Below are 54,509 nucleotides of genomic sequence, written 5' to 3'. Positions count from 1 at the left end.
CAAGGCCGGCTACCGGACCCTCTGCACCGTCCTCACCAAGAAGATGGCCGAGGACCTCACCGAATACATGCACGAACAGGGCATTCGCGTGCGCTACATGCACTCCGATGTCGACACCATCGAGCGCATCGAAATTATTCGCGATCTTCGTCTTGGGGCTTTCGATGTCCTGGTGGGCATCAACCTCCTCCGCGAAGGCCTCGACATTCCCGAATGCGGCCTGGTCGCCATTCTCGACGCCGACAAGGAAGGTTTCCTGCGCTCCGAAACCTCTCTCATCCAGACCATCGGCCGCGCCGCCCGCAATGTCGACGGCAAGGTGATCCTTTATGCCGACCGCACCACCGGCTCCATGGAACGCGCCCTGGCCGAAACCAACCGCCGCCGCGAAAAACAGATCGCCTACAACACCGAACACGGCATCACGCCCCAGAGCGTCAAAGCCCGCATCAACGACATCGTCGACAGCGTCTACGAAAAAGACCACGTCACCGTCAGCATCGGCAAAGGCAATGACGGCAAGGAAAAGACCGTCACCGGCGACAATCTGGCCACGGTCATCAAGGACCTCGAACGCGAAATGCGCGAAGCCGCGACGAACCTTGAGTTTGAAAAGGCGGCGAGACTGCGGGATGAGGTCAAGCGGCTCAGGGAGATGGAACTGGATACGCTTGAGGGGGAGGTTAGCTAGCCGCCACGTCTAAACAGTCGTTGAGTTATGCCCACAGCTGGGCGAGGTTGCCTGTTGCGTGCGGTAAATTGCCCGCTTGTGTTCCTGTCGGTCCAATAGTGTCCTTGCAGGGTCGGTAGCGGGGATTGATCTAATCTGAGTTTGAACGTGCCGTAGTGAATTGGGCTGCCGACTCTGTGTTCAAGTGTTGGGTCGCTTTGATAGACGCCAAGGACTTCATAGGCACCTCCTCCAACATCTCGAATGGAATAGCCTAGCGTTTGGGAACTTTGCTTACTTGTTTCAAGGCGGACTACGAGTGTGGACAAGGTCTGGGTGACAATCATAGTGCCCACTATAGGGGAAATTTTCTGGCCAGTATTCGGGTCCGTATACGTAGACTGGAGAGTAACCTCCCAAATTCCATCGATGTGAGGCACACTAACTAACCAACCCCGAAATAGCGGCCAATGCCAAACGAACCTGTCAAACAGCACTACTACCGAAGTGACCACAAACGTCGTTGCGCCAAATGGCTGGGCGTGGGCCCAAGTGAGTTCTACCCCACTGATTAGCAGCACCGCCCCCCAAACTATGGCGGACAATATTATTAGGGCGGAAAATTGGAATCTGTTGTGCAAATTGAACTCGCGGCAAGGACAGCAACTAACCCACAAACGGTGGAAATTCTCAATACCCTAGCAATTCAGCTAGTCGGTCAAGGGCACACTCGCATACTTTGTTTTGTTACTGGAAGCGAACATCCTGCGGCGGCAATTCCCATGCTACTGAGACCAGCACCACCGCTCGGTGCCGTCTTCGACAAACATTTCTCGGCAACAATCCAAGCGGCACTAGATGCTAATCCCGCATCTCACGACGGGGCGGTGATGTTGCTACGATCCTCACGCAGAGAGAAGTATCGGGTATCCGGTTGGTCATTCCGCCTGTGTTCACAACTTTCAACAGACGGCGGAATGGCAAATAGAGGTTCAGCATACAATAGTTGCCTTGCAATGGCTCAAGAGCCCACGGTCAATCTCGTCGCACTAATTTCCAACCATGGACTGGAGCTGTTCACCTCAAAGAGATCATATCAACAAACGTGATATGTCCTTCTCCTTCGATGCGAATGACTCAGAACCGCGTTGAATTAAGATACTCAGTTTGTCCAGATCGTGTTCAAAAATGTCGGTAGCCATATCTGGACTTACGAATGCGTCATTTACCCGAACAGTGTGCACATTTCCAAAAAGAACGGAACGAAGTTGCTCCATAGATTGAGTACTAATATCGAAAGTCTTTTGTAATAACTGCACCTCAGGAACCTTGTTCAGCCAATGCATAGGTTGGAATGGAGAAATCAACTTAGGCGGATACTCACCAACTCCAACGCTGAGAACTCTCAAATTTTCAACTGGTATTTCCATCGCTTTAACGGCGTCGGCGATGGCGTAAAGCGTGGGGTTATTAGCGCAGTAACCACCGTCGATGAGTTCAACCTTCTCGCCACTACCCGTAACCACTAATTTTCGGTCAAAAAACGGATATGCGGAGCATGAGGCCTGGACAGCGTCAGATACAGTGCAACCAAATCCGGGAACAAACGTAGCTCGACGTCCGTGAGCCTGATTGAACCCGGACTTAAATATCATCGGGCGTTCAATAACCCACTTGGCGGAGACAATACCTACTCCCGTCAGGAAATCCTCGAACCTCGCTGCCGCAAATATATCGTGTCCAAGTTTAGCAAGGGCGGCCGATTTTCTTTGACGTCCCCTCGCGGCCATTACCGAAACAACGTGCAATCGGTACAGATCAATTATATTGCTAACGCTATATCCAAGTCCTAGCAACGCCGTGATAATTGCCCCGGTGCTCGTGCCGTATATCAAGTCGAATTGCTCATGCAGTTTTTTACCAGCAAGTGCCTCCACCTCTTTGAGAACACCAAGCGTGTAAAATCCCTTCGCGCCGCCACCATCAAGCGACAATATACGAAAGATTTTTCTATCCACGGTAGAAAATCACCCTCATGAGGTCTTCAAGAAATAAGATGTAGTGCATGGGCAGCCTGTCGGTGTGAGAGCCAAACAGAGTTTTAATGCCATTCGCTTCTTTCAGGCTGGTTGGGTTTTCACGAAGCGACTTGACGCTATTTTCGATGAGTAGCAGAAGCCGTCCGTAATGTGTGTCTGAAGAGAAAAAGAACCTGTCCGGGGAATTCCAAAAAAGGCTCTCTAGACCAAACGAAGAAACTTCGTTTGCAGACCCTATTCCCCATCTTTTCATATTATTGCGAAGCGTCTTCAGTATGCGAACTTGCTGTCTATAACGGCGTGACGTTGCGTCATTTTTTTCACGCCCACGCTCGCGATGTTGAACTGGAAAACCGGTTACCAAAACACCAGTATCTTCCCGCTTGAGAGCGGTGCCGGACTCGTAGCGTCCCGTGCCGCGATACATCCGGAACTCGTTACAGGCTACGACGTCTGCATCCACAAAATATCCAGACGCGTGGACGTCGAAGGCTTTTTTGCCCCTAGTAACTGCTGAGCGGCCGAAGCGGGCGACTAGAGCGGCTTCAATATCGTCCTTGTACTCTTCGTACGTGTAACTCGCGGGAAAAATGAGCCCAGTGTCACCATCTGACATTCCTGGCGCCTTCTCGTGGAAGACAGTGCCGCTATAGAGGCAGCATACATCCACGTCGCTGTCAGCCCTTACATTTACCCGATTGGCGTAACTGCCCTGAGGAAACGTCACTACGCCCCTGGACGAGAGCCGAGGTGACATGCGGATAGCTTCAGTAATTTCACGTACTGTCCGCTCGATCCGATCTTGCTCGGTTTGGCTGGGTGGGGTTGACCAGAATTCAAACCGTTCCTCCCACTCGCTCTGGCTGCGGGTCTTTAGTTCAATGGATCGGTTATCTGCCATGGTACATTCCTCGTGCTCCAATAAGAAACATAACGTGAACTGACCGCCAGGATCCATGGGTTTATTGAAGTAATTAACAACCTCAACGCATGGGCCGAATTTGTTTACTCTAACGGGGTCAAACAACTGATGAGGCGAGGACAGACAGTCACAATAAGGCCACCCTATCCCCCAATAAATATCCATCGTTGGACGCCGAAACCCCACACTCACCTTATGACCACCGCGCTCCTCTCCAACGGCGGTCCGCCGCTTGATGATGGCGACACTTACACCCCGCCGCTCTGGGGGTTCGCAGGCGGTCCGGCATAGCCGGATGAAAAGCTCCGGTGGAGCTTTTCAAGACCAGACAGCCATGAGAGCTACGCTCGAATGGCGGGGGCATTGGCCGCTATTTCGACTGGAGGGATGCCAAGAAGTAGGCCTTCGACGGTAGGTGCACATAATCTTATCCCCGCCCCCTCAACCCTGCCCTATCCTCCCCCCATCCCCGCCGTTACGCGGCCCCCACGCAGGGTCGGGTGGGGAGGCCGGGAAGAGGGGCGCCTCTTTACGCGGGTAGAAGCTCGGCAGCCGGACCTGCAATAACGGTACCGCCTGAATCCGGACCCGTGGAAAATCCGTGTTTCCGTAGCGGGCGGCCTTAGGCTCCCCATTGTAGTAAACAGGATAGAGCCCAAGGCCGCCCGTTACCGTAGCCCCAAGGGGCAAGTGCAAGCGCAAGCCGCAAGGCCGGGCGCTTATCCCCGCTGGCGGCGCCGGGCGTAGACTGTCTCCACCACGCACAGGAGACACAGATGAGCCCCACCCCACCCCTCGGCCCCCGCGCCCTTGCCAGCTATCGCCGCCTCGAGATTGAAGTCACCGCCCTCAAGACGGCGCTGCATTCAGGCCGCCTCACCGGCCCGGTCACCGCGCCCACCGTCGACGCGCTGGAAGCCGTCCGGCGCCGCGCCAACAAGCTGTTCTGCCGCCACGCCGAACTCCCCTTCTTCCCGCCGCTGGCCTATAGCGGGCCGCTTTCGCAGACCGATCTCGCCGTCCACGTACATCGCCTCGCCGCCGCCGCGCGCCAGTTCGGCGAATATTATTCCGACCAATTGGGAGAAGAGAATTGGGACACGCTTGACGATCCGGCCGGCGATTGAGCCACGCCCGCGCAACAAGATGTCATGAACTCGCCACAGCCTGCGCGCATGGACAGGTCAACACAAATGGAGGCCGCCATGCGCCCCTTTCATGCCATGACCCTTGCCGCGCTCGCCGCCCTGGCCCTCAGCGCGCCGGCCCAGGCGCTGACCATCACCGCCCGCGTTTCAGGCGGCAATATTGCCGTGCATGAGGGGCCCGATGCGCGCTTTGCCATTATCGGCCGGTTGCACGACGGCCAGGAAATCCCGGTCGATTATTGCACCCAGACCGACAGCGACAGCAACCGAGGCTCATGGATCGGCGACGCCGGCCACACGCTCTGGCCCAGGGGCGCTACCACCTGGTGCCGCATTCCCGATTATGGCTGGGTCCAGCGCAGCTATCTCACCGGCCGGGGCCTGGTCAACGTCACCCCGCCCGATTTCGTCGGGCCGGGTTGGTGACTTCGCAGGCGGTGTGCGCAGCATCTCTCCCCCAAGGGAGAGGGGCCTAAAGCCACCCGCCCAGCTCGCGCCGCACCATGGCTTCGATCTGGTCCATGCTGCCCGGCGAGGCATTGAGGCACGGGATATAGGCGAACTTATCCCCGCCCGCCTCTAGGAATGTATCCTTGCCGCCCATGGCGATCTCTTCCAGCGTCTCGATGCAGTCGGCATGAAAGGCCGGGGCCAGGATAGCCACCTTCTTGATCCCCTTGCCCGGCAGCGCTTCGAGCGTCTTGTCGGTATAGGGCTTCAGCCATTCGGTCGGCCCGAACCGGCTCTGGAAGGTGACCATCAGCCGGTCCTTGTCCCAGCCGAGATACTCGCGCACCAGCCGCGTGGTCTTGAAGCACTGGCAATGGTACGGGTCGCCCTTTTGCAGATACTCCACCGGCATGCCGTGATAGGAGGTGATCACCACATCCGGCTCAAAATCGAGCTTGGCCACCCCGTCGCGGATCGAATTGCCCAGCGCCGCGATATAGTCCGGGTCCTCGAAATAGGCCGGCGCCGTACGCACTGCCGGCTGCCAGCGCATATGCTTGAGCGCCTCGAACGCCTTGTCATTGGCCGTCGCCGTGGTGGTCGCCGAATATTGCGGATAAAGCGGCACCAAGAGGATCTTCTGGCACCCGGCCGCCTGCATCTTCTCCAGCACCGAGCGGGTCGAGGGATTGCCATAACGCATGGCAAATTCCACCACGATATCCTCGCCCTCGAGCCGCTGTGCTAGACTTTCCGTCTGCTCTCTGGTGATCACCCGCAGCGGGCTTTCATCCTTCTCCTTGTCCCAGATCTGGGCATAGGCATGCCCGCTCTTTTGCGGACGGAAGGAGAGGATGATGAAATTGAGGATCGGCCACCACAGCCATTTGGGCGTTTCGATCACCCGCGGGTCGGAGAGGAATTCCTTCAGATACCGCCGCACGCTCCAGTAATCCGTGCCATCCGGCGTCCCGAGATTGAGCAGCAGCACCCCGATCTTCTGCTTGGGCACGGGCGGATGGTTCGGTGGAAGATGAGCGGACATCGGGGACCAGTTTGGAAATGTTCCAGAATTGGCCGCACCATACGCATTTCACTCCCCGGCGCAAAGCGGCTATGGGTCGCGCTCACTGCAGTGATCCGGCTTAGACGCTAGCCACCAGCAGCAGCACGCCAAAGCCCAGCACACACACCGCGCCGGCCAATTCGGCCCACCAGACGATTGCGCCGGCCAGGGCGCTGTCCGCCCCGCCAATGCGCGCCGCCAGACCCTTGGCCGTCACCGCCAGGGTCGCCAGTGTCGCCACCGTGATTGCCGTGCCCAGCCCCATCAGCAGCACCGCAGCAATGCCCGCCGCCAGCACGCCCTGCGACAGTGCAAACACCAGCACCACCAGCGCCCCCGAACAGGGCCGCAGCCCCACTGCCAGCACGACGCCCAATTGCTCCCGCCAATTGCCCCGGATATCCTGCGGCGCAATTGCATGGTGCATGCTGTGCTCGTGCTCATGGTGGTCATGATCGTGATGGTCATGGTGGTGATGGCCGTCGTGGTCGTGAGAATGACCCCAGCCGAAAATCTTGCGCAGCACCAGCCAGGCGCCCAGCAATGCCACCATTGCATAGGAAACCACGCCTACCCAATGCGCCGCATCGCCCAGCGCCGTGCTGGTCAGGTTCAGCGCGCCGGCCAGGATCAGCACAAAGCCGATGGCCACCAGCGACTGCATCAGGGCCGACAGCCCGCTCAGCACCACGCCGCGCCGCAACTGGCTCTCATTGGCCACCACATAGGACGAAATCACCACCTTGCCATGCCCGGGCCCCGCCGCATGGAAGATGCCGTAGAGGAAGCTCAGCCCGCCCAGCACCCAGAAAGCGGTCCAGTCCGCGCGCAGCGCATCGAGCGAGGCGGTCAGCGCCGCATAAAAGTCCCGCTGCTGGTTCTGCAGCCAGCCGAAAAACCCGCTGCGCGGCAGGTTGATCCCCACCTCCGGCGGCGGGCCGCCAAATGGCGCTGCCGGCCGGGCTCGGGCCACATCTTCCGTCGCCTCCAGCGCGGTCGTCGCCACTGCGGCCGCACCGCACGACACCACGACCTGCCCCTGGGTTCCGCGCATGGCAGCAGCCAGGTCGGGCGGCAGTTCCAGCACTTCGGGCCCCAGCGAATAGAGCCGCTCCTCCACCTCAGGCGGCATCGGCTTTGGCGGCTCAAGGCGCACGGCGCAATCGCCCGGCGCATTCTCCAGCGTCACGTCGACCGCATCGTTCACCGTAATGGCCACGTAATATTCGGGATCATAGATCCCCAGTTCAAACCGCTCGCCAACCGGCTGCGGGTCAACGGCCGAAATGGAATAGTCCAGCGTGACGCGGTTGTTCTCATAGGTCATGCGCTGGTCGCCGACGGGCACAAAGTTCATCTCGTCGCCGGCATAGGTATAGAAACCGTAATCGGCCAGCCCGACCATGTTCTCGTCCGCCAACGCCTGCATCTCGGCGGAACTGACTGTGCCATCGCCATCGGTATCGAGCCCCTGCACCATCCACACCGAAAATGCAGTGTCGAAGGTCCAGCTATGGTGCAGCCCCGCCACCCGGCCCTCATCGTCGAACCGGATCGTCGCCTTGGCGTCGATCATGATATGTGGATGGGCCAGTGCCGGCTGCGCGAAAAAAACTGCCGCCAGCGCGGCCATCGCCGCCCCTCGCCGAAATCCGTTCACTATGCGCCCCTAATGAATGGGGTGTGTGGCGAACCACTCCACCAGATGATCGATCAACGCCCGCACCTTGCCCGCCAGATGCCGCCGATGCGGATAAACGGCCTGCAATGTCTGCCCGGTCGGCAGGAAGTCGGCCAGCACCGGCACCAGCTCGCCCTTCTGCACGCTCGGCTCGGCCAGATAGGACGGCAATACGACAAAACCGAGACCCAGCGCGGCGGCTGTGCGGGCCGCCAATGGCGAATTGACCCGCAACGGTCCGGTCACCGGCACCGAAATGGTCTTGCCCTCTTCGGTGAACCGCCAGTTCGACTGACCCTGCAGGTTCACATCGACAATGCAGGGCAGGTGCCTCAGATCTTCGGGATGTTTGGGCGTTCCGACCTGCTCGATCAGCCGGGGCGCACCACCAACCACCACATGCATATCGGCAATCTTGCGGGCGATCAGCGAAGAGTCCGCCAGGGTCGAAATGCGCAGCGCCACGTCGATCCCCTCATCGACCAGATCGACATAGCGATCCTCGAGCCTGAGATCGAGCGTCACCTTGGGGAATTTCTGCAGATAGGCAAAGATCGCCGGCGCCAGCGTGCTCTCGCCGAAATTGCGCGGCGCCGAAACGCGCAGGAGGCCCCGCGGTTCGGCAGTCTGGTCTGCAATATTGGCGTCCAGATCGTCGAGTTGCTGCAACAGCCCGGAAGCCTCGCGATAATAAGCCTCGCCCGCCTCGGTTAGGCTCAGCTTACGCGTCGTGCGGTTCATCAGCCGGACGCCCAGATAGTCCTCAAGATCGGTGACATATTTGCTCAAGAGCGCCTTGGAGCGCCCATGCTGCCGCGCCGCGGCCGAAAACCCGCCTGCGTCGAAGACCTGCACGAAGGCGCGGATGCGGGAAAGGTCCTGCGACATGGGAGATGTCCGTTCACTCAGAGATGGTCAATGGACGCATAACTCATCTGCATTGGGTGAACAATAACGCCCCTTGGTCGTTGAGCGATTAACGATAGGATAGATGCCCAATCGACGGCGACAAGGAGATCGGACTATTTTCCCGCCTATGGCCAGACCCTCCTCCCGCTCAGCGCTCTACCGGCTCATCGAAGCTGGACAACTTGCGCACAAGGCGCTGCTCTTGCCGCTGGTCGAGAAAGGTCTCGAGCCCGGCGACGATGCCATATTATTCGTGCTGGGCCGCGCGGGGACAACTGAGGCCGATCTGGCCCGGGAATTGGGGCTCACCACCGGCATGCTGGCCACCAGGCTTGAGCGGCTCGCCAGCCGCGACTTCATCACCCGTCAGGCCGTCGGCCCCGAACTTGAACCAGGCATTGCCCTCACCGAACGCGGCCTGCGCATCCGCAATGCCCTGGCCGATCACTGGGCTCAGCTCGAAGAGGCCCTGATGGGCGAGCTTAAGACCAAGCAGCGCAAGAAATTTTCCGAAGTCCTGGGCCGCTTCGTCGATCTGCTTCGGCTCTGAGGGCCGCTCCGGCTTAACATATCGTTCAGCTTGGGTTCAGGCGCGATGGGTTTATTTGGGCTTAAGGCTTGATCGCCACCCCATTCGGAAGGAGTCCTCGCATGACCTTCAAGATCAATTTGATTGCAGCCGGCATCGCCACCATGGCCGTGCTGGGCACCACCATCGCCGCATCGGCCGCACCGGCCGTTGCCACCGGCAATGTCAATGTGCGCACCGGCCCCAGCACCGGTTTTCGCGTCATCGATACGCTGCGGCGCGGAGAACACGTGGACATCCAATATTGCCGCGGCAGCTGGTGCTTCGTTGAAAAGCGCGGCCCCGATGGCTGGGTTTCGGCCAACTATCTGCGCAGCAGCCGTCCTGGCTGGGGCAATGACTGGGATGACGACTATTGGGAACGCCCGCGTCCCCCGCGTCCGCCCCATTGGGATCGACCGCACCGTCCGCACCCGCCACACTGGAACCCGCGCCCGCCGCGTCCCCAGCCCATCTACCCGAGCAATCCGAGCGCCAGCATGTGCTTTAATGGCCCCAATGGCTATTTCTGCATCGGCACCTGATCGCTGATCCAGGCAAATCACGCGCCGTCCCTTTGGGGGCGGCGTTCTGCGTTGACCGCTACTCCACCATCAGCCGGTCGATCTCGATTCCACGTTTCTCCAAAGGTGCCCGCATCCGCCGCGCCAGAAATTCGTTTGTGCCATAGGTCACAATGGCTCCAATGGCCGCGGCTGCGCCAAAGGCCAGCCATCCTTCCTCGCTGCCTAGCACAGAAGCGCCAAGCAGCGTGGCGATCCCCATGCCGAACACGATCCATTGCTTGCGCTGCTCGGCAATCTTGAGGTTGCGCGCGCCTGAATGCAGCAGATCGCGCAATTCCATATCGGTCATGGCCGCCAGCTCGGGCGAACGACGCTCCCGGCGAATGGTTTCGATATAGGCATCCACCCGCCGCATGGTCAGCGCATCGCGCTTGTCGCTCTGCCGCCCGCGCGTCAGCATCGTCCAGCCACCGCCAAGCAGCAAAAGAACCAGAGCAATTTCGATAAGCCAGATCATTGCGTGCCTCCTGTTAGAAGACATGCCCTCTCACACCGGCTAGTGCAAGACCACCCATTCGAGATGCCCCGCAGCACCGCGCCGCGGGGCATCGGTAACATGGGTGAGGCGTCAGGCCTTGGCCATGGCCGATTTGACAATGCCGGCAATCGCCGTCAGCAGTCCGCCACCGATCAGGCCGGTTGCGCCCTGTCCTGCCAGGGCACCGAAATCCAGCCCGCCTGCCGTTCCTGCTGCGCCGGCGGCTGCACCCACCAGCGAGTCGAGGCCCGGTATCATGCCGGCCAGCCAGGTCCCGGCGAGGCCACCAATCGCACCGACAATCGAATTGCCGGCAGTGCCGAGATTGAGCTGTTTTGCCAATTGCCCGATAACATTGCCGCCAGCACCGCCTGCGATCAATTGCACCAGGATTGGCACGATGACTTCCATGCTAATCCCCCTCTCTGATTGCGCAGGGCCTCCCGCCCTGCAACACAATCACGCTACGCCTGTTTTAAGTTCGGTCAAAGTACAAAACCCTGCTGCCAGAGTTTGACCCACATCCGCTCTACCGCCACGCCCCAGACCCTTGACCGATTGATGAGCCCACCCTTCCCACCTATGGTCCGCCCAATGTCCAGTTCATCTTTTCCCTTCCCGAATCAGGATCAGGCGGTCGCTCTTGTGACCGGCGCCGGCGATCGCATCGGCGCCGCCATCGCCAGTGCCCTGGCCGATGCCGGTCATGCCGTCATCATTCATTTCCGCTCCGACGAAGATGGCGCCAGCGCGGTGCGCGACCGCATCCTCAAGGCCGGCGGACGGGCCGAAATAGTCCAGGCCGATCTGGCCAATCGCGGCGCACGCGCCAGCCTCATCGAAACCGCCGCCGACGTCTTCGGCCCGCTGACCCTCCTGGTCAACAATGCCTCGGCCTTCGAACCGGACAGCGCTCAAGACGTTGAGGAAACTCTCTGGGATACCCATTTCGCGGTCCACGCCGAAGCCCCGGTCTTTCTCGCCCGCGACTTCGCCGCGCAACTGCCGGACGGCATCGAGGGCAACATCATCAACATTGTCGATGAACGCGTCCTTCAGCCGAGCCCCGCGTTTTTCAGTTATTTTCTGTCCAAATCCGTGCTCTGGACCGCCACCCAGACCCTGGCGCAGTCGCTCGCACCGGCTATTCGCGTCAACGCCATCGGCCCCGGTCCCGTGCTGCCCAACGCCCATCAGACCCAGGCCGATTTCGAGCAATCGGTGGCGAGCTTGCCCCTGGGTCGCAATGCAGGCCCCGAGGCCATTGCCCAGGGGGTGCTAGCAATCCTCTCAATGCCGTCCTACACCGGCCAGATGATGGCACTCGATGGCGGCCAGCATTTGAGCTTCCCCGCCCGCCGGGGTCCGACCCCACGACCATGACCGACGGTTCCGCCACCCCTGCCCCGCCGCCCTCCGGTCCGGAGGTGATCCGCGCTTTTGTCCGCACCTTGCCGGCAGCTCCGGGCGTCTATCGCATGCTCGATGCCGATGGGGCCGTCATCTATGTCGGCAAGGCGAGGAGCCTGAAATCCCGCGTGACCAATTACACGCGCCCCGAAGGCCTGCCGGTCCGCATCCAGCGCATGATCGCGGCCACGGTTTCCATGGAATTCGTCCGCACCGAGACCGAATCCGAAGCCCTGTTGCTCGAAGCCAATCTCATCAAGCGCCTCAGGCCCCGCTTCAACGTCTTGCTGCGCGACGACAAAAGCTTTCCCTATATTCTGATTACCGGCGACCATGAGGCGCCCGAGCTGACCAAGCATCGCGGCTCACGCCGCCGCAAGGGCCACTATTTTGGTCCCTTCGCCTCTGCCGTCGCAGTCAGCCGAACCATTGCGAGCCTGCAAAAGGCCTTTCTGCTGCGCAATTGCTCGGACAGCTTCTACGCCGCCCGCACCCGCCCCTGCCTGCAATATCAGATCAAGCGCTGTGCTGGTCCTTGCACACGCGAAATCAGCCTCGAAGGCTATGCCGAACTGGTCGAGGATGCCCGCCAGTTTCTCTCCGGCAAATCCGATGCCGTGCGCAGCCACCTGCAGGCCGATATGAACAAGGCTGCAGAGGATCTGGACTTCGAACGCGCCGCCCTCATCCGCGACCGCCTTTCGGCCCTGGCGCTGATCCAGTCCCAGGGCGACGCTACCGCCCGCTCGGTGGAGGAAGCCGACGTCTTCGCCATCCACCATGAGGGCGGGCAGTTCTGCGTGCAGGTCTTCTTCTTCCGCGCCTTCCAGAACTGGGGCAATCACGCCTTCCGCCCCAAGGCCGATGACAGCCTGACCGATGCCGAAGTGCTCGAAGCATTCCTGGTACAATTCTACGAGGATCGCACGCCCCCGAAGCTGGTCCTGCTCAGCCACGACATGGCCGAACCCGCACTGATCGAGGAAGCGCTGTCCTCACGCGCCGGCCGCAAGGTGCGCATCGAGACGCCGCAGCGCGGGGAAAAGCGCGACCTGGTCAATCATGCCCTTAACAATGCCCGCGAGGCCCTGGGCCGCCAACTGGCCGAAGGCGCGTCCAACCGCACCCTCCTCGAAGGCGTCGCCGAGACCTTCGGTCTCGAAGAGACCCCGCGCCGCATCGAGGTTTACGACAACTCCCACATTTCCGGCACCAATGCCGTAGGCGCCATGATCGTGGCGGGCGAGGAAGGCTTTTCCAAAAAGCACTACCGGACCTTCAACATCAAATCGACCGACATTACCCCCGGCGACGATTTCGGCATGATGCGCGAAGTCCTCACCCGCCGCTTCTCGCGCCTCGCCGCCGAAAGCGAAACCGATGCCGAGGACGAGAATACCGGCATGCCCGACTGGCCTGACGTCGTCTTCATCGACGGTGGCGCCGGACAGCTCAACGCCGTGCGCGAAGTCATCGCCGAACTCAACCTCCCCAAGGAGGTTATCTTCATCGGTATCGCCAAGGGCGAAGAGCGCGATGCCGGTCGTGAGAAATTCTTTATCGAAGGCCGCGACGCCTTCATGCTACCCCACCGCGATCCGGTGCTATACTATGTCCAGCGCCTGCGCGACGAAGCCCACCGCTTCGCCATCGGCACCCACCGCGCCCGGCGCAAGAAGGATGTGGTGAAGAACCCGCTGGACGAAATCGAGGGCATCGGCCCCGCCCGCAAGCGCGCTTTGCTCAACCATTTCGGTTCCGCCAAAGCCGTCTCCCGCGCCTCCCTCGCCGACCTCGAAGCCGTTCCGACGATCTCGAAGGCCATGGCGCAATTGATCTACGATCACTTCAACCGCACGTGAGCGCCCCACTGGCGAACCGTTCCAGGGAACGGTCCCGCAGGTTCTCCATTAGCTACGGATAGGCAATGGAGAATTCTGCATGGACATCGTTCTGGCCACCCTAATCAGCCTGGCTGCAATGGCGGTGTCCGTGCTCTTGCACTACCAGTCCATGCTGATCGCGCGGAACATTCTCCAGGGCAGCGGTTTGTCGCGGCGAACCGGCGTGATTGTCGGCATGGCCAGCGTCACGATCGCGCAAATCCTCAGCGTACTCATCTACGCCGTGATCTACTACCTGATGACCCTGCGCTCCTTCTTTGGCTCGCTGGAGGGAGAAATTGAGGGCGGCTTTCTCGACCCGCTCTACTTCTCGCTGATGAGCTACACCACCCTGGGCGTCGGCGACATCTTCCCCCTGGGCGCCCTGCGCATAGTCTCCGGCATCGAAGCCCTGAACGGCTTCGCCCTCATCGGCTGGACGGCCTCCTTCGCCTATACCCTCATGCGTCAGGGCTGGTCCGACTGACGCGGTCCGGCTCACCGCATCCTCGGTCTTCGGCAACCCTTGCTCCTCTGGCTCGTTTCGTCTGCACCAAAGGAGCACCAGACATGACCGACCAGCACAGCGATACACTTTCATCCGAAGAGGCCATCGACCGCATCTGGGATTTGGCTGACAAGATCGATATCTGCATGTTGACCACCTGGGACGGCAAACAGCAGCGCAGCCGCCCTATGGCTTCGCGCGTTCGCCGTGAAGAAAGCGCCATCTATTTCCTCACTGATATCGAGGGACACAAGCTCACAGAGATCGAAAAATTCCCCCACGTCTCGCTCGCCTGGGCGGACAATGGCGGCCACAAATATGTGGTGATCGCCGGCGAGGCTGAGGTCTCCAATGACCGGGCCAAAATCGAGGAGCTTTGGACCAACTTCGACAAGGCGTGGTGGGACGACGCCAAGGACCCACAGATCCGGCTGCTCAAGGTCACGCCCGAAGATGGCGAGGTCTGGGACAGTCCCAATATGGTGGTGACCGGTGCCAAGATGCTTGCCGCTGCCGCCACCGGTTCCAGGCCCAAGCTGGGCGAGACCGGCAAGGCACGCTTGTAACGGCATGCGAGAATACCTCCTGTGCAAAGGGAGGAGGCCTGGCTTGTCTCACAAGGACCAAGCTAAGCGAGGTAGGGGCGGGCACCCAGACACAAGGTTGCAGGCCCCTACCAAAGTCGGGACTCGACAAGCCTCCGACTCGCCGCTACCTTCCCGCCCATGATCAACACCGCAACCTTCTTTTGGTATTTTAGCTATCCGCTCCCGGCGGAGGCTATTGCGCGCGTGTGATCTGACCCCAGACAAGACCACCAAATCGCAAGCCAGCCGCCCGACTTCCGAGGCGGCTTTTTTGTTGGCCCCTCAGGAACATCTCCCAGAGGACCACTAAAAATGCTCAAATCCACCGACGACCTGCGCATCACCGAAATCAAACCGCTGACCACGCCCATCGAGGTCATGCACACCCATCCGCGCACCGACGCGGCCACCCGCACCGTAATTGCGGCCCGCCACGCCTTCCACAACATCCTCACCGGCCAGGATGATCGCCTGGCCGTTATCGTTGGTCCCTGCTCCATTCACGACCCCCAGGCCGCCATGGACTACGCCAACCGTCTCGCGCCCCTGCGTGAGAAGCTCGGCGACCGGCTCGAAATCATCATGCGCGTCTATTTCGAAAAGCCCCGCACCACGGTGGGCTGGAAGGGTCTGATCAACGACCCCGATCTCGATGGCAGCTTCAACATAGATCATGGCCTGCACACTGCGCGTGCCCTGCTGCTCGATATTGCCAATCTCGGCTTGCCGGCCGCTTGCGAATTTCTCGACATGACCACACCGCAATATCTGGTCGATCTGGTCACCTGGGCCGCCATCGGGGCGCGCACCACCGAAAGCCAGATCCATCGCGAGCTGGCCTCCGGCCTCTCCTGCCCCGTCGGCTTCAAGAACGGCACCGACGGCAATATCAAGATCGCGCTCGATGCAGTGCTTTCGGCCTCCCAGCCGCATCACTTCATGGCCGTCACCAAGGATGGGCGCTCCGCCATCGCCGCCACGACCGGCAACCAGGATTGCCACATCATCCTGCGCGGCGGCAAAACAACCAATTACGATGCCGACAGCATCGACGCCGCTGCCAAGGCCGCGCAAAAGGCCGGTCTCAACCCCGCCATCCTGATCGATGCCAGTCACGCCAATTCTTCCAAAAACCCCGAGAACCAGCCGCTCGTCCTGGCCGATATCGGCGACCAGCTCGCCAGCGGCGACAAGCGCATTATCGGCGTCATGGTCGAATCCAACCTGGTCGCCGGTCGCCAGGATCTGGTCCCCGGCCAGCTCCTCACCTACGGCCAGTCCATCACCGACGGCTGCATCGACTGGGACACCACCGTCGCCGCCCTCGAAGCCCTGGCCGAAGCCGTCGAAAAACGGCGCGCGGTAACCAAGAAGGCGGTGGCGTAAACACCACCTACACCTCCCCCTTGACGGGGGAGGTAGCGACGCTTGGCCCGCAAGGCCATAGCAAAGCTAGGTGGGGGTGCCAAAACACTGGTGGTGAAGGCCAAATCGCCCCTTTCCCTCCCCCTTGTGGGGAGGGAAGCTGAGCAGGACTTAGCCCGATAAGTCCGTCGCGAGCCAGCGTGGGGGTGTCGACCCATCCGCACACTCCATCTCTGAGCTTGACCCTTCCCCCGCCATCCTGTTCTCTCGCGCCATGAACCGGAACCCGCTTTTCCTCGTCCCCAATATCATCACCATCGCCCGCATTGCGGCGATCATCCCCATTGCCGCCTTGGTGATGTCGGGCGATACAACAGCGCGCTCGATCGCGCTGTTTATCTACATCGCCGCTGCCGTAAGTGACTGGGTGGACGGCTATCTGGCCCGCGCCTGGGATCAATATTCCGATCTCGGCCGAATGCTCGATCCCATTGCCGACAAGATGCTGGTCGCCATCCTCATCGCCGTGCTCGCCTGGGACCGCAGCCTCTCCGGCCTCGACATGGTTCCGGCCATTGCCATTCTATTCCGCGAGACCTTTATTCCTGGCCTGCGCGAATTTCTCGGCAACAAGACCGTGGTCTTGCCGGTCACCCAGCTCGCCAAATGGAAGACCACCATCCAGCTCATCGCCCTGGCTGTCGTCCTGGCCGAACCCCTGATCCCCGGTTTCGCCCTGGTCTCCGACATCGTCCTCTGGATCGCAGGCATCATCACCATCTGGACCGGCTGGCAGTATCTGCGCGCCTCCTGGCCGCATCTTTCGGGCATCGGCAAATGAAGGTGCTCTATTTTGCCTGGCTGCGCGAGCGCCTCAACCGCCCCAGCGACGAAGTGTCCCCGCCGCCCGAAGTGGTCACCCTTGCCGATCTCGTCACCTGGCTGCGCGCGCGGGACGAAATCCTCGACCACGCCATGGAAAACCCGGCCATTTTCAAGCTCTCCCGCGACGCCCGCATCGTGCCCTGGGACACGCCCATTGCCGGTGCCCGCGAGATCGCCATTCTCCCGCCCATGACCGGCGGCTGATATGATCCGCGTCACACAAGAGACCTTCGATCCCGGCGCCGAATTCAACGCCTTCCAGGCCGCTCATACCGAAGCCGGCGCCATGGTCAGCTTCACCGGCATCGTCCGATCCAGTCGCCACGATCCGATTTCGGCCCTGATCCTGGAATGCTATCCCGAACTGGCCGAGAACGAGCTGGCGGCCATCCGGGACGACGCCATCGCCCGCTTCTCACTCATTGACGCGGCCATCGTCCATCGCCACGGCCGCCTTGTTCCGGGAGAAACCATCATGATGGTGATGACGCTGGCGCCCCATCGACAGGCCGCGTTCGACGGCGCGCAATTCCTCATGGACTATCTCAAGACCGGCGCGCCCTTCTGGAAGCAGGAGGAAACTGCCGCTGGCCTGCGTTGGGTCGAGGCCAGGCCCGAAGACGACGACGCCCGCGCCCGCTGGGCCCGTTAACCCAATTTCCAACGGAATCGTTCCAGCCTCAAATCCTGTGTTAACCTCCCATTAACCATGGAGCGTTTCCAGCCAAAGTGGAGCCGGTTTTGCGGTTCGGAAGCGTGCCCAAACAAGGACTTAGGGCAGGTCAGCGTTTCAGGTAAACGCTGAACTGCAATAGACATGAGGGAGGCCAATCATGTCGTCGCAAGCCTATATTGACGCCGCCACGGTCAAGCGCCTGTCCGTGCTGCAGACCTGGCGCACGGCCCTTGCGGTCCTGTTCGATTGGGGCGTCATTTTTGCCGCCATCGCCGTCTCGCAATGGGCGCAGGATCCGTTGGTCTATCTCATCGCTGTGGCCATCATTGGCGGCCGCATGCATGGCTTTGGCGTGTTGCTGCATGATTTCGCCCATTACCGCTTCATGTCCGGCAACAAGGCACTCAGCGACTGGATCTGCGATCTGCTATTGGCTTGGCCGATCCTGACCACCGTGGCCAGCTATCGCAACAACCACCTCGCACACCACCGCTATACAAACACCGACAAGGACCCCGACTGGGTGTTCAAGCTGGGCAATCGGCGCTTCACCTTCCCCAAGGCCTGGCAGGAAGGGGCGCTGGACCTGTTGAGTTATCTGGTGGTCGTGGGCTCGATCATCGACATTTTCGGCATGCTGCACCGCCTCAAGGCCGCCGAAAAGCCACCCCTTGCCTATCGGCTCGCGCGGCTCGGCTTCTATATTGCCTTCGCCATACTGTTCACCTGGCTGGGCATCTGGATCGACGTGCTGCTCTATTGGTTCGTGCCCTATTTCACTGCCTTCTTCCTGCTGATGCATGTGCGCAGCGTGGCCGAGCATTTCGGCTCAATGGATTATAGTCACGAATTGGGCGGCACCCGTTCGGTTCTGCCCTATTTCTGGGAGCGGGCCTTCTTTGCCCCCCACAATGTCAATTACCATCTGGAACACCACCTCTATCCCAGCGTACCGTTCTACAATCTGCCCCAATTGCACGCCGCCCTCATGGCCGACCCCGACTACGCCGCCCGCGCCCACAACACCCGCGGCTACACCACGGGCCTGGTGCGCGAAACCGTGTTCGGCGTGCCATCTATTCAACAGGAAAGCAAAACGCCCGCCTGAATGGCGGGCGTCTTCTTGTTCATCTTGGGGGGAGCCTGGCCTACTCCGCCGCTGCGGCCTTCTTCGGCTGCACGGCCCGGGCATAGGCATCGATCAGTGTGCGGCACGCCTCGCCCGGCGTAAACTTGAACTCTCCGATTTCCGAAACCGGCGTCACTTCCGCCGCCGTCCCGGTCAGGAAACACTCGTCGAACTGGCTCAATTCCTCGGGCATGATGTGCCGCTCGGTCACCGTGAACCCGTTTTCCTTGGCCAGGGAAATCAGCGTCTGCCGGGTGATGCCGTTCAGGAAACAGTCCGGCGTCGGCGTGGTGATTTCCTTGCCCTTGATGAAGAACACGTTGGCGCCCGTGGCTTCCGCCACATAGCCGCGATAGTCCAGCATCAGCGCGTCGGCATAGCCATTGGCCATGGCCGCGTCTTTGCTCAGCGTGCAGATCATGTACAGACCCGCCGCCTTGGCCGAAGACGGAATGGTCTCCGGGCTCGGGCGTTTCCACTTGCTCCACTCCAGGCGAATGCCCTTGAGCTTTTCCTCGACCGAGAAATAGCTCGGCCACACCCATGCCGCGATCGCCACATGGATCTTGTTTTTGCGTGCCGGCACGCTGAGCTCTTCCGAGCCGCGCCAGACTACAGGCCGCACATAGGCGTCGACCAGATTGTTCTTTTCCAAGACGAGCTGCTTGGCCGCCTCGATCTCGTCGACCGAATAGGGGAAAGGTTTCATGTCCAGCGTAGCGGCCGACCGGATCAGACGTTCGGTGTGCTCGCGCGACTTGAAGATTTCCCCACCATAGGCGCGCTCGCCTTCGAATACGGAGCTGGCATAGTGCAGGCCATGCGTCAGCACGTGCACCTTCGCGTCCTTCCAGGGTTTGAGTTCGCCATCAAACCAGATCCAGCCATCACGCTGGTCCATAGGCAGGCCTGCCATTGTTCCTCTCCGAAAATTATGTCTCGCGCCGTTCTTGCCGAACGGGCCTTTTGCTCAATCATGCATCAGGGTCAAACCCTTGGCAAACCGGAACGGCTCTGGAATAAGTCAAAGCTGTGGTGCCGATGGAGGAACAATGCCAGCGGATCGAAAAAATGTCAACAAGGCTGACATAAATTCTCTGGCCGATCAGGCACACCTGCCGCTCGACATCATGGGGCTGTTTTTCTTTGCCTATCGCGACTTCACCGGCGACGCCGATGCCCTGCTCGAACGTCAGGGTTTTGGCCGCGCGCACCACCGCGTGCTTTATTTCGTCAATCTGCGCCCCGGCATGCCGGTGGCCGATCTGCTCGACATCCTGAAAATCACCAAGCAGAGCCTGGCCCGGGTGCTGCGCCAACTGATCGACAATGGCTATGTCGAACAGCGCACCGGCCATGCTGACCGGCGCCAGCGCCTACTCTACGCGACCGACAAGGGCCGCGAATTCTTCGCCAAACTGTCCGAAACCCAGGCCAGCCGCATCGACGCCTCGATCGACGCCCTGCCCCCCGAAGCCGCCAACATGGTCCGCCGCTTTCTCGTCGGCATGGTCGATCCCACCGACCGCGCCGTGCTCGACCGGCTCAACCTCACCAGCAAACTCTGAACTCAGGCGTCAGCCGCGCCCCAGCTCTTCGCTGCGCTTGCGGGCGGCATTCACGGCCCGTTCCATCAGCGGTGTCAGCCCGTCATCGGCCATCAGCACGGCCAGCGCCGCCGCCGTCGTGCCATTGGGCGAGGTCACGTTCTGCCGCAGCACGCCCGCCGGGGCCGGATCGGCCTCCATCAGCGCCGCCGCGCCGATCACCGTCTGCCGCGCCAATTGCATCGCCACGTGATCCGGCAGGCCTTGCTTGACCCCGGCCGCCGCCAGCGCTTCGACCAGGTTGAACACATAGGCCGGGCCCGAGCCGGACACCGCCGTGACCGCATCGAGATCGCTTTCGGCGTCGAACCAAGCCACCTGCCCCGCCGCCGAGAGCAGCGCATCGGTCGCCGCCCGGTCGTCAGTGCCCACATCCGGGCCGGCCACGGCGCCGGTCACGCCCTTGCCGATCTGCGCCGGCGTATTGGGCATGGTGCGCACCACCCGCCCGGTATCCAGCCCCGCCGACAGCGTCGCAATGGAAATCCCGGCGGCAATAGAAAGCACCAGCGTCTGCGGGCCGACGGCTTGCTTGAGCCCCTCCATCACATCGCCGATGATCTGCGGCTTGACCGCCAGCACCAGCACATTGGGGTCCAGCCCGACCGCCTCGGCATGAATCGTCAGCTCATAATCGGCCGCCAGGGCCTTGGCCGCATCGCTCGGCGCTGGATCGACCAGCACCAGATTGCTACCCGGCAGCCCGGCATCGAGCCAGCCGCGCGCCAGCGCCATGCCCATCTTGCCGGCGCCAACCAGCATGACGGGACCCAAAGTCCGCAAATGTGCACTCATTATGCTTCGCCTACTGTCTCGAACATCACATGGCTCAGTGCATCGGCGGCCGACTTGCCGGCCCAGACGACGAACTGAAACGCTTGATAGTAGAGATCGCAACTATCAGTAGCAGAACGCAGCAGGGCCTCGCATTGTTGCGGCGAAACATCGGCCCCGCCCGTGAGCAGGTGCGAATTGCGGAACAGGACCACGCCTTCCTTGTTCCAGATGTCGAAATGCCCGATCCAGAGCTGCTCGTTGATCAGGCTGATCAACTGCTTGATTTCGGCCCGCCGCCCCTCAGGTGCCTTCAGATCGAAAGCGCAGGCGATATGCAGGCTTTCCAGATCTTCCATCCAGTTGAACGAGACGTGATAATCGCTCCACCCCCCGCGCACGGAAATGGAAATCTCGTCGGCATCCTGCCGCTCGAAATTCCAGTCGTTGATCGAGGCGATGTGCTCGACAAGGTCCACCGGATGGGAGACGCGGTCGGGCTCATATTCAATCAGGGACATATAGATCGTCCGTCCTTGGAAGGCGTTTTCGTCCACGCAGCCCTTGGGGCCACCACTCTAGGGGTACGCTTGGAGAACAACACCGCCAACGCGACGGCCTCAAGAATCGTCCTCCATGTCTGAACCCTACACTGCGTCTCTGATTCAGGGGACGCGACGGGATCGGAGAACACCATTCTCTTGTGGATGATGATTGGGCCGCCATGGTTAACGAGCCGTTAAAGCGCCCGGCCAGCCTGTCTCGAAACGGTGCTTTTGCACACTTCGACTCGTGCCGCAGGCAAAATCTCCCCTGTGGGGAGATTTTAAAGAAGAAGGCCATGAGAGCTAGGCTCGAATGGCGGCGCCGCCCCTGCGCTTCGCGCTTAAGCGATATCTCGGAGCCCGCCTACCCCAGGCTCTCCGGCCCGACCCAACCGAAGCGGATCGCATCGCCCCAATCGGCAAATCCGTTTTCCTTGGCCAGCCGCGCGGCGGCCTCGGTATCATAGGGCACCGAAATCAGCGCCGTCTGCCATTTGCCCAGCCGCCGCTCGACAATGGCATAATGCGCGTCGGGCGAACCGCGCACCATCTGCATCCCGACCGAACCGGGATTGACCAGCAAGCGCCCGTCGCTCAGGCGCAGCGTGCGCGCAATATGGGTATGCCCGCACAGGATCACCGGCTGGTCGAGCCCCACGGCCTCGCGCTCCACCTCGGCCTCCGAGGGCAGCACCGTGTTCCGCCCATCAAAGAAATTGTCGAGCCAGGGCTTTTCGTCACTGCTCGGCGTGCCGTGGCACAGGAACACCGCATCGCCCAGCTTGGCTGTCGCCGGCAGGCTCGCCAGCCACCCCATCTGGTGCGCGCTCAATTGCGCCCGCGCATATTCATCCACCGACCAAGGCTCGTGCCGCAGCGAGGGGTCCACCACCCAGCGATCGTGATTGCCGCGAATGGCAGTGGCGTCCAGCGCCATCACCCGCTCGGCCGCCCCGGCCGGATCGATCGGTCCACTCACATGGTCGCCCAGGCACACAATCGCCTCGACCCCATGCCGCTCGATATCCTCCAGCACCGCGTCCAGCGCCGGCACATTGCCATGAATATCGGAGAGAACCGCGATCCGCATCGCCTGGCCCGCCTAGCTGGCCGGCTTGTCGCCGCGCAGGGCCGCCAGCTCCTTGCGCAGCGCCTCGATTTCCTCGCCCTGCACCTGCACCAGCTCGCGCAGCGCGTCGAAATCCTCACGCTTGACCAGGTCCATGTCATTGACGATCCGCGTCGCCTGGGCCTTCACGACGGTTTCCACCTCCCGCCGCACCCCATCAGCCACCCCGGCCGCCTCATTCATCACCCGGCCCAACCCGTCAAAAATCTTGTTGTTCTGGTTCATGGCACGGCTCCGTGTCGTGGAAAATTCCTGTTCCCCGATATGTAAGCGATGGGCGGGGCAATGACCAGTGCGGCGGATTGGTGCGGGGAGGATTGGGGTGGTAAGGAGACAGGCAGCTTTTGGCCCTAGCGGGTTTTAGGATTTTACAAGAGGTCAAGGTTCTCTTGTGGTTCCACTTTGAGGTACAGGTGCGCTTTTCTTCCCTCTGTCTGATGACGATCGCTATCTGCCTTGCATCAGAAGCCCGGGCGGGCGAACTGGATGTAGAAGCGTGGCGGCAACTCTGGACGCGCTGTCGCATCGCCATTGAGCAGAGCGAAAGGCTGAACACCCAAGGGCTAACCGACCTCGGACCTTCGATCATGCGCGTTGCTCCTGTTAACGTAGAGGGCTTGGATGCACCATTGATGCCTGGTCATGAGGTGCACGAGCAAAGCTGGCAGCTACCCAATTCTTCGTTTGTCTTGGTGGAAGGGGAATACGACGACAAGCGACGTAGGTGCGACGTCCGATTAGGTCTCAACGTTCCACCCGTGACGTCGGTCGAAGAGGCGGACTTTGTGTCCGCGTTCAAAGAGGAACGACAGTTGCTGGTTGCTGATGGAACCCATGAGGAAAGAAACCCTGATCCCATCTTCTCAACGAACCTTGGGGTAGGGCCGCTTGCGCGCAGCGACAATGGCTGCAGCATTATGTCTGGCCTGCAGATTGAGACTAGGCCAGGTAGAGAGCCGGTCTTCAACGCTTTCGCCGCCGAGCAGTCAAACTGCTTGACGCGCCCCTAGGCACGACTGTCCTTCACGAATCCCCCTCAAACTCGATGCGTCCCTCCCCCTCATCAGGGGGAGGCTAGGTGGGGGTATCCACTAAGGCTCTTCAGCCCCCGGCTCACCGAGAATTTCCGTCAGCGAAACAAACACACCCTCTCCGCGCCGCATGAGATCCTCATTGGTGAACCGCAGCACGCGATACCCGCGCCGTTCGAGGAATGCCGTCCGCTGCGCGTCATGCGTCACACCGGCTCCGGAATAATGCGTGTCGCCGTCGATTTCGACGATGAGCTTTCGGCTCTTGCAGACAAAGTCCACGACATAGGGACCGATGGGCGCCTGCCGTCGCAAGTGGAGGCCCGCGTCGCGCCAGGCCCGGATCAGCTTCCAGAAGCGGCGCTCCGGCTGGGTCTGCTCCTGCCGCAGCTTGCGGGCGAATGTGACAGGATCGACCATGGGTGCTCCTCAGCCAAGACTAGCATCGTGTTTGCGCAAGAGCACCCCCACCGGCCTCCCCCTGAAGAAGGAGGAGGGGTAGGTTGGGGCGGTGGGAGCTTGTGAGACCTTCGGACGTTCGGGACCTTCACAACGCCCCGCCCGTCCATCAGCGCACCCCCTCCGCCCAGACGCGCCTTGAACCGCCGCCCGCATCGGGTTACGGCACTCACGGTGCTGCCATAATCGAACGGCATGCCGGTCGGCCTCACGGAGACAGAGCCTTGCCCTTCCCCAATATCGACCCCATTGCCATTGCCATCGGCCCCATCGCCATTCGCTGGTATGCGCTGGCTTATCTGTTCGGGGTCATTCTGGGCGCCGGCTATGGCTATCTGTTGTTGCGCAATCAGCGCCTCTGGCATCGCGGCGCGCCGCCCTTCAAGGCCGGCGAGATCTGGGATTTCGCCTTCTGGGCCATGCTCGCCATCGTCATTGGCGGGCGCGTGGGCTATGTGCTGTTCTACAACCTGCCCTATTACCTGGAAAATCCAGCCCAGATCATCAACACGCTCGATGGCGGCATGTCCTATCATGGCGGCATGCTCGGCCTGATGCTGGCGGCGATCCTGTTTACCCGCTCAAAGGGCGGCAACTGGCTCTCCAGCCTTGACCTGCTCGGCGCCGTCGCCACCATCGGAATTCTGCTCGGGCGCCTGGCCAATTTCATCAATGCCGAGCTCTATGGCGCCCCCACCACCGCGCCCTGGGGCGTCGTCTTCCCCACCGATCCGCTGCAATTGGCCCGCCATCCCAGCCAGCTCTACGAAGCCGCGCTCGAAGGCCTCTTGCTCTTCCTCGTCATTCGCGTCGCTACCCATGTGTTCTACGCGCTCAGGAAGCCCGGTCTGGTCGCCGGCATCTTCGCCATCGGCTACGCGCTCTCGCGTATTGCCGTCGAATTCGTCCGCCTGCCCGATGCGCAGCTTGGCTATCTCTATGGCGGCTGGCTCACCATGGGCCAGGTGCTCAGCCTCCCCATTCTCTTGGGCGGCCTGATCCTTGTCATCTATGCGGCCACCCGCCGCGAAAACCCGTTGCGTCCATGATTGAAAAACCCACCCAAACCAAGCTCGACAGCCTGACGCTGGAACAGCAGATCGATTTGCAGATCGCCACCTCCGGCCCGATCTCGGTTGCCACCTATATGGGCCTCTGCCTCACCCATCCGTCCAAAGGCTATTACCGCGCTGCCGAACCGCTCGGCGCCAAGGGCGATTTCGTCACCGCGCCGGAAATTTCCCAGATGTTCGGCGAGCTGATCGGCTTCTGGCTGGTCAATCTCTGGCAGCAGATGGACGAGCCCAAAAGCTTCACCCTGCTCGAACTCGGCCCCGGCCGCGGCACGCTGATGGCCGATATCCTGCGCGTCGCCTGCCGCGCCCCCGGCTTCCGCGATGCCCTGAACCTCCGCCTGTTCGAAACCAGCCCGGTGCTGATGGCCGAGCAAAAGGCCAGGCTCGAAGTCTATGACCCCAAATGGCTGCAGGATTTCGAGAGCTTTGACGACGGTTCGGTACTCATCGTCGCCAATGAATTCTTCGACGCCCTGCCCATCCGACAGTTCGTCCGCAAGGAAAAAGGCTGGCATGAGCGCCAGATCGGCCTTGTGGACGGCAAGCGCGCCTTTGGTCTCTCGCCCACACCCATTCCGCCCGCCTCCATGCCTGATGCGGTGGCCAATGCCGCGCCCGACACCATGCTCGAGGTCTGCTTTGCCGCAGCCGAAGTCCTCACCCGCCTGGGCAAGGTGATCGCCCAGCAGGGCGGCGCCCTCCTCGCCATCGACTATGGCTACGGCACGACGCAAACCGGCGACACCCTCCAGGCCGTCCGCCGCCACGCTTATGCCGATGTGCTCGAAGCCCCCGGCGAAACCGACATTTCCGCCCATGTCGATTTCGGCGCCCTGGGCAATGTCGCCCGCGCCGCCGGCCTCGCCACCCAGCCACTGGCCAATCAGGGCGAATTCCTGACCCGTCTCGGCATCGGCGAGCGCGCCGCAGCCCTTTCCGGCGCCAATCCTGGCTCAGCCAACGATATCCGCACCGCCCATGACCGGCTGGTCGGACCCGACCAGATGGGCAAGCTGTTCAAGGTGTTCTGCGCCCACAGCCCCGGCCTGCAACCACCCGGCTTTGCTGCATGACCGCCCCGCACGAACAGGCCCCGGCCCTTGCCGCCATCCCGACGATCCGCCACGGTTTTTTCGGTCGGGCCGGTGGCGTTTCCACTGGCGAACATGCCGGCCTCAATGTCTCGCTCGCCATGGGTGACGAACCGGCCCGTGTCGAGGCCAATCGCCAGATCGTCGCCGACACCATCGGCCTCGGTCCGCTCAATATCCTCAAGCAAACCCACTCCACCCGCGTCCAGACCCTCACCGGCCCCATGGCCCCCGGCAGCGTCGACGCCGACGCCCTGGTCACCGCCACACCGGGCCTGGCCCTGGGCATTCTCACCGCCGATTGCACACCAATCCTGTTTGCCGACCCCGAGGCCGGTGTCATCGGCGCCGCCCATGCCGGCTGGCGCGGTGCGGCCGAAGGCATTGCCCTCAACACTATCGCCGCCATGGTGGCCCTGGGCGCCGACCCGGCCCGCCTCCGCACCGCCATCGGCCCCACTATTTCCGGCCCCAATTATGAAGTGGGCGACCGGTTCCGGGCCGACCTGCTCGCCATCAGCCCCGAAGGCGAGCCCTTCTTCACCACGCCCGCAGGCGGCAAGCCGCATTTCGACTTGCCCGGTTTTGTTGAAGCCCAATTGCGCGCGGCCGGCATCGCCACGGTCGAGAACCTTGGCATTTGCACCTACGCCGCCCCGGAGCGCTACTTCTCCCATCGCTATGCCACCCACCAGCAGACCAAGACCGGCCGCCAGATCGCTGTCATCGCAATGACATGAGGTTTATTTACCGCTAAGCCCAAAGTGCCGTTGTCACGCCGGACACTTGCCGCTAAAGCTGCCCGCGAAACTGGAAGGTCCCATTCCCTGCGGGACCGGTTGAGACAGGATCGCGTCCATGAAGCTGGTGACCGGCAATTCCAACCGACCTCTGGCCCAGGCCGTCGCCAGCTACCTCGAACTTCCCCTGACCGACTGCACGGTGAAACGCTTCGCCGACAAGGAAGTCTATGTCGAGGTGCACGAGAATGTCCGCGGCGAGGATGTCTTCATCCTCCAGTCGACCAGCTACCCGGCCAATGACAATCTGATGGAGCTGCTCATCATCGCCGATGCGCTGCGCCGCTCCTCCGCCCGCCGCATTACCGCCGTCCTGCCCTATTTCGGCTACGCCCGGCAGGATCGCAAATCAGCCCCCCGCACGCCGATATCGGCCAAGCTGGTCTCCAATCTGATCACCGAAGCCGGCGCCAACCGCGTCCTGACGCTCGATCTGCACGCTGCCCAGATCCAGGGCTTCTTCGATATCCCCACCGACAACCTGACCGCTGCCCCCGTCATGGTGCGCGATATCCGCGACAATTATGACGTCAAGAACGTCATGGTCGTTTCGCCCGACGTCGGCGGCGTGGTCCGCGCCCGCAATGTTGCCAGCCGTATCGGCGCAAGCCTCGCCATCGTCGACAAGCGCCGCCCCCGCGCCGGCGTGTCCGAGGTGATGAACATCATCGGGGAAGTCGAAGGCCGCACCTGCATCATGATCGACGACATCGTCGATTCCGGCGGCACCCTGGTCAATGCGGCCGAGGCCCTGCTCAAGGCCGGTGCCAAGGAAGTCTCCGCCTATATCACCCACGGCGTGCTCTCCGAAGGTGCTGCCGAACGCATCGCTGCCTCCAAGCTCAAGGAACTGGTGGTCACCGATTCCATCCTGGAGACCGATGCGACCAAGGCCGCAGCCAATATCCGGCGGATGTCGATCGATGCCCTGATCGGCGAGGCCATCGCCCGCACCGCCAGCGAGCAAAGCGTCTCGAGCCTCTTCGACTAGCGTCGCGTTCACAAATCCTATCCCCCCGCACCCATCTGGCGTTATCCTGTGCTCACCAGCACAGGAGGAGCCGACCATGCCGCGTTTTCTCGCTCTCTATATGGGCACGCAGAATTCCGAAGTGCAGAAGGCCTGGGACAACCTTCCAGAGGCCGAAAAGACCGAGCGCAGTCAACGCGCCATGACCGAATGGGGACAATGGGTCGAGCGGCACCGCCACGTCATCGTCGATATGGGCGCGCCGCTCGGCAAGACGCTGCTGGCTTCGCCAGAGGGTATAGCTCCCACCCGCAACGCCGTCGCCGCCTATGTCATCGTCGAGGCCGACACGCACGATGACGCGGCACGAATGTTCAGGAACCATCCCCATTTCACAATCTTTCCGGGAACGGGCGTGGAGATCATGCCCTGTCTGCCCATGCCGAGCCCATAAAGGACTGCAGACTGCGGGAATCTATTGCCCAGTGCCCCCTAATCCTCTATAGCCCAGCGCCATGAAGCGCTCGTCACCCCTGGAGGACGGGCGCGTATGTTGTTGTAGGAATGACATACACCAACCCAGAATGGATGATTTCCATGGCTGCCAACAAGGTGCTCAAGGCACAGGCGCGTGAGGGAGTGGGCAAGGGGGCCGCTCGTGAACTGCGCCGTCAGGGACGTGTTCCCGCTGTTATTTATGGTGACAAGAAGCCCCCCGTCACTGTTTCCGTCGCATTCAAGGATGCGCTGAAGTCCATCTACTCGGGCGGCTTCAAGTCGCACATTCTCGATCTCGATGTCGACGGCACCATCCACAAGGTGATCCCGCGCGACTACCAGCTCGACGTCGTCATGGACCAGCCGGTCCACATCGACTTCCTGCGCGTTTCGGGCAACTCCACGATCACTGTGGAAGTGCATGTCGAGTTCATCAACGAAGAGAAGAGCCCCGGCCTCAAGCGCGGCGGCACCCTCAACGTTGTGCGCCACACTGTTGAACTGATCGCTCCCGCCAATGCCATCCCTGAGGCCGTCACTGTCGACCTCTCCGGGACCGAGATTGGTGACTCGATCCACATTTCGGCTGTCACCCTGCCCAAGGGCGTCAAGCCCACGATCACCGATCGTGACTTCACCATTGCCACCGTCGTTGCGCCGTCGGGCCTCAAGTCCGCCGAAGCCGCCGATGGCGGCGCCGAGGCAGAAGAAACCGCTGACGAGGAGTAATCCCCAATTCAGCGACGAAACGTGTGAGGCGGCCTATGGCCGCCTCATTCATTTGCAAAGGCTGGTTTGATGAAATTACTTGTTGGACTTGGCAATCCCGGCGCCCAATATGCGGGCAACCGCCACAATATCGGCTTTATGGCCATTGACGCCATTGCCGCGGCCAATGGCGTGTCCAATTGGAAATCCAAGCATGCCGGCCTCATCGCGGAAGCTAGCATCGGCGGGGATCGGGCATTGCTCCTCAAGCCCCAGACTTTCATGAACAAGTCCGGTGACAGCGTCCAGCAGGCCGCCCGCTTCTACAAGATCGACCCCGCCGACATCATCGTTTTCTACGACGAGCTCGATCTTGCCCCCGGCAAGGTCCGCGTGAAGGTCGGCGGCGGCAATGGCGGCCATAACGGCCTGCGCTCCATCGATCCACAGATCGGTCTCAACTACAAGCGCGTTCGCCTCGGCATCGGTCATCCGGGCAAGGAATTCGTCACCCACCATGTTCTGGGAGATTTCGCCAAGGCCGACCAGGCCTGGCTCACGCCTTTGCTCGACGAAATCGCCCGCCAGGCACCGCTGCTCCTCAGTGGTGACGACAGCGGCTTCATGAACAAGCTCGCCCTGGCGGTGAAAGGCGACGAGCCGGCGAAAAACGACAAGCCCGCCACCCCCAAGGCGCAGAGCCATATCCGCCAGGCCCGCCCCGCAAAGCCACAGGTCGGGGTCCCGAAATCGGGACCCATGGCCGACATGTTGAGCAAGCTGTTCGGAAACAAGGGCGAGTAGCAGGTTCGCATGCCCCGATGCGGCACACTATTTACAGAATAAGGCCCCGGCGGGCTCACACCGGGGCCTGAAGTCCTGCAATCCTCGCCTACGCCACGGCCGCCTTGCGTGGCCCCCGCGCCCATTCGGGCAGCCATTCGCCATGCGCCTCGATCAGATCGTCGACGACGTTCCAGATCTGGTCCAGATCCAGCTCGGCGGCGGTGTGCGGATCCATCATTGCAGCGTGGTAGATGTGCTCGCGCTTTTCTTCCACCAGCGCCCGCACGGTCAGTTCCTGCACATTGATATTGGTGCGCATCAGCGCCGTGAGCTGAGGTGGCAATTCGCCGATATAGGTCGGCTGCAAACCGTTGTCGTCCACCAGGCACGGCACTTCCACCGCCGCATTGTTCGGCAGCGAGGTAATAACACCATTATTGCGCAGATTGCCGTAAATCACCGAGGGTTCGCCGGTCCACACCGAGTTGACGATGGACGAGGCATATTCCTTGCTCTCCTTGACCTCGATGCGGTCGGCCTTTTTGTAGTCGTCGCTGGTCTGCTTCCACTTCGCAATCTGCTCGATACAGCGCTTGGGATATTCATCAAGCGGAATGCCGAATTTCTCGATAATGTCTTCGCGCCCTTCCTTGATGAAATAGGGGGTGTACTCGGCAAAATGCTCCGAGCTTTCGGTGACAAAATAACCCAACCGAGTCATCATCTCGTAGCGCACCTTATTGGGGCAGCGCGGGTTCCAGCCCGGCTTTGGCGCGCGGCCCTCGCGATAGGCGCGATGCAGCTCAGGATAAAGGTCCTTGTAGCTCCCGTCGGGCTGGCGATGCTCGAATTTGAGATAGAACGCCATGTGGTTGATACCCGCCGAGCGGTAGCGGATTTCCTCGTAGGGAATATCGAGGTCGTGCGCCAGCTCCATGGCCGTGCCCTGCACCGAGTGGCACAGGCCAACCTGTTTGATGGACGGATATTTTTCCGCAATCGCCCAGGTATTGATGGCCATTGGGTTCACATATTGCAGCATCACCGCATCGGGCGCGACCTGCATCATGTCCTCGCAAATGCTCCACAGATGCGGCACGGTCCGCAGCCCGCGCATGATGCCACCAACGCCCAGCGTATCGGCAATCGTCTGGCGCAGATTGTATTTCTTGGGCACCTCGAAATCGACCACCGTGGAAGGCTCATAGCCCCCGATCTGGAAGCAGACGACCACGAAATTGGTGCCATCCAGCGCCTCGCGCTGGTTCGAAAAGGTGGTGACCGTAGCCGGCACGCCAAGCGTCTTGACCAGCTTGCCGGCAATGATCGCGCTTTCTTCCAGGCGCGTCGGGTTGATGTCCATCAGCCGGATTTCCGCGCCCGCCAAAGCGGGCCGTTGCAGAATGTCGCCGACAATGTTCTTCATGAACACGGACGAGCCTGCACCGATAAAGGTGATTTTGGGGTTTGCCATTGGGGATGCTCCGTAACTGGCCGGGACCGGCCTGCGGCTCCTCCTGCCGCGTTGATCCCAATGCTATCGGCAATCGCCGATGATGCAATCCGGGATGGAATGCCTTTATTCCGGTTTTCTAAGAAATCTGCTCGGCAGGGTTTGTGGCTCTTCCACCTAGGCAATCTCATCGACTACCGGGTCACGCAGAAAAACGGAAAGCCGGCGCTGCGTTTCGCAGCCACCGGCTTTCCCTCAACTCTTTTAAGAAACGAGCCGCCTCAGACGTTGAACTTGAACAGCATCACGTCGCCATCCTTGACGACATAGTCCTTGCCTTCGTCGCGCGCCTTGCCCGCTTCCTTGGCCGGCACTTCGCCACCCAAGGTCACGAAGTCCTCGTAGCCAATGGTCTGGGCGCGGATGAAGCCGCGCTCAAAATCGGTATGGATTACGCCTGCCGCCTGGGGTGCTTTGTCACCGCGATGGATGGTCCAGGCGCGCGTTTCCTTGGGGCCGACCGTGAAATAGGTCTGCAGGTGAAGCAGATCGTAGGCCGAGCGGATCAGCCGATCGAGACCGGGCTGCTCGAGCCCGAGCGATTCCAGGTATTCCGCCTGCTCCTCATCGGGAAGCTGTGCAAGCTGGCTCTCGATCTCGGCCGAGATAATGACGACGCCCGCCTCATTGGCGGCGGCATAGTCTTCCACCTTCTTGGAATATTCATTGCCTGTCGCTGCCGAACCTTCATCGACATTGCAGACATAGAGCACCGGCTTGCTGGTCAGAAGCTGCAGCTCGGTGAACGCCTTTTCCTCTTCCGGATCGCGCTTGACGAACCGGGCTGATTTGCCTTCGCGCAGCACGGCCAGCGAGCGGTCGATCAACTCCAGCGTGACCTTGGCTTCCTTGTCATTCTGCTTGACCTTCTTTTCTACACCGGGGCGGCGCTTTTCCAGGCTCTCCAGATCCGCCAGCATCAATTCGGTCTCGACCACCTCGGCATCGGCGAGCGGATCGACCTTGTTGGAGACGTGAATGACATTGCTGTCTTCAAAGCAGCGCAGCACATAGGCAATGGCATCGGTCTCGCGGATATTGGCCAGGAACTGGTTGCCCAGCCCTTCGCCCTGCGAAGCGCCCTTCACCAAGCCCGCAATATCCACAAAGCTCATGCGCGCCGGCAGAATCTGTGCCGACTTGCCAATAGCCGCCAGCTTTTCCAGCCGCGGATCGGGCACCGAGACCTCGCCCACATTGGGTTCGATCGTGCAGAATGGGAAATTGGCCGCCTGCGCAGCCGCAGTGCGGGTCAATGCGTTGAAAAGCGTCGACTTGCCGACATTCGGCAGGCCGACAATGCCCATCTTGAAGCCCATGGGTATCTCCGGGAAATCTTTGCGCTCCACTTGGGCGGGATCGGCGCCGATGTCAATCTTTCCCCTCTTATTCCGCTCCCCCTTGGGGAGAAGCGGACCGGCAAAGCCGGATTGGAGAGGGGAATACTGCCACCGTGCAGGAGCGGCGATGAAGCTGTCCTCATCCAGAGCTCTGCGCCGCCTTCTCCCCGTTCAGCAGGAGAATGGTCCGCGAGCCCGTGATACTTGCCCTTCCTGGAATATCGTGGCAAAAACGCAGTTGACGTATAGGGCAAGTAAATGACCAATCCTGTCACCAAAGATCGGCGTCATTTTGAGGATCTCGCAGTGGGCGAAGTCATCGATCTGGGTCGCACCACCGTCTCCAAGGAGATGATCATCAACTTCGCGCGCGAGTTCGACCCCTTTCCTTTTCATCTTGACGAGGAAGCGGCGAAAGCCAGTCTTCTCGGCGGCCTCGCCTCCAGCGGCTGGCAAACCGGCGCACTGAGCCTCAGAATGCTGGTCGACAGCTTCCTCTCCACCATCGCCTCCTGCGGCGGACTGGGCTTCCGGGACCTGAAATGGAAGACGCCGGTCATGGTCGGCGACACCATTGGCGGCAACGTCACTATTGCCGGGTTGCGTCGCTCCGAAAGCCACCCCCAATGGGGCATTGTCACGCTCGACTTCGACGTCCGCAACCAGAAGGATAAGCCGGTGCTGACCATGCGGCTGGCCAATCTGGTTGAGTGCCGTACGCCGGAGGCGGCAGCATGACCCGCTGGTTCGAAGACATCACGCTCAACGACCCCTTCCCGCTTGGCGATCACACCTTCTCCGCCGAAGAAATCATCCGCTTCGCCACCCTCTACGACCCGCAATATTTTCACACCGACCCCGAGCTTGCCAAGCACAGCCATTTCGGCGGCCTGATCGCCTCGGGCTGGCACACGGTCAGCGTCGGACACCGCAAGATGGTCGATGCGCTCTTTGCCGAAGAGGAGCGCCTGCGCGGCCTGGGCCAAGAGCCGGGCGTCTCCGGCCCCTCCCCCGGCGTCAACGCCATGGATTTCAAGGCGCCAGTCCGCCCCGGCGACACCGTTACCTATACGCTGATTGTTACTGACAAGCGTCCATCCAATTCCATTCCCGGCTGGGGCCTGCTGTTCAACCAGCTCACGGCCGTCAACCAGCGCGGCGAATTGGTCTATGAGGCCCATCTGGTCGGCTTTTCCAAGCTGCGGGACTACGTCATGCCACTCAAGCTGCGCATCATGCTCGGGATGACGAAGATCCCTGTTCTCGGAAAGCTGATCAGACGCACCTCTTGATCGTGTCGCGGCGCATCGGCATGCTCTGGCCATGCGCCGATTCGCCCTTTGCCTCGCCCTCACCGTCTTGTCTGCCGCGCCGGCATTCGCCCAGGCCTACCAGGGCAATTGGAGCTGCCGCGACGCCACCACAAATCGCGCTGGCATCCTGACCATTTATGGCCAGGTCTATGGCTGGGCCTCGCGCGTCGCCAACGACCCTAATTCCGGCACTGGCACGCTAACCCCCTATCAGGACGGCGTCGGCTTCAACGACGGCAATCTGCGCGCCAACGCGGCCATTCAGGCCGGCCGGCTGGTCGATGACGCCAATTTTGGCACCGCCCTGCAGCTCGAAACCGCAGACTCAATCGTCATGCTATGTAACCCGCGCTAATCCGGGCTGTTTCTCCGCCAAAAGCGGGGGTTGAACTTTCTCGCCTTTTCCCGCATTTAGAAGGGGCAGTGCCGGGCCCCTCTGGTCATAGCCCCTTGCTATGGCGATGTCGGAACTGCTCCACCTATTCACATGGAGAAGGTCCGGCGATGGAATCGCTTCTTGCCGCCCTTTCGGGCGATTTTCTCGGTACACCAACTTATTTCTGGGTCGCGTTCATCGCGATCGTCATAGCCCTGCTTGTTTTCGACCTCGGCATCCTGCACCGCGATGAACATGAGATCGAAGCCAAGGAGAGCCTGCTGCTCTACGGCTTTTATGTCCTGATTGCCCTGGCCTTTGGCGCTTGGGTCTGGTTCAGCCGCGGCGCTCAATCCGGTCTCGAATTCTACACCGGCTATCTCATCGAGCAGTCACTGGCGATGGACAACATGTTCGTCATCGCCACCATCTTCGGCTTCCTCGGCATTCCCCGTCTCTATCAGCACCGCGTGCTGTTCTGGGGTATTCTCGGTGTCATCCTGTTCCGCGCGGTATTGATCGGTGTCGGGGCCGCCTTGGTTCATCAGTTCGAAGCAATCTTGTTCCTCTTCGGCGCGTTCTTGGTGTTCACCGGCATCCGCATGTTCTCCCATTCCGACGAAGAGCCGGACATGGAGAACAACAAGATCCTCATATTCCTGCGGCGCCACTTCCGCATCACCAATGAGTTGCGCGGTCGTCGCTTCACCGTCAAGGAGCCTGATCCCAAGACTGGCAAGCTTGTCACCTGGCTGACCCCGCTGGCCGTGGCGCTCATCATGGTCGAAATCGTCGACCTGATCTTTGCCGTGGACTCGGTGCCGGCGGTGTTTGCGGTGACCCAGGACACCTTCATCGTCTACACCTCCAACATCTTCGCCATCCTTGGCCTGCGCGCGCTCTATTTTGCCCTCGCAGCCGCGATGAACCGCTTCCGCTATCTGCAGATTTCGCTGGCGATCATCCTGGTGCTTATCGGCATCAAGATTTTCCTCGTGCCCCTGGGTATCAAGATCGACACCATGTTCTCGCTTGGCGTCACCATCTCGATCCTGGCCGGCGGCGTTCTCTACTCGCTCTGGAAGACGCGCAACGAGCCCGATATCAGCGCCGAAGACGCGCCCAAGACGGGTCAGTTGGAACCCTGAGCACTATTTTCGTTCACACGATGAGACAAAGGCCGGCGGTTGACGCCGGCCTTTTTGTTTTCCCATCTTCCATCACTCTTACGGAGGTTCCACACCGAAATGATCTGAGAACTCGTCTCGGACCCTTGCCCGGCGTCGGCTCCACGCGCTGCGTGTGACCGGTCAGTGCTGGTGGCGAAGGTCGATGAGTTCGGCAGATCTGGTGCCCTGACGGCCTGACACCGGCCTCCATTTTTCTCGCATTCCCGGCGTCCCATCTAAAAGCGCTTCATCGCGTGGCCTTGCCGCGCACCGTTCTGCTTTCAGCCAGCCCGCGCATTCGCTCCCGGGCGGGAAAGGATGCTTCATGCCCAAATACCAGTTCCAGCGCCCCCTGCCGGTCCGGTACACCCACAATGTGCCACGCCATGGCGCGCCCGCTCCACAGCGCAAGCTAGAGGTCAGGCGCACTCCCTCGGCCAGGGAGCCCTCGCCTGTCCCCGCGCTTGAGGGATCTGCCAAGGCGGGGTCCGCGTACCTGAGCGAAACCCGCCGATCCCGGCTTTTCACCTGGATCGGCTCACTGCAACTCTCGCAGTAGCCCCTCGACCAGCCGGCGATAAGCAGCCGTCGCGCGAGCCGAAATGGCCTGAGGGTCCTCGGCATTGGCGATCCAGGTCGCTGCATAGCAGGACGCGCCGGTCAGCATGCGCGCTGTGGCCTCAAGGTCCACATCCCGGATCACGCCCTCTGCGGCCAGCTCTGCCAGGCACTCCTTCATCGCCGTCATGCAGCCATTGGTTGTCGGCCAGCTTGCCGGATCACCAAGCACGGCGGGCCCGTCCCGCAGGATGATGCGCCGGATTTCCGGCTCCAGTGCCATCTCGATATAGCCGATGCCCTCTTCGATGAAGCTTTCCCAGGGCGTCATCATTTTGGCCGCGCGAGCCTTGAGTCGCACGGCCATCTCTGCGTCGATCTGGGCGACCACCGCCTCGAACAGGCCGCGCTTGTCACCGAAATGGTGGTAGAGCGCGCCGCGCGTCAGCCCGACCTTGGCAGTAAAATCATCCATTGATGCATCGGCATAGCCGATCTCACCAAACGCTTTGCGCCCTGCCGCCAGCAGTTTTGCGCGGGTCTCGGCGATCATCTCGCTTCTGGTCCGGACAGCCATTCACACCTCGAACTCATACGCCCCGTATGCTAATTGACATACGCCACGTATAAATATACCAACTCACATACGCCGCGTATAAATATGCACTAGGTCGCGGCTGATCAAATGTCGAGGAACTTGACATGCCCAACCCCTATGCGGAGATCTTTCGCGCCCCCGGAGCCAAGGGTTTCGCTGCCGCCGGCTTTCTGGCCCGCATGCCCATGGCCATGGCGCCCATCGGCATCGTCGCCATGCTTTCTCAGGCCCATGGTGAATATTGGCTCGCCGGGGCCGTTTCGGCGACCTACGCCCTGACCAACGCCCTGCTCGCCCCACAAATCTCTCGTCTGGTCGACCGCGCCGGCCAGACCCGTATCCTGCTGCCCACCACGCTCATTGCTGTCGCCGCATTCTCTCTGCTCATGCTCGCCGTCAATCAGAACTGGCCAGTATGGACGCTCTATGTCACGGCCTTCGCAGCAGCACTCATGCCCAGTTTTCCAGCCATGATTCGTGCCCGCTGGAGCGAATTGTTCCGGGACCGGCCAGAGCTCAACACCGCCTTCGCTTTCGAGTCAGCTGCCGACGAGCTGGTCTATATTGCCGGCGCCTCCCTCTCGGTTGGCCTCAGCGTCGCACTCTTTCCCGAAGCCGGCATGCTGGCCAGCACCGCCGCTCTGACCGTTGGTGGTCTCGCTTTTATTGCCCAGCGCGGCACTGAACCAACGCGATCAAACACGGGGGGCCATACGACTGGCTCGGCCATTCGCCAGCGCCCCGTGCAGATCGTCACCCTGGCTCTCGTCTTCGTGGGCACCATCTTCGCTACCGCCGAAGTCAGCGCCGTGGCAATCACCGAGGCCTTGGGCGAACCAGGCGCGGCCAGCCTGGTGATCGGCGTCTATGCCGCCGGCTCCTTCGTCGTTGGTCTCATCATGGGAGCCATGACCATCCGCATGCCCATGCAGCGCCAATTGGCCATAGCCGTGGGCATAGTTGCCATCACCACCATCCCCCTGCTCTTTGCTGATACCGTTGTCTCGCTGGCCTTCGCCGTCTTTGTCAGCGGCATCGCCATATCGCCTACCTTCATCACTGCATTCGGACTGATCGAGCGGCGCGTTCCGGCTGCCTTGCTCACCGAGGGAATCACCTGGGTCATCACAGGCATTGGCATCGGCATGGCGCTGGGGGCTTTTGTCGCCGGCTGGGTCGTGGACACCTTTGGCGCCCAGAACGGCTTCTGGGTATCCGTCTTCGCCGGCTTCCTTGCGCTAACCACTGTCGTGCTGGGCCAGCAGCAATTGAGCCGGACAATACCCGGGAGTGGCTCCCCGTCGCCTCAACCCGCCCAATAGCGCAACCGCCTTCATGATCTGCTGCAGGGCCACCCCACGAGGCGCCGGCTTTGCACCAGTCTTGCCGCATTTGCCCGTTAACGAGTTGTCGAACGACAAGGAGACAGGCCAAATGGGCGCTATCCATGAAATCGTCTTTGATTGTGTTGAACCAGCCGTCCTGGCCCCTTTCTGGGCCGGCTTGCTGGAAGGGTATACCCTGCGTAAGACCGAAACGGATCCGGCCGCAAGTCAGGTTCTGGGCCTCGATCCTAACGCGCCCGCGATCCTGATGATTGACGGCCCCGGCCCCTCCATCTGCTTCCAGAATGTGGATGGGCAGCGTCCGGACAACAATAGGGTCCATTTCGACGTAGGGGTCGAGGACAGGGTCTCAGAGGTCGAGCGCCTGAAAGCGGCCGGCGCTTCGGTCGATCGCGTTCTGCCCACCTATACAGTCATGCGCGATCCGGAGGGCAACCAGTTCTGCCTGGTCGACAAGCGCCAGCAACAATTGGCAGGCGAGGTTGAACAAGCCGCCTGAGCGCTTGCGCGGCCTGTCAGGGCTAGTAGAGGCAAAGGCGCGCCCGCTTTCCAGGGCACGCGCCGGAATGACCCTCAATGCCCCTGAAACGCCATCAGGGATGACACTGTGACACCTTCGGCGCGCAGCTTGTCTGCACCGCCGATTTCCGGCAGGTCGATCACGAATGCTGCGTCATCGCATACTGTACCGGTGCGCCGCAGCAGTCCGACCGCAGCAATGGCGGTGCCTCCTGTGGCGATTAGGTCGTCCACCAGCAACACCTTGTGCTCCGGCCCCACTACACCGGCGTGGATCTCGATGGTGTCGACCCCATATTCGAGGGCATAGTTCTGCCCGATGGTTTCGCCTGGCAGCTTGCCCTTCTTGCGGATCGGCACGAAGCCAGCGCCCAGCGCAATCGCTACGCCCGCTCCGAAGATGAAACCCCGCGCTTCAATCCCGGCCACATGAGTAATGTCCCTGCCCCGATAGGTCGCGGCAATCCGCTCCACGCTCTCACGAAATCCTTCGGGGTGCTCGATCAGCGTGGTGATATCGCGGAACAGGATACCCTTCTTGGGATAATCTGGAATCGTGCGGACGAGCGACTTCAGGTCGAGCGACATCAATGGCCTTGTCAGTTGGAATGGAAAGTCAGGTCTTGTTGCGGCCCAGCACGTGCCGGGCAATTACACCGGCGTTATAGGCCACGTTGCGCGTGGTGCTGATCGCCGTCTCACGCGCTTTGGGGTTGTTGACCACGGCCTGCACGCCAGCGCGGACAGCCGGATGGCGGCTGACGGCAATTGCGGTGCTGACCACTGTGACGGCAAGGCGAACGGCGGACATCGCGGTTTCCTATAACAACCCGGACTTTCCGCAATATCGCGATTGAGCGGGGCAAAGGCAAGGGGCGGACTGCCGCGGCAAGCGCAATTCATTGCGACGAGGCACAGAAGCAAAGGGGCCCTTCCGGGCCCCTCAAATTCAACTGGCGGTGCATGCCCTGCGAGCATAGCTCTTCGGGCCTGATTACCCAAAATCGCCCCACTGGGGCGATTTTGCCGCGAGCGGCCCGTGATCAGTGTTCAATGCCAGCCCAGAGCTTGCGCTTGGTTGCGTACATCAGGCCTGCGAATAGCACCAGGAACAGCAGCACCACGAAACCGGTCTGCTTGCGGCTGACCAGGTGCGGTTCGGCCATCCACATCATGAATGCCGAGACGTCTGCCGAGTACTGTTCGACAGTTTCAGGAACGGTCACGCCATCTTCGCCCGGCTCATAGGTCACCGAACCGTCGGCCAGCGGCGGAGCCATGCCGATCGCGTGGCCGGGGAAGTAGTCGTTATAGTACTTGCCCTCGGCCAGTTCGAACCCTTCTGGCGCGGTCTCCGGCACTTCGTCGTGGTAGCCATTGAGCAGGGCATAGATATAGTCCGCGCCGCCCTCCTGGTAGCCGGTAAAGTAGTTGAACACCCAGGTCGGGAACGGGTCGGTCACGCCGCGGGCCTTGGCCAGGACAGAAAAGTCAGGGGGCAACGAACCGCCATTGGCGTCACGCGCTTCCTGATCGTTCGCAAATGGCGAGGGCCAGCGGTCTGCCGCCACTGCCGGGCGGCGTCCGCCCTCGGCAGTCGCATCTTCAACCTGATATTCGGCAGCAAGCGCCTTGACCTGCTGCTCCGAGAAACCCGGACCGCCCGGCTCGCTGAGATTGCGGAACGCAATCAGGTTGGCGCCGTGGCAGCTTGCACAAACTTCACGATACACTTGGAAGCCACGCTGCAACTGGTTTTCGTCATAGGTGCCGAAGATACCGGCAAAGCTCCAGTTCTGGCGTTCGATAGTTGCACCGGCTTCGGCGGCCTGGGCCGAGACAGCGGACAAACCAACCATGGCGGCGACAGCGGCGATGATGAACTTGGTCTTGAACATGTCTATCGCCCCGATCACGCGTGTGCCTTGCCGAGAACGCTCTCGGAGATGCTGGTCGGCAGCGGCTTCGGCGTCTCGATGCGCGAAAGTACCGGCAGCACCACAAGGAAGTAGATGAAGTAGTAGGCCGTGCAGACCTTGGCCAGCACCGTGTAGATGCCCTCGGCCGGCTGCGCCCCCAGATAGGTCAGGGCCACGAAGTTGATCGCGAACAGCCAGTAGAACCACTTGAACATCGGGCGGAACGAGCCCGAGCGGACCTTGGAGGTGTCGAGCCATGGCAAGACCAGCAGCATGACCAGCGCACCGCCCATGGCGATCACGCCACCGAGCTTGGAGTCGATGAACAGCACGTTGAAGTCGATCGCGCGCAGGATCGTGTAGAATGGCAGCAGGTACCATTCGGGAACGATATGAGCCGGCGTCACCTGGCTGTTGGCCATGATGTAGTTGTCGGGGTGACCCAGAATGTCTGGCGCGAAGAACACGAACCAGGCAAACGGGATCATGAAGACCACCATCGCGAACAGGTCTTTCATGGTGTAGTAGGGATGGAACGCGACGGTATCGCGGCTTTCCTTCACTTCCACGCCGATCGGGTTGTTGTTGCCCGGCACGTGCAGCGCCCAGATATGCAGGCCGACAATGGCCGCAATCACGAACGGCAGCAGATAATGTAGCGAGAAGAAGCGGTTGAGCGTCGGGTTGCCCACGGCAAACCCACCCAGCACGAGCTGCTTGATATTCTCGCCGACCACCGGAATAGCCGAGAAGATGTTCGAGATAACCGTGGCACCCCAGAACGACATCTGGCCCCAGGGCAGGATGTAGCCCATGAACGCGGTAGCGACGGTCAGGATGAAGATCAGCACGCCCAGGATCCAGATGATCTCGCGCGGCGCCTTGTAGGAGCCGTAGTAGAGACCGCGGAACATATGGATATAGAGCGCCACGAAGAACATCGAAGCACCCACCGCATGCACGGCCTGGATGATGCGACCGCCATTCACGTCACGGCGGATATGCTCGACCGAGTCGAACGCCATGGCGATATTGGGCGTATAGTGCATGGCCAGAATGATGCCAGTCACGATCTGGATACCCAGGCACATCACCAGGATGGCCCCGAAGGTCCACCAGTAGTTGAGATTCTTGGGCGTGGGGAAGTCCATCAAGTGTTCTTTGGCGAAACGGACGACCGGCAGGCGGTCATCGAGCCACTTCTCGACGGAGTTTCCGGGAGTGTAGGTAGAATGTTCGGACATCGGAAAAGCCCCCACTAACCGATCTGGATCAGCGTATCGCTGACAAATTCATAGGGCGGAACGACCAGGTTTGCGGGCGCGGGGCCACGGCGGATGCGGCCGGCCGAGTCATAGTGCGAGCCGTGGCAGGGGCAGAACCAGCCGTCGAACTCGCCGGCTTCGCCAACCGGGATGCAACCCAGATGGGTGCAGTTCGCGATCATCACCAGCCACTGCTCGTGACCTTCCTTGACGCGCTCTTCATCGGTCTGCGGATCCTTGAGATCGGCCAGCGGAACCGCACGGGCTTCCTCGATTTCGGCAGCGGTCCGGTGCCGCACGAACACTGGAAGGCCGCGCCAGGTAATGGTCACCGACTGCCCTTCGGGAATGGCTGCAACATCGAACTCGATGCTGGCCAGTGCCAGGGTCGAAGCGTCGGGGTTGAGCTGGTTGATCAGCGGCCAGACCACGGCGGCAGCGCCGACCGCGCCGACGGCGCCGGTGGCGACATAAAGAAAGTCCCGCCGGTTGGTGGATGAATGTTCTGCTTGCGTGGCCAAGGTCCGTATCCCCGTAACATGCACATTTGACGGGGCCGGCCCCGGACTGGTCGATTGCATACGCAGAATCGACCGCCGTGCGCCCTCAAGCGGCCCGTCAGGTCCGTCCTTTTTGCACTGTCATGGTCGCTTGTCCAGTGCAGGTGCCGTGACAGCGCACAACTGCGACACTATACCCGAGCCAGCCCGGATTTCCGGGCGCTCCATCACGCGCGAGGCCGCCTGACATGTCCATCGACCTGGCCCTTTACCAGCCCGACATCGCCGCCAATACCGGCACCCTGCTCCGGCTTGGCGCCTGTATGGGGGTAAAGGTCCACATCATCCATCCCGCCGGTTTCGCCCTCACCGATCGCAACCTGACCCGCGCCGGCATGGACTATCTGGACAAGGCGGCACTTGCCGAACATGACAGCTTCGCCGCCTTCCAGGACTGGCGACATGAACAGGGCCGCCGCTTGGTCCTCCTCACCACCAAGGCCAGTCAGTCTGCCTATCAGGCCACCTATCTGCCCAGCGATATACTCCTGCTCGGCCGCGAAAGCGCTGGCGTTCCCGAAAACGTCGCCGAAACCGCGGACCTTCGATTGCGCATCCCCATGCAGCCCGACTTGCGCTCGATCAATGTGGCCATCGCCGGTGCCATGATATTGGGCGAAGCATTGCGTCAGACCGGCACCCTGCCCGGCATGACGCCCTTTACAGAACTAAGCTGAAGGTCCATTCCCCCGCCATGACTGCGCCAGCCCCCACCCTGCCCGCCGATATCGAATCCAAGAAGACCGCTGCCAGCACCTGGTTCCGGACGCTGCGCGACCAAATCTGCGCCGAACTTGAAGCCATCGAGGCTGAAGTCACCGGCCCGCATGCCGAAATGGCCCCAGGCCGCTTCGAACGTACCCCCTGGGATCGCGCGGCCGGTGGCGGCGGCGAGATGTCGATGCTGCATGGCCGGGTCTTTGAAAAGGCCGGCGTGCACATCTCCACCGTGCACGGTCATTTCACTGAGGATTTTGCCAAGCAGATGCCCGGCACCGAGGCGGGTACCGCGTTCTGGAGTTCGGGCATTTCGCTCATCATCCACCCCTGGAACCCCAACGTTCCGGCAGTGCATATGAACACCCGCATGATCGTCACCGGCCGGCAATGGTGGGGCGGCGGCGCTGACCTCACCCCAGTGCTCGACAATCGTCGCACCCAGACCGACCCCGACACAATCGACTTCCACACTGCCATGCGGGCCGCCTGCGAAGGCCGCCCCGGGGTCGATTATGAACGCTTCAAGGAATGGTGCGACGAATACTTCTTCCTGCCTCACCGCAACGAACATCGTGGGGTGGGCGGCATTTTTTACGATCAACTCAATTCCGGCGACTGGGGCGCCGATTTCGACTTCACCCAAGCTGTGGGACGGGCTTTCCTCGACATCTACCCCAGGCTGGTCCGCCGCAATTTCGAAAAGCCCTGGACCGAGGTCGAGCGCGACGAGCAACTCGTCCGCCGCGGCCGCTATGTCGAGTTCAACCTGCTCTATGACCGCGGCACCACCTTTGGTCTCAAGACCGGAGGCAACGTCAATTCGATCCTGTCCTCCATGCCGCCCGCGGTGAAGTGGCCCTGACCTATGGCGGGAACCTTTTTGACCTAGCCGCGTTCCGTAAGACCCGCCAAAGGGAGTGACACAAGGAGGTTCAGCGATGAAACGCTTTGATTCCGGCACCCTCATTCCAGGATCCACCTGGCGCGCCGAAGCCGAAACCGAGGCCGAAGTTGTGCGTCGAGCGGTCGAAAACATGCGAAATCTCAACGGCGAAGCCGAAGTGCGCCCCGAAATGGTCGAGCGTATCAAGGAACGCATTGTTGATGTCGACGACATGGGCCGCCAGACCAAGCATTGATTATGCAAGCCCCGGTTTTCCGGGGCTTTTTCATTGGCTCGCCATGAGCTAGTGAAAAATCCGCTCCAGGAGCGCGTCCTTGCTGGCCGAAAACTCACTTTCCACCCAGGCGCGCTCCATGATGGCCAGCGCTGCGCCCATATCGGGTCCCGGTTTCATGCCCCGCGCTTCCAGGTCTGCGCCGCCAACCGGTAATGGAGCCACCGGCAACCGCCCCATTTCGCGGGCCAGTTCTGCCAATTGCTCGCGCAGCCAGCCCTCCTCGGCAGCCGCAACCGCCAGCCCCTCCACGGCATCTTCGCCGAACCGATAGGCTGCCCAGCCAACATCGCCGCGCCGCAACAGTGCAGATGACTCCGCAACACGTTCGGCATGCCCGACCAACGCCTTGCTCAGCCGCCAGTCGGCCTGCCGCCGGGCCAGATCATCGCGCCCCAGCATGGCCAGCCGCGCCGCCGCGCTTTGCCCGCCCAGCGCCTCATAGCGTTTTAGCGCTGGCACAGCGCCTGGTGCCAGACGCACCAAACCCAGCCGGTCCATCAGGGCCAGCGTCGTTGCAACACGCGGCAGGGCCAGCATACGCAGCATTTCCGCCCCCACCCGCTCGCGCGAGATATGGTCCAGCTCATCGGCCGCAGCCTGGCACGCCGACAACCCCTCAGGGTCGAAGCGCTCGCCCCCATGACTGGCCGAGAATCGGAAGAACCGATAGACCCGCAATCCGTCCTCGGCGATCCGCTGCGCCGCATCCCCGATGAAGCGCACCCGGCCGTTGATCAGGTCCCCCGCGCCCCCGAGCGGATCGAACAGACGGCCATCGGCAAAGCAATAGAGCGCGTTGATCGTGAAGTCGCGCCGCGCCGCATCGGCCACCCAGTCGGTGCCGAAGGCCACCTCGGCGCGCCGGCCATCAGTCACCACATCCTGGCGCAGTGTCGTCACTTCCACGATCGTTGCATCGAGCCGCAGCGTCACCGTGCCATGCTCGATACCGGTCGGATAGGCGCTGATTCCTGCCGCCTTGGCCCGCTGCATCACCACCACCGGCAGCAGCTCGGTCGCCATGTCGATATCGGTGTGTTCGCGCATCCGTCCGATCAGGCTGTCGCGCACCACCCCTCCCACGGCCCGTGTCTTTCCCGCCGCGCCATCAAGCGCGGCGAAAATCGCCTGCACCTCTGGCTGATCCAGCCATTCCGCGCCTTCCAGCCGATCCGGTATCACGCGGCCACCTCGCCCACCACCAGATCGCGGAACTGCCGGGTCAGATTGGCAGTAATGCCCCAGATGACATGCCCATCATGGTCAATCTGCCAGGTCGAATGTTCTTTCCCGCCGCGGCTGATGCGGAACCGACCATAGCTCCGGGCGTCCAGAATACGCTCCAGCGGCACCTCGAACACCGAATGCACCTCGCCCGGATTGGGCACGAAAGGCCCGGTCGGATCGACTTCGGCCACCACCGGAGTGATCAGATAATTGGTGCCGGTATAATAGGTCTCCATATAGCCCAGAATGTTTGCATCCCGGGCCATCATGCCCACCTCTTCATTGGCCTCGCGCAGGGCCGCCGCCCCTGGTCCATTATCCAACCCGTCAATCTTGCCGCCGGGAAAGGCCACCTGACCCGAATGCGCGCGCAGATCGGGGGATCGTTCGGTATAGAGCACGGTATGCCCCTCCGGCCGACGCACCAGCGCGATCAGCACTGCTGCGGGCACGGGCGCCCGTTCAAACGGCTTGAGAGGTTGCCAGTCGGGCACCAGTCCCTGCGCCGGCGGCAGGTCTGGCGGCTCAGCCAGCAACCTGGGCGACAGCAGCCGGACAATTTCGGAACCTGAAGCCAAGGCGCACCCAGGATGATTTCATAGTAATGAGAGGAATGTAGTCATCCCGTTCCCATCCTGCACCCCTTTTTGGCCTCAAGCCTCGAGGTCAAACGCAGCAATTTCGCCCTTGAGCGACTTGGCCAGGCCCTTGTCCTCGGCCAGCAGCAAGACGCGGGTCGGGTCGACCGGGCCGGGAAACTGGATATTGCCCGGCGTGGTGATCTCCCAGCCCAGCGGGCAATAATAATCCTGGTCGCCCACCAGCAGCACGAACTCACCCTCGCCTCGGGCCAGAGCCAGCTTGGCCACCTCGCGCGCCAGCAGCTTGCCCGCGCCCCGCTTGCGGAAATTGGGGTGGGTCGCCAGCGGTCCCAGCAGATAGCCCTTGTGCCCGTCCACGCTGATCGGTGTCATCCAGACCGACCCACAGGCAGTGCCATCCACTTCCGCAATCAGGCTCAGGCTCGGGTCGATGGGGAACATCTCCCGCACTCGAAAAGCCGTGCGCGCAAACCGGCCCGGACCGAAGGCAATGGCCTGCAGTTCATCGACAAACACATCATCGGCGGCGGTAGCGGCCCGAACGGTCAGTTGGCCGGCGGCAGGGGAAGAGGCGGCCTCGGCCGCAACGAGCGTGGTCATGGGTCTGATCCAGGAAAAGATGTGCAGAAAAACGTGCGGATCGGCCACCGGCCCTCCGCTCTAAACGACCAGCTAGGGTCGTCGGTTCATCTGCAAGACTTTCACCATCCTGGACGCCTCCACGTCTGGAACCCGATTAGCACCCACGCGGTTGGTCGTAAATGGGAATATTGGGGCCATGCTTCCGAATTCCTTGGCGTCCGGCGCAACCGTTTCGCGATTGCGCAACAGTGTGTTGCCGCCAGGACCCTTTTTGTCCGCCGCTTCACTTCATAGCTAAGGGGCGATAACCGATCCAACCGGCAGGGTCATTCAATCCGCAAATGCCGACAGCAAAATGACCGAAAGGCAGTTTCAATGGGACAGTTGATCGACGGAAAATGGTCGACCCAATGGTATGACACGAGCAAATCCGGCGGCAAATTCGTTCGCTCGCAGGCCGGCTTCCGCAACTGGATCACACCCGACGGCAGCCCCGGCCCCTCGGGTGAAGGCGGTTTCGCGGCCGAGGCGGATCGCTACCATCTCTATGTTTCCCTGGCCTGTCCCTGGGCGCACCGCACCCTGATCTTCCGCAAGCTCAAGGAGCTGGAGAGCCTGATTTCGGTCTCTGTCGTCGCCCACAAGATGCCCGACGAGACCGGCTGGAATTTCGACAAGTCCGAAGGTTCGACCGGCGACGCGTTGTTCGGCAGGGACAACCTCTGGCAAGTCTATACCCAGGCTGTTCCCGACTATACAGGCCGCGTCACTGTTCCGCTCCTCTGGGACAAGAAGACCGGCACCATCGTGTCCAACGAAAGTTCGGAAATCATCCGCATGTTCAATTCGGCGTTCAACGAATTGACCGGCAACACCGACGACTACTATCCCGAGGCCTTGCGCCCCCGCATCGATGAGATCAATGCCCGCGTCTATGACGACATCAACAATGGCGTTTACAAGTCAGGCTTCGCCACCACCCAGGACGCCTATGACGAGGCGGTCACCAAGCTCTTTGACGCGCTTGACTGGGTTGAGGGCCTGTTGGGCGAAACCGCCTATCTGACAGGCGACACCATCACAGAGGCCGATTGGCGGTTGTTCACCACCCTGGTGCGGTTTGACGCGGTCTATGTCGGCCACTTCAAGTGCAATCGCAAGCGCATCGCCGACTACCCTAACCTCAGCCACTATCTCAAGGCTCTCTACGAGGTTCCTGGAGTCAAGGAAACGGTCGATCTCAACCATATCCGCACGCACTATCACTGGAGCCATACCACCATCAATCCACACCGTATCGTGCCCATCGGCCCCGAACTGCCGTTTCTGGATTGAGTGGCCCCAGGGTTAGCCACCAGCATCGCGTCAGACCCAATGCATCCCTCCCCCTGCTTCAGGGGGCGGTCAGGTGGGGGTCATTCAAAAAGAAGCTCAGTACCCCCAGATCGACCGCTTCTCCACGCCATCGAAATATTCATCAATCCGTTGGCTGGTCGCCGGGGTCACCTTCTCGGGCAGATTGTGCCGGTCAAACCAGCCCACTTCCGCGATTTCGTAATCCGGCTTGCGTTCGAACTCGAAATTGAAGCTCTTGGCCACATAGAACGCCACATGGTCCCGGTTCGTCACGGGACTGGTATTGTGATAGAGTCCGAACAGTTCCATGGGCCCGGTCACCCGATAGCCGGTTTCCTCCAGCGTTTCGCGCGCCCCGGCTTCCTCGAAGGTCTCGCCAGGCCCCACGCCCCCGCCGGGAAACTGCCAGCCGGGCACATAGGTATGGCGGATCAGCAGCACCTTGTCGCCATCCACCACCATCACCCTTGCCCCCACGGTCATCCGGTGCCAGAGCCCTTTGAGGGTCAAGAAGGCGGTCGCGCGCACGCGCTGGAAGCGATTCATCATGGTCTTGGCTCCATCTCTGCCCCTTGGCTATCAGAGCTTGGCCCGCGACAAAATCGTGCGTTGTGTCGATTGAACGTTTTCTTGCCCCATCGGTTCTGGCACAACCCACCGCGATGATCACCCTGGCCCACATTTCCGACATCCACCTGTCCCCCATGCCCGAGGTGGGTTTTCGCGATCTTCTGGGCAAACGCCTGACCGGCTTTCTCAACTGGAAGCTCAAGCGTCATGGCGAGATGAACACCGAGACGCTGGCGCGCCTGGTCGCCCATATGCAGGACCAACAGGCCGATTTCACCGCCGTCACCGGCGACCTCACCAATCTGGCGCTCGACAGCGAAGTCGAACTCGCCGGCCGCTGGCTGCGCGAATTGGGCGGCGCCGACAAAACCGTGGTCTGCCCCGGCAATCACGACGCCTATGTCCCCGGCGCGCTGGAATATGCCCAGAGCGAATGGGGCGACTATCTCAAGGGTGAAACCGTGGAAGGCCAGGCCTTCCCCTTCGTCCGCCGCGTGGGCGAAGTGGCCATCATTTCCTGTTCCAGCGCCGTGCCCACTGCGCCCTTTTTCGCCATTGGCCGTTTCGAGGAAAAACAGGCCGCCCGCCTCTCGCGCATTCTCAAGCTCCTGGGCGATGCCGGCTATTTCCGCGTCGTGCTGATCCATCACCCGCCCAATGCCGAACTGCAACATCCCAGCTTCGGCCTCAAGGGCCACCGCATCTTCCGCCGCGTCATCACCGACCACGGCGCCGAGTTGGTCCTGCATGGCCACACCCACCGCTCCTCGATCCACCACATTCCCGGCAAGAACCACGAAGTGCCGGTGATCGGCGTCGCCGCCGCCAGCGCCGCCCAGGGCGGCACGCTGGACGACCCGGCCCGCTACAATCTCTTCCGCATCCAGAAATCCGGCGAGGAATGGCGCTGCACCATGCGCGAATACGGCTTCCAGCGCCTGGGCGCCGACATCGTCATGCGCATGCAGATGCGGATCTACTGAACGGCCGCATCGCTGCAAAATCGCTCCGGTGGAACGATTTTAGTTCAGGAGGCCACGAAGGCTGCGCCTGAGTGACTACAAGAACATCGTCAAGCGCAAGGGCCGGCTCGAACCGCTGTTCTAGTCATGCGCCGCCGCCCCCGTCCGACGGCCCGCTCTCCGCGAGCGGCCTCAACCGGCTAGTTCGGCACACGCCCCCGCACCGCATGGACGCGCCCCCGCGCCACCCACTCCCCGGAACCGCGAGGAGCCCGGACGGTGTCGCGGACATGCTCCAGTTGTTCAGCGCTCAGCTTGGGAAGCACCTGCCCAATGCCAGGAGCGTTTGTGGCGGTCGACCAATATGCGTCAAACGAGGGAAATGCCCGGCTCGCTGTGATTTCCCGCGTTTCCACATCAACAAGACCGGCATCTGTCCACAAGCGATTGAGCGCATCCAGCCGCGCCACCTCCGGATGTGGTGGCAGCAGGGCTTCGACCCCAGCCTCGCTCAGTGCAACGTGCACATCTTCATAAGGAAAGCCGCCGCCTTCAAGATCCCACGCATAGGCAGCAACGACGCCCCCGCTGCGCACGACCCGCCGCATTTCAGCAGCCCCGCGCGCCGGCTCCGGAACAAAGAAGATCACCAGCGCCATGATCGCGGCGTCAAAGGCACCGTCGGAATAAGGAAGCTCCAGCGCAGAACCCAGGGTGAAGCGTGCAACACCTGCCTGATGGCGCTTGCGGGCATAGGCCAACTGGGCTTCGGATGGATCAATGCCTTCAACCAATGCCGGCTGTGCCCTCTCGACAATCAGTTCCGTCGAAGCACCGTTTCCGCAGCCAATATCGGCCCATTTTGCGCCTGCTGGCACGTCTAGCCAGTCGAGAAACGGGGCGCCCACCAAAGCGCTCCATACTCCCATCATGGACTCATAAGTCTCGCCGTCTTGAAACTGGATCGCCTCAGCCATCTCATCCTCCTCAGGTCAGGCAAAAAAGCGCTCACTAGGGGTGCTGGTTTGGGGCCGTGTCGGCGCGCAAACTGGCGTGAAGACCACATATGCCGCACTTGAGCGGCTATCGCATCCGCAGCAGGCAACCGGACAAGAATAGACCTGCCAAAACCCTATAGCCAGAGACACGTTGACGGCGCCCCTTCGAAAGGGGGCAGCGCACCAATCAGCAACGTCACGCCGGTTAATGGCGCTGAACAGGTGCGCGTCCACGACCTGTTGCATGACGGCGCACACGCGCACCTCTGGCGAGCAGAACCGGAATGACGATGTTCATTCCTGCGGGTCGGTCGCAATCATGCTGGCCACTGCCCGATCCGTTTCACGCTCGCTCGCGGCCAACCCCGCCGCCACCCCTCGGCGGTTCTGCTCGGGCTGGTTTTGGCTCATCTTGTTTTTGCCCTCGATGCGGGTAATCGAGAAGCGAAGGCCCACAATGCCCTTGAGCTGGCTTTCGATGTAGTTGTCGGGCGCGTCAGTGATCGCCCACGGCTTCGCGCGAGCCTGCTCGTAAAGGTCGGTGAGGCGGCTGACCGCCTGGTGCAATCGGTCGCGATCCTCGAAGAATTCGACCTCGCCATACGCGTGGACGGCTGAGTAATTCCAGGTCGGGACGACCTTCCCATGGTCCTGTTTGGTCGCGTACCAGCTTGGGGAGATATAGGCATCGGGGCCCGAGAAGATCACCATCGCCTCGCCCATTGCTGGCGTCTTCCATTGCGGATTGGCCTTGGCAAGGTGCCCGAGCAGCACACCGTGCTCTCCCTGGTTCTCGTCCAGGATCAGCGGCAAGGGCGTGGCCATCAGCCCCTCGGCCGTGGCGGTCACGAGGGTCGCGAGGCGTGCTTCGCGTATGATCTGACGAAGGACGACCGGATCGTCTTCGCGGAAAGCTGGAGGTGTGTACATGCCGTAAAATAACAAACTGCGGCCTACAGCACCAATTCACATGCGTGATGGCAGATATCAAAGGTGGGAATTCCATACGTGAACTGCGCTGCGCGTTCTGCAGCGTTAAGAGCAGAGAGCCGCAATCTTGGATAGTCAGACTTGGGGTGGGATGGGGACTGTCAGGTTTTAGCGCCATTAGCCTGCATCTGGACATTTAGATTGCCGCGTCTACCAGCATAGCGTCGATCTGAGCCACATCGACAATGCGATGCCTTAGGCCTAGGCTATGTGTTCAATAGATTTCAGCTCATTGGAAGCATTTTGGATATAGCACTACTTGTAGGCCCTGCTGTCGTGGCCGCGATCGTCTCGTCCATTCTGGGTCTTATCTCGCTTTTTGTCTCCACTCGAACGACACGCGGCCTGCATTCCGAACGATTGGCAGCGGATACGAGGATTGCTCAGCAGAAGTCCGATGCAGACATTGCTCTGGCAGAAAAGAAACTTGAACTCGACCGGTCACTAGCAGATTGGAAAAGGCGCACAGAATTTGCTGAGGAAATTCTAGCTGATTTTTACCGCGCGAGAGACGTTTTCAACGATTCCAGGCGGCCATTTGCTATGGCCGGGGAGGGTCAAAGCCGTCCCGGGCGAATCGATAGTGACTCTGATCTGGAACGCTATCGAGATGCACTTTACACACCATTTGAGCGACTAAGCCGGGAGAGGGAGTTCCTGGCGTCTATTACCTCAAAGAAATTTCGATTTATGGCGCTGTTTGGTAGGCATACGGGAGAAGCCTTCGAGACACTAACAAGTGCATATAATCAAGTATCAAGCGCAACCGGCATGCTGATCAACCTGCCAACGAGAGACGTGACTTCCTCGACCAAACGCCTAGAGGCTATCATTGGCTGGGCGCTGGAAGATGATCCTATCAAGACCAAGATCGACGAAGCGGTGGCGACCGTGGAGATAGCATGCGCTCCTTGGCTGACGTCTACCCCTGCGTAGATATCTGGGCGGCTGCTTTGGGGTGGTGGTTTCCAGACGGTCCGCTTTTAGCAATATTGATGCAATGATCTGCCGATTGTACGGGGGCGAGTTTGGCAAAGAACGGCGTGTCACTGACACCTGAGGAAAAGCGCGTTGCTAAAGCCCTGCTCGCGAAGAAGTGGCGCAATCAGGACATTCAAGCCCTCATCAACGTTGGTCGAAAGGCGACTATCAACAGTGGACGCATAACCGGAGTCAAAAAGAACGCCGAACAGGAGTCGGCGTCCGAAGAAGAGGTCGCGTTTTTCCTCCTGAAGAAGAGGTCGTACGATCAGCAGACAGGTCTCAACCGATACGATGACGAGAGACTCATACGTGCCCGTGAGGCGATGATCCTCGCTGTCCAAGTGTTCAACAGTGCTGCGCTCCGATTCAAAACCGAGGTGTTCACGATGTTGGCCAACGTAGCGTGGACCTACCTCATGCATGAGTGGTACGCGCGCAATACGACGGTGGAACTCATAAATGGCGACGGGTTCTCTAAGCCGTTGAGCGAGCTTGTGGAGCGGGGAGACTGTCCACTGCCTGATGGAGTGCGGCAGAACCTGCGAGCGCTGAAGGTCCTACGCGACAAGGTGGAGCACCACCTCCTGGGCAGGGCCGATCAGAAGTGGCTCGGGATTTTCCAAGCGTGCTGCCTGAACTTTGACAAGGCGCTATGTGAGCTGTTCGGAAAGGAGCTGACCCTAGCCAGCGAGCTCTCGTTTGCGCTGCAGTTCGCAAGCATGAACCTCGAACAAGTGACCACGCTCAACCAGTACGAGCTCCCGGCTGACATCACCGCCATAGATGCTCTCATCACTGATGGCATGACGCCGGAGCAGTTGAACAACATCGAGTTCCAGTTTCAGGTCGTGTACACCCTCAGTGCCGCCCCCAAGTCCAAAGCCCACATCCAGTTCGTCAATCCAGTATCGGCGGAGGGAAAGGAGATACATAACGTTCTAGCCAAGAAGGTAATCTCGGATGACCTCTATCCGCTAAAACCCGGGAAGGTCGTGAAACAGGTCGCAACAAAGACCAAGAAGCACTTCACGTCGCACACGCATCTGCAGGCGATGCGGTACTTCAACGTGCGGCCGAAGAACGGCGCTCCTCAGCCAGAAAACACCGACAAGACGCACTGCATCTATCACCCGGTTTACAAGGCGTATGCATATTCACCTGAGTGGGTTGAGAAACTTGTGGCCGCGGTTCTTGACCCCGAGGTCTATGAGAAAATCAGGGCCGTGAAGCTGTGAGGCGACTAGGTTTAGTTTAGTGACCGATGGCAGCTTTGGGGGACTGATCAGGAAGCGCTGAACGACCACTATGGTGAAGGGTTTCGGGCGCTGTTTGGCGTACGAAAGCCACCCATGCAGGAACCCGCGGTCCGAATTCTCTGGGCTATGGGGTTTTCCGTTTTGGCGTGACTGAGGTTCTGCTGTGCGCC

General features: G+C 61.0%; 63 protein-coding genes and 1 pseudogene (1 of these 64 running past the window's edge). 36 read left to right on the top strand and 28 right to left on the bottom strand.

Annotated elements, in window-relative coordinates:
• Positions 1–664, top strand: a pseudogene (gene uvrB / locus GO014_RS16670) (excinuclease ABC subunit UvrB) (its annotated part extends 1,469 nt beyond the left edge of the window); the annotation flags it as partial.
• 23 nt (positions 665–687) lie between these two features.
• Here the strand turns inward: uvrB and GO014_RS19670 are convergent.
• The 3 genes from GO014_RS19670 to GO014_RS16660 all read right to left on the bottom strand — a co-directional run bounded on the left by GO014_RS19670 (position 688) and on the right by GO014_RS16660 (position 3,610).
• Positions 688–1,110: a Cap15 family cyclic dinucleotide receptor domain-containing protein gene (locus GO014_RS19670; RefSeq protein ID WP_425482093.1), complete on the bottom strand. Its 423-nt coding sequence runs from the start codon at positions 1,108–1,110 to the stop codon at positions 688–690.
• A 651-nt stretch (positions 1,111–1,761) separates the two neighbouring features.
• Positions 1,762–2,688 carry an anti-phage phospholipase gene (locus tag GO014_RS16665; RefSeq protein ID WP_343030995.1) on the bottom strand — a complete coding sequence of 309 codons (927 nt, stop codon included), beginning with the start codon at positions 2,686–2,688 and terminating at the stop codon, positions 1,762–1,764.
• Positions 2,681–3,610 carry a nucleotidyltransferase domain-containing protein gene (locus GO014_RS16660; RefSeq protein WP_157291476.1) on the bottom strand — a complete coding sequence of 310 codons (930 nt, stop codon included), beginning with the start codon at positions 3,608–3,610 and terminating at the stop codon, positions 2,681–2,683. Before GO014_RS16660 ends, GO014_RS16665 begins: the two co-directional genes overlap by 8 nt.
• A gap of 797 nt (positions 3,611–4,407) precedes the next feature.
• On the opposite strand from GO014_RS16660, the gene GO014_RS16655 reads away from it, so the two are divergent.
• Together GO014_RS16655 and GO014_RS16650 are read left to right on the top strand one after the other, a co-directional pair.
• Positions 4,408–4,758, top strand: a complete 351-nt coding sequence (locus GO014_RS16655; protein WP_157291475.1) for a hypothetical protein — start codon at positions 4,408–4,410, stop codon at positions 4,756–4,758.
• A gap of 78 nt (positions 4,759–4,836) precedes the next feature.
• Positions 4,837–5,205 carry an SH3 domain-containing protein gene (locus GO014_RS16650; protein ID WP_157291474.1) on the top strand — a complete coding sequence of 123 codons (369 nt, stop codon included), beginning with the start codon at positions 4,837–4,839 and terminating at the stop codon, positions 5,203–5,205.
• A gap of 46 nt (positions 5,206–5,251) precedes the next feature.
• Here GO014_RS16650 and hemH read toward each other — a convergent pair whose 3' ends face one another.
• The 3 genes from hemH to GO014_RS16635 form a co-directional block, all read right to left on the bottom strand.
• Positions 5,252–6,274 carry a ferrochelatase gene (hemH, locus tag GO014_RS16645; protein WP_157291473.1) on the bottom strand — a complete coding sequence of 341 codons (1,023 nt, stop codon included), beginning with the start codon at positions 6,272–6,274 and terminating at the stop codon, positions 5,252–5,254.
• Between the two features lie 100 nt (positions 6,275–6,374).
• Positions 6,375–7,955 (bottom strand): HoxN/HupN/NixA family nickel/cobalt transporter, encoded by a 1,581-nt coding sequence (locus GO014_RS16640; protein WP_157291472.1) that lies wholly within the window; start codon positions 7,953–7,955, stop codon positions 6,375–6,377.
• Between the two features lie 9 nt (positions 7,956–7,964).
• The gene (locus GO014_RS16635) at positions 7,965–8,864 is read right to left on the bottom strand and encodes a LysR family transcriptional regulator (RefSeq protein WP_157291471.1); all 900 of its coding nucleotides are present in this window, start codon (positions 8,862–8,864) and stop codon (positions 7,965–7,967) included.
• Between the two features lie 148 nt (positions 8,865–9,012).
• Between GO014_RS16635 and GO014_RS16630 the strand changes: the two genes are divergently transcribed.
• Together GO014_RS16630 and GO014_RS16625 are read left to right on the top strand one after the other, a co-directional pair.
• Complete coding sequence (locus GO014_RS16630; protein WP_157291470.1) at positions 9,013–9,435, top strand: MarR family winged helix-turn-helix transcriptional regulator; 423 nt, start codon at positions 9,013–9,015, stop codon at positions 9,433–9,435.
• A 101-nt stretch (positions 9,436–9,536) separates the two neighbouring features.
• Complete coding sequence (locus GO014_RS16625) at positions 9,537–9,998, top strand: SH3 domain-containing protein (RefSeq protein ID WP_157291469.1); 462 nt, start codon at positions 9,537–9,539, stop codon at positions 9,996–9,998.
• 58 nt (positions 9,999–10,056) lie between these two features.
• On the opposite strand, the gene GO014_RS16620 is transcribed toward GO014_RS16625, so the two are convergent.
• Both GO014_RS16620 and GO014_RS16615 read right to left on the bottom strand, forming a co-directional pair.
• A complete protein-coding gene (locus tag GO014_RS16620; RefSeq protein WP_116589010.1) occupies positions 10,057–10,497 on the bottom strand; it encodes a hypothetical protein in 441 nt (146 codons plus the stop codon).
• A gap of 111 nt (positions 10,498–10,608) precedes the next feature.
• Positions 10,609–10,929, bottom strand: a complete 321-nt coding sequence (locus tag GO014_RS16615; RefSeq protein WP_116589009.1) for a hypothetical protein — start codon at positions 10,927–10,929, stop codon at positions 10,609–10,611.
• A 183-nt stretch (positions 10,930–11,112) separates the two neighbouring features.
• Between GO014_RS16615 and GO014_RS16610 the strand changes: the two genes are divergently transcribed.
• From GO014_RS16610 to GO014_RS16570, 9 genes are all read left to right on the top strand, one after another.
• Positions 11,113–11,901: an SDR family oxidoreductase gene (locus tag GO014_RS16610; RefSeq protein WP_157291468.1), complete on the top strand. Its 789-nt coding sequence runs from the start codon at positions 11,113–11,115 to the stop codon at positions 11,899–11,901.
• Entirely contained in the window at positions 11,898–13,790 is a 1,893-nt protein-coding gene (gene uvrC / locus GO014_RS16605; protein WP_157291467.1) for an excinuclease ABC subunit UvrC, read from the top strand. Before GO014_RS16610 ends, uvrC begins: the two co-directional genes overlap by 4 nt.
• 79 nt (positions 13,791–13,869) lie before the next feature.
• Positions 13,870–14,298, top strand: coding sequence for an ion channel (locus GO014_RS16600; RefSeq protein ID WP_157291466.1), 429 nt, complete (start codon positions 13,870–13,872; stop codon positions 14,296–14,298).
• A gap of 83 nt (positions 14,299–14,381) precedes the next feature.
• On the top strand, positions 14,382–14,885 hold the full coding sequence (locus GO014_RS16595; protein WP_157291465.1) for a pyridoxamine 5'-phosphate oxidase family protein: 504 nt from the start codon (positions 14,382–14,384) through the stop codon (positions 14,883–14,885).
• 333 nt (positions 14,886–15,218) lie between these two features.
• Entirely contained in the window at positions 15,219–16,292 is a 1,074-nt protein-coding gene (locus GO014_RS16590; RefSeq protein ID WP_157291464.1) for a 3-deoxy-7-phosphoheptulonate synthase, read from the top strand.
• Positions 16,293–16,545: 253 nt separating this feature from the next.
• Entirely contained in the window at positions 16,546–17,112 is a 567-nt protein-coding gene (pgsA, locus tag GO014_RS16585; protein WP_157291463.1) for a CDP-diacylglycerol--glycerol-3-phosphate 3-phosphatidyltransferase, read from the top strand.
• Positions 17,109–17,360, top strand: coding sequence for a MoaD/ThiS family protein (locus tag GO014_RS16580; RefSeq protein WP_157291462.1), 252 nt, complete (start codon positions 17,109–17,111; stop codon positions 17,358–17,360). The genes pgsA and GO014_RS16580 overlap by 4 nt, the downstream gene beginning before the upstream one ends.
• A gap of 1 nt (position 17,361) precedes the next feature.
• Positions 17,362–17,808: a molybdenum cofactor biosynthesis protein MoaE gene (locus GO014_RS16575; RefSeq protein WP_157291461.1), complete on the top strand. Its 447-nt coding sequence runs from the start codon at positions 17,362–17,364 to the stop codon at positions 17,806–17,808.
• A gap of 181 nt (positions 17,809–17,989) precedes the next feature.
• The gene (locus tag GO014_RS16570) at positions 17,990–18,940 is read left to right on the top strand and encodes a fatty acid desaturase family protein (RefSeq protein WP_157291460.1); all 951 of its coding nucleotides are present in this window, start codon (positions 17,990–17,992) and stop codon (positions 18,938–18,940) included.
• 40 nt (positions 18,941–18,980) lie between these two features.
• On the opposite strand, the gene GO014_RS16565 is transcribed toward GO014_RS16570, so the two are convergent.
• Positions 18,981–19,877: a branched-chain amino acid aminotransferase gene (locus tag GO014_RS16565; protein WP_157291459.1), complete on the bottom strand. Its 897-nt coding sequence runs from the start codon at positions 19,875–19,877 to the stop codon at positions 18,981–18,983.
• Between the two features lie 136 nt (positions 19,878–20,013).
• Here GO014_RS16565 and GO014_RS16560 point away from each other — a divergent pair, with 136 nt between their 5' ends.
• Complete coding sequence (locus GO014_RS16560; RefSeq protein ID WP_246204695.1) at positions 20,014–20,529, top strand: MarR family winged helix-turn-helix transcriptional regulator; 516 nt, start codon at positions 20,014–20,016, stop codon at positions 20,527–20,529.
• A 9-nt stretch (positions 20,530–20,538) separates the two neighbouring features.
• Here GO014_RS16560 and proC read toward each other — a convergent pair whose 3' ends face one another.
• The 4 genes from proC to GO014_RS16540 form a co-directional block, all read right to left on the bottom strand.
• Positions 20,539–21,363 (bottom strand): pyrroline-5-carboxylate reductase, encoded by an 825-nt coding sequence (gene proC / locus GO014_RS16555; protein ID WP_157291458.1) that lies wholly within the window; start codon positions 21,361–21,363, stop codon positions 20,539–20,541.
• On the bottom strand, positions 21,363–21,863 hold the full coding sequence (locus GO014_RS16550; RefSeq protein WP_104893634.1) for a type III secretion system chaperone family protein: 501 nt from the start codon (positions 21,861–21,863) through the stop codon (positions 21,363–21,365). The genes proC and GO014_RS16550 overlap by 1 nt, the downstream gene beginning before the upstream one ends.
• A 388-nt stretch (positions 21,864–22,251) precedes the next feature.
• Positions 22,252–22,977, bottom strand: coding sequence for a metallophosphoesterase family protein (locus tag GO014_RS16545; RefSeq protein ID WP_157291457.1), 726 nt, complete (start codon positions 22,975–22,977; stop codon positions 22,252–22,254).
• 12 nt (positions 22,978–22,989) lie between these two features.
• Positions 22,990–23,241 carry an accessory factor UbiK family protein gene (locus GO014_RS16540; protein WP_116588996.1) on the bottom strand — a complete coding sequence of 84 codons (252 nt, stop codon included), beginning with the start codon at positions 23,239–23,241 and terminating at the stop codon, positions 22,990–22,992.
• Between the two features lie 119 nt (positions 23,242–23,360).
• Between GO014_RS16540 and GO014_RS16535 the strand changes: the two genes are divergently transcribed.
• Positions 23,361–24,026 (top strand): hypothetical protein, encoded by a 666-nt coding sequence (locus GO014_RS16535; protein ID WP_157291456.1) that lies wholly within the window; start codon positions 23,361–23,363, stop codon positions 24,024–24,026.
• Between the two features lie 81 nt (positions 24,027–24,107).
• On the opposite strand, the gene GO014_RS16530 is transcribed toward GO014_RS16535, so the two are convergent.
• Positions 24,108–24,467 (bottom strand): endonuclease domain-containing protein, encoded by a 360-nt coding sequence (locus GO014_RS16530; RefSeq protein WP_210252470.1) that lies wholly within the window; start codon positions 24,465–24,467, stop codon positions 24,108–24,110.
• 263 nt (positions 24,468–24,730) lie between these two features.
• Between GO014_RS16530 and lgt the strand changes: the two genes are divergently transcribed.
• From lgt to pth, 7 genes are all read left to right on the top strand, one after another.
• On the top strand, positions 24,731–25,555 hold the full coding sequence (gene lgt, locus GO014_RS16525; protein WP_157291455.1) for a prolipoprotein diacylglyceryl transferase: 825 nt from the start codon (positions 24,731–24,733) through the stop codon (positions 25,553–25,555).
• Positions 25,552–26,655: a class I SAM-dependent methyltransferase gene (locus tag GO014_RS16520; protein ID WP_157291454.1), complete on the top strand. Its 1,104-nt coding sequence runs from the start codon at positions 25,552–25,554 to the stop codon at positions 26,653–26,655. The genes lgt and GO014_RS16520 overlap by 4 nt, the downstream gene beginning before the upstream one ends.
• Positions 26,652–27,413, top strand: coding sequence for a peptidoglycan editing factor PgeF (gene pgeF, locus GO014_RS16515; RefSeq protein ID WP_157291453.1), 762 nt, complete (start codon positions 26,652–26,654; stop codon positions 27,411–27,413). Before GO014_RS16520 ends, pgeF begins: the two co-directional genes overlap by 4 nt.
• Positions 27,414–27,531: 118 nt before the next feature.
• Entirely contained in the window at positions 27,532–28,464 is a 933-nt protein-coding gene (locus tag GO014_RS16510; RefSeq protein ID WP_116588991.1) for a ribose-phosphate pyrophosphokinase, read from the top strand.
• Between the two features lie 76 nt (positions 28,465–28,540).
• The gene (locus GO014_RS16505) at positions 28,541–28,897 is read left to right on the top strand and encodes a YciI family protein (RefSeq protein ID WP_157291452.1); all 357 of its coding nucleotides are present in this window, start codon (positions 28,541–28,543) and stop codon (positions 28,895–28,897) included.
• A gap of 143 nt (positions 28,898–29,040) precedes the next feature.
• Complete coding sequence (locus GO014_RS16500) at positions 29,041–29,670, top strand: 50S ribosomal protein L25/general stress protein Ctc (RefSeq protein ID WP_157291451.1); 630 nt, start codon at positions 29,041–29,043, stop codon at positions 29,668–29,670.
• Between the two features lie 69 nt (positions 29,671–29,739).
• A complete protein-coding gene (gene pth, locus GO014_RS16495; RefSeq protein WP_157291450.1) occupies positions 29,740–30,453 on the top strand; it encodes an aminoacyl-tRNA hydrolase in 714 nt (237 codons plus the stop codon).
• An 88-nt stretch (positions 30,454–30,541) separates the two neighbouring features.
• Here the strand turns inward: pth and melA are convergent, their stop codons facing one another.
• Entirely contained in the window at positions 30,542–31,909 is a 1,368-nt protein-coding gene (gene melA / locus GO014_RS16490; RefSeq protein WP_157291449.1) for an alpha-glucosidase/alpha-galactosidase, read from the bottom strand.
• Between the two features lie 260 nt (positions 31,910–32,169).
• Entirely contained in the window at positions 32,170–33,267 is a 1,098-nt protein-coding gene (ychF, locus tag GO014_RS16485; RefSeq protein WP_157291448.1) for a redox-regulated ATPase YchF, read from the bottom strand.
• A 279-nt stretch (positions 33,268–33,546) separates the two neighbouring features.
• Here ychF and GO014_RS16480 point away from each other — a divergent pair, with 279 nt between their 5' ends.
• The 4 genes from GO014_RS16480 (at position 33,547) to GO014_RS16465 (ending at position 36,125) form a co-directional block, all read left to right on the top strand.
• On the top strand, positions 33,547–34,026 hold the full coding sequence (locus GO014_RS16480) for a MaoC family dehydratase (RefSeq protein ID WP_157291447.1): 480 nt from the start codon (positions 33,547–33,549) through the stop codon (positions 34,024–34,026).
• Complete coding sequence (locus GO014_RS16475) at positions 34,023–34,580, top strand: MaoC family dehydratase (protein ID WP_157291446.1); 558 nt, start codon at positions 34,023–34,025, stop codon at positions 34,578–34,580. The genes GO014_RS16480 and GO014_RS16475 overlap by 4 nt, the downstream gene beginning before the upstream one ends.
• 31 nt (positions 34,581–34,611) lie before the next feature.
• On the top strand, positions 34,612–34,956 hold the full coding sequence (locus GO014_RS16470) for a hypothetical protein (RefSeq protein ID WP_116588982.1): 345 nt from the start codon (positions 34,612–34,614) through the stop codon (positions 34,954–34,956).
• A gap of 149 nt (positions 34,957–35,105) precedes the next feature.
• Positions 35,106–36,125, top strand: coding sequence for a TerC family protein (locus tag GO014_RS16465; protein ID WP_157291445.1), 1,020 nt, complete (start codon positions 35,106–35,108; stop codon positions 36,123–36,125).
• A 559-nt stretch (positions 36,126–36,684) separates the two neighbouring features.
• On the opposite strand, the gene GO014_RS16460 is transcribed toward GO014_RS16465, so the two are convergent.
• The gene (locus GO014_RS16460; RefSeq protein WP_157291440.1) at positions 36,685–37,281 is read right to left on the bottom strand and encodes a TetR/AcrR family transcriptional regulator; all 597 of its coding nucleotides are present in this window, start codon (positions 37,279–37,281) and stop codon (positions 36,685–36,687) included.
• A gap of 125 nt (positions 37,282–37,406) precedes the next feature.
• On the opposite strand from GO014_RS16460, the gene GO014_RS16455 reads away from it, so the two are divergent.
• Positions 37,407–38,624 carry an MFS transporter gene (locus tag GO014_RS16455; protein WP_157291438.1) on the top strand — a complete coding sequence of 406 codons (1,218 nt, stop codon included), beginning with the start codon at positions 37,407–37,409 and terminating at the stop codon, positions 38,622–38,624.
• 112 nt (positions 38,625–38,736) lie between these two features.
• Entirely contained in the window at positions 38,737–39,147 is a 411-nt protein-coding gene (locus tag GO014_RS16450) for a VOC family protein (RefSeq protein WP_116588978.1), read from the top strand.
• A gap of 74 nt (positions 39,148–39,221) precedes the next feature.
• Here the strand turns inward: GO014_RS16450 and GO014_RS16445 are convergent, their stop codons facing one another.
• From GO014_RS16445 to petA, 5 genes are all read right to left on the bottom strand, one after another.
• On the bottom strand, positions 39,222–39,755 hold the full coding sequence (locus GO014_RS16445; protein ID WP_157291436.1) for an adenine phosphoribosyltransferase: 534 nt from the start codon (positions 39,753–39,755) through the stop codon (positions 39,222–39,224).
• Positions 39,756–39,783: 28 nt separating this feature from the next.
• The gene (locus GO014_RS16440) at positions 39,784–39,978 is read right to left on the bottom strand and encodes a hypothetical protein (protein WP_157291434.1); all 195 of its coding nucleotides are present in this window, start codon (positions 39,976–39,978) and stop codon (positions 39,784–39,786) included.
• Positions 39,979–40,210: 232 nt separating this feature from the next.
• Complete coding sequence (locus GO014_RS16435) at positions 40,211–41,065, bottom strand: cytochrome c1 (RefSeq protein ID WP_157291433.1); 855 nt, start codon at positions 41,063–41,065, stop codon at positions 40,211–40,213.
• Between the two features lie 14 nt (positions 41,066–41,079).
• Entirely contained in the window at positions 41,080–42,330 is a 1,251-nt protein-coding gene (locus GO014_RS16430; protein WP_116588974.1) for a cytochrome b, read from the bottom strand.
• Between the two features lie 14 nt (positions 42,331–42,344).
• Positions 42,345–42,872, bottom strand: coding sequence for a ubiquinol-cytochrome c reductase iron-sulfur subunit (petA, locus tag GO014_RS16425; protein WP_246204694.1), 528 nt, complete (start codon positions 42,870–42,872; stop codon positions 42,345–42,347).
• A 227-nt stretch (positions 42,873–43,099) separates the two neighbouring features.
• Here petA and GO014_RS16420 point away from each other — a divergent pair, with 227 nt between their 5' ends.
• The 3 genes from GO014_RS16420 to GO014_RS16410 all read left to right on the top strand — a co-directional run bounded on the left by GO014_RS16420 (position 43,100) and on the right by GO014_RS16410 (position 44,770).
• The gene (locus GO014_RS16420) at positions 43,100–43,588 is read left to right on the top strand and encodes a tRNA (cytidine(34)-2'-O)-methyltransferase (protein WP_157291429.1); all 489 of its coding nucleotides are present in this window, start codon (positions 43,100–43,102) and stop codon (positions 43,586–43,588) included.
• Between the two features lie 17 nt (positions 43,589–43,605).
• On the top strand, positions 43,606–44,493 hold the full coding sequence (hemF, locus tag GO014_RS16415; RefSeq protein ID WP_157291428.1) for an oxygen-dependent coproporphyrinogen oxidase: 888 nt from the start codon (positions 43,606–43,608) through the stop codon (positions 44,491–44,493).
• 76 nt (positions 44,494–44,569) lie between these two features.
• Positions 44,570–44,770: a DUF1059 domain-containing protein gene (locus GO014_RS16410; protein WP_116588971.1), complete on the top strand. Its 201-nt coding sequence runs from the start codon at positions 44,570–44,572 to the stop codon at positions 44,768–44,770.
• Between the two features lie 48 nt (positions 44,771–44,818).
• Here GO014_RS16410 and GO014_RS16405 read toward each other — a convergent pair whose 3' ends face one another.
• The 3 genes from GO014_RS16405 to GO014_RS16395 form a co-directional block, all read right to left on the bottom strand.
• Positions 44,819–45,994 carry a tRNA nucleotidyltransferase/poly(A) polymerase-related protein gene (locus GO014_RS16405; RefSeq protein WP_157291426.1) on the bottom strand — a complete coding sequence of 392 codons (1,176 nt, stop codon included), beginning with the start codon at positions 45,992–45,994 and terminating at the stop codon, positions 44,819–44,821.
• Complete coding sequence (locus tag GO014_RS16400; protein WP_157291424.1) at positions 45,991–46,617, bottom strand: CoA pyrophosphatase; 627 nt, start codon at positions 46,615–46,617, stop codon at positions 45,991–45,993. Before GO014_RS16400 ends, GO014_RS16405 begins: the two co-directional genes overlap by 4 nt.
• A 75-nt stretch (positions 46,618–46,692) precedes the next feature.
• Entirely contained in the window at positions 46,693–47,241 is a 549-nt protein-coding gene (locus GO014_RS16395) for a GNAT family N-acetyltransferase (RefSeq protein WP_157291422.1), read from the bottom strand.
• A 357-nt stretch (positions 47,242–47,598) separates the two neighbouring features.
• Here GO014_RS16395 and GO014_RS16390 point away from each other — a divergent pair, with 357 nt between their 5' ends.
• Positions 47,599–48,558 carry a glutathione S-transferase family protein gene (locus GO014_RS16390; protein WP_157291420.1) on the top strand — a complete coding sequence of 320 codons (960 nt, stop codon included), beginning with the start codon at positions 47,599–47,601 and terminating at the stop codon, positions 48,556–48,558.
• 96 nt (positions 48,559–48,654) lie between these two features.
• On the opposite strand, the gene GO014_RS16385 is transcribed toward GO014_RS16390, so the two are convergent.
• Positions 48,655–49,128 carry an NUDIX domain-containing protein gene (locus GO014_RS16385; protein ID WP_246204692.1) on the bottom strand — a complete coding sequence of 158 codons (474 nt, stop codon included), beginning with the start codon at positions 49,126–49,128 and terminating at the stop codon, positions 48,655–48,657.
• A gap of 62 nt (positions 49,129–49,190) precedes the next feature.
• Between GO014_RS16385 and GO014_RS16380 the strand changes: the two genes are divergently transcribed.
• Complete coding sequence (locus tag GO014_RS16380; protein WP_157291419.1) at positions 49,191–50,132, top strand: metallophosphoesterase; 942 nt, start codon at positions 49,191–49,193, stop codon at positions 50,130–50,132.
• A gap of 179 nt (positions 50,133–50,311) precedes the next feature.
• Here the strand turns inward: GO014_RS16380 and GO014_RS16375 are convergent, their stop codons facing one another.
• Positions 50,312–51,088 carry a class I SAM-dependent methyltransferase gene (locus tag GO014_RS16375; RefSeq protein WP_157291417.1) on the bottom strand — a complete coding sequence of 259 codons (777 nt, stop codon included), beginning with the start codon at positions 51,086–51,088 and terminating at the stop codon, positions 50,312–50,314.
• A 315-nt stretch (positions 51,089–51,403) separates the two neighbouring features.
• Complete coding sequence (locus GO014_RS16370) at positions 51,404–52,039, bottom strand: FMN-binding negative transcriptional regulator (protein ID WP_157291412.1); 636 nt, start codon at positions 52,037–52,039, stop codon at positions 51,404–51,406.
• Between the two features lie 336 nt (positions 52,040–52,375).
• Between GO014_RS16370 and GO014_RS16365 the strand changes: the two genes are divergently transcribed.
• The gene (locus GO014_RS16365; protein ID WP_157291411.1) at positions 52,376–53,035 is read left to right on the top strand and encodes a hypothetical protein; all 660 of its coding nucleotides are present in this window, start codon (positions 52,376–52,378) and stop codon (positions 53,033–53,035) included.
• 92 nt (positions 53,036–53,127) lie between these two features.
• A complete protein-coding gene (locus tag GO014_RS16360) occupies positions 53,128–54,318 on the top strand; it encodes a DUF3644 domain-containing protein (protein ID WP_157291409.1) in 1,191 nt (396 codons plus the stop codon).
• Positions 54,319–54,509 lie beyond the last annotated feature (191 nt).

The sequence above is a fragment of the Devosia marina genome, assembly GCF_009758415.1.
In the GTDB taxonomy this organism is placed as follows: Bacteria; Pseudomonadota; Alphaproteobacteria; order Rhizobiales; family Devosiaceae; genus Devosia; species Devosia marina.
Note: the sequence above shows the minus strand (reverse complement) of the source record. Positions and strands in the feature narration are given on the sequence as shown.

Excerpts from the sequence above, each read along its gene's own strand:
- GO014_RS16630 (WP_157291470.1), top strand. The coding sequence starts at position 9,013 with ATGGCCAGACCCTCCTCCCGCTCAGCGCTCTACCGGCTCATCGAAGCT.
- proC (WP_157291458.1), bottom strand. The coding sequence starts at position 21,363 with ATGAGTGCACATTTGCGGACTTTGGGTCCCGTCATGCTGGTTGGCGCC.
- GO014_RS16570 (WP_157291460.1), top strand. The coding sequence starts at position 17,990 with ATGTCGTCGCAAGCCTATATTGACGCCGCCACGGTCAAGCGCCTGTCC.
- GO014_RS16575 (WP_157291461.1), top strand. The coding sequence starts at position 17,362 with ATGATCCGCGTCACACAAGAGACCTTCGATCCCGGCGCCGAATTCAAC.
- GO014_RS16620 (WP_116589010.1), bottom strand. The coding sequence starts at position 10,497 with ATGATCTGGCTTATCGAAATTGCTCTGGTTCTTTTGCTGCTTGGCGGT.
- GO014_RS16660 (WP_157291476.1), bottom strand. The coding sequence starts at position 3,610 with ATGGCAGATAACCGATCCATTGAACTAAAGACCCGCAGCCAGAGCGAG.
- GO014_RS16625 (WP_157291469.1), top strand. The coding sequence starts at position 9,537 with ATGACCTTCAAGATCAATTTGATTGCAGCCGGCATCGCCACCATGGCC.
- GO014_RS16635 (WP_157291471.1), bottom strand. The coding sequence starts at position 8,864 with ATGTCGCAGGACCTTTCCCGCATCCGCGCCTTCGTGCAGGTCTTCGAC.
- GO014_RS16395 (WP_157291422.1), bottom strand. The coding sequence starts at position 47,241 with ATGACCACGCTCGTTGCGGCCGAGGCCGCCTCTTCCCCTGCCGCCGGC.
- GO014_RS16440 (WP_157291434.1), bottom strand. The coding sequence starts at position 39,978 with ATGTCCGCCGTTCGCCTTGCCGTCACAGTGGTCAGCACCGCAATTGCC.
- GO014_RS16610 (WP_157291468.1), top strand. The coding sequence starts at position 11,113 with ATGTCCAGTTCATCTTTTCCCTTCCCGAATCAGGATCAGGCGGTCGCT.
- GO014_RS16470 (WP_116588982.1), top strand. The coding sequence starts at position 34,612 with ATGCGCCGATTCGCCCTTTGCCTCGCCCTCACCGTCTTGTCTGCCGCG.
- GO014_RS16435 (WP_157291433.1), bottom strand. The coding sequence starts at position 41,065 with ATGTTCAAGACCAAGTTCATCATCGCCGCTGTCGCCGCCATGGTTGGT.
- GO014_RS16480 (WP_157291447.1), top strand. The coding sequence starts at position 33,547 with ATGACCAATCCTGTCACCAAAGATCGGCGTCATTTTGAGGATCTCGCA.
- GO014_RS16565 (WP_157291459.1), bottom strand. The coding sequence starts at position 19,877 with ATGGCAGGCCTGCCTATGGACCAGCGTGATGGCTGGATCTGGTTTGAT.
- GO014_RS16580 (WP_157291462.1), top strand. The coding sequence starts at position 17,109 with ATGAAGGTGCTCTATTTTGCCTGGCTGCGCGAGCGCCTCAACCGCCCC.
- GO014_RS16595 (WP_157291465.1), top strand. The coding sequence starts at position 14,382 with ATGACCGACCAGCACAGCGATACACTTTCATCCGAAGAGGCCATCGAC.
- pgeF (WP_157291453.1), top strand. The coding sequence starts at position 26,652 with ATGACCGCCCCGCACGAACAGGCCCCGGCCCTTGCCGCCATCCCGACG.
- pgsA (WP_157291463.1), top strand. The coding sequence starts at position 16,546 with ATGAACCGGAACCCGCTTTTCCTCGTCCCCAATATCATCACCATCGCC.
- ychF (WP_157291448.1), bottom strand. The coding sequence starts at position 33,267 with ATGGGCTTCAAGATGGGCATTGTCGGCCTGCCGAATGTCGGCAAGTCG.
- uvrC (WP_157291467.1), top strand. The coding sequence starts at position 11,898 with ATGACCGACGGTTCCGCCACCCCTGCCCCGCCGCCCTCCGGTCCGGAG.
- GO014_RS16420 (WP_157291429.1), top strand. The coding sequence starts at position 43,100 with ATGTCCATCGACCTGGCCCTTTACCAGCCCGACATCGCCGCCAATACC.
- GO014_RS16540 (WP_116588996.1), bottom strand. The coding sequence starts at position 23,241 with ATGAACCAGAACAACAAGATTTTTGACGGGTTGGGCCGGGTGATGAAT.
- GO014_RS16445 (WP_157291436.1), bottom strand. The coding sequence starts at position 39,755 with ATGTCGCTCGACCTGAAGTCGCTCGTCCGCACGATTCCAGATTATCCC.
- GO014_RS16465 (WP_157291445.1), top strand. The coding sequence starts at position 35,106 with ATGGAATCGCTTCTTGCCGCCCTTTCGGGCGATTTTCTCGGTACACCA.
- GO014_RS16590 (WP_157291464.1), top strand. The coding sequence starts at position 15,219 with ATGCTCAAATCCACCGACGACCTGCGCATCACCGAAATCAAACCGCTG.
- GO014_RS16505 (WP_157291452.1), top strand. The coding sequence starts at position 28,541 with ATGCCGCGTTTTCTCGCTCTCTATATGGGCACGCAGAATTCCGAAGTG.
- GO014_RS16520 (WP_157291454.1), top strand. The coding sequence starts at position 25,552 with ATGATTGAAAAACCCACCCAAACCAAGCTCGACAGCCTGACGCTGGAA.
- GO014_RS16385 (WP_246204692.1), bottom strand. The coding sequence starts at position 49,128 with ATGATGAATCGCTTCCAGCGCGTGCGCGCGACCGCCTTCTTGACCCTC.
- GO014_RS16560 (WP_246204695.1), top strand. The coding sequence starts at position 20,014 with ATGCCAGCGGATCGAAAAAATGTCAACAAGGCTGACATAAATTCTCTG.
- GO014_RS16615 (WP_116589009.1), bottom strand. The coding sequence starts at position 10,929 with ATGGAAGTCATCGTGCCAATCCTGGTGCAATTGATCGCAGGCGGTGCT.
- melA (WP_157291449.1), bottom strand. The coding sequence starts at position 31,909 with ATGGCAAACCCCAAAATCACCTTTATCGGTGCAGGCTCGTCCGTGTTC.
- hemF (WP_157291428.1), top strand. The coding sequence starts at position 43,606 with ATGACTGCGCCAGCCCCCACCCTGCCCGCCGATATCGAATCCAAGAAG.
- GO014_RS16375 (WP_157291417.1), bottom strand. The coding sequence starts at position 51,088 with ATGGCTGAGGCGATCCAGTTTCAAGACGGCGAGACTTATGAGTCCATG.
- GO014_RS16500 (WP_157291451.1), top strand. The coding sequence starts at position 29,041 with ATGGCTGCCAACAAGGTGCTCAAGGCACAGGCGCGTGAGGGAGTGGGC.
- GO014_RS16370 (WP_157291412.1), bottom strand. The coding sequence starts at position 52,039 with ATGTACACACCTCCAGCTTTCCGCGAAGACGATCCGGTCGTCCTTCGT.
- GO014_RS16450 (WP_116588978.1), top strand. The coding sequence starts at position 38,737 with ATGGGCGCTATCCATGAAATCGTCTTTGATTGTGTTGAACCAGCCGTC.
- hemH (WP_157291473.1), bottom strand. The coding sequence starts at position 6,274 with ATGTCCGCTCATCTTCCACCGAACCATCCGCCCGTGCCCAAGCAGAAG.
- GO014_RS16600 (WP_157291466.1), top strand. The coding sequence starts at position 13,870 with ATGGACATCGTTCTGGCCACCCTAATCAGCCTGGCTGCAATGGCGGTG.
- GO014_RS16390 (WP_157291420.1), top strand. The coding sequence starts at position 47,599 with ATGGGACAGTTGATCGACGGAAAATGGTCGACCCAATGGTATGACACG.
- GO014_RS16410 (WP_116588971.1), top strand. The coding sequence starts at position 44,570 with ATGAAACGCTTTGATTCCGGCACCCTCATTCCAGGATCCACCTGGCGC.
- GO014_RS16545 (WP_157291457.1), bottom strand. The coding sequence starts at position 22,977 with ATGCGGATCGCGGTTCTCTCCGATATTCATGGCAATGTGCCGGCGCTG.
- pth (WP_157291450.1), top strand. The coding sequence starts at position 29,740 with ATGAAATTACTTGTTGGACTTGGCAATCCCGGCGCCCAATATGCGGGC.
- GO014_RS16550 (WP_104893634.1), bottom strand. The coding sequence starts at position 21,863 with ATGTCCCTGATTGAATATGAGCCCGACCGCGTCTCCCATCCGGTGGAC.
- GO014_RS16430 (WP_116588974.1), bottom strand. The coding sequence starts at position 42,330 with ATGTCCGAACATTCTACCTACACTCCCGGAAACTCCGTCGAGAAGTGG.
- GO014_RS16460 (WP_157291440.1), bottom strand. The coding sequence starts at position 37,281 with ATGGCTGTCCGGACCAGAAGCGAGATGATCGCCGAGACCCGCGCAAAA.
- GO014_RS16530 (WP_210252470.1), bottom strand. The coding sequence starts at position 24,467 with ATGGTCGATCCTGTCACATTCGCCCGCAAGCTGCGGCAGGAGCAGACC.
- GO014_RS16455 (WP_157291438.1), top strand. The coding sequence starts at position 37,407 with ATGCCCAACCCCTATGCGGAGATCTTTCGCGCCCCCGGAGCCAAGGGT.
- GO014_RS16655 (WP_157291475.1), top strand. The coding sequence starts at position 4,408 with ATGAGCCCCACCCCACCCCTCGGCCCCCGCGCCCTTGCCAGCTATCGC.
- GO014_RS16650 (WP_157291474.1), top strand. The coding sequence starts at position 4,837 with ATGCGCCCCTTTCATGCCATGACCCTTGCCGCGCTCGCCGCCCTGGCC.
- GO014_RS16475 (WP_157291446.1), top strand. The coding sequence starts at position 34,023 with ATGACCCGCTGGTTCGAAGACATCACGCTCAACGACCCCTTCCCGCTT.
- GO014_RS16510 (WP_116588991.1), top strand. The coding sequence starts at position 27,532 with ATGAAGCTGGTGACCGGCAATTCCAACCGACCTCTGGCCCAGGCCGTC.